43 protein-coding genes and 1 pseudogene (1 of these 44 running past the window's edge) are annotated in these 57,671 nt (G+C 38.6%); 5 read left to right on the top strand and 39 right to left on the bottom strand.

The window, feature by feature from the left end; genetic code table 11:
* From Q1B07_RS13350 to Q1B07_RS13290, 13 genes are all read right to left on the bottom strand, one after another.
* Window positions 1-1,672: the 5' portion of an ABC transporter ATP-binding protein gene (locus Q1B07_RS13350; RefSeq protein ID WP_299090613.1), read on the bottom strand. Its footprint begins 494 nt before the window's first position; the window shows 1,672 of its 2,166 coding nt (coding positions 1-1,672); its start codon is at window positions 1,670-1,672; the stop codon falls past the left edge of the window.
* On the bottom strand, window positions 1,635-3,431 hold the full coding sequence (locus tag Q1B07_RS13345; RefSeq protein ID WP_299090610.1) for an ABC transporter ATP-binding protein: 1,797 nt from the start codon (window positions 3,429-3,431) through the stop codon (window positions 1,635-1,637). Before Q1B07_RS13345 ends, Q1B07_RS13350 begins: the two co-directional genes overlap by 38 nt.
* 139 nt (window positions 3,432-3,570) lie before the next feature.
* Window positions 3,571-4,335 carry an NAD(P)-dependent oxidoreductase gene (locus tag Q1B07_RS13340; protein ID WP_299090608.1) on the bottom strand — a complete coding sequence of 255 codons (765 nt, stop codon included), beginning with the start codon at window positions 4,333-4,335 and terminating at the stop codon, window positions 3,571-3,573.
* A 130-nt stretch (window positions 4,336-4,465) separates the two neighbouring features.
* Window positions 4,466-5,668 carry a cytochrome P450 gene (locus tag Q1B07_RS13335; RefSeq protein ID WP_299090606.1) on the bottom strand — a complete coding sequence of 401 codons (1,203 nt, stop codon included), beginning with the start codon at window positions 5,666-5,668 and terminating at the stop codon, window positions 4,466-4,468.
* A 31-nt stretch (window positions 5,669-5,699) separates the two neighbouring features.
* Complete coding sequence (gene bioD / locus Q1B07_RS13330; RefSeq protein WP_299090605.1) at window positions 5,700-6,416, bottom strand: dethiobiotin synthase; 717 nt, start codon at window positions 6,414-6,416, stop codon at window positions 5,700-5,702.
* A complete protein-coding gene (bioF, locus tag Q1B07_RS13325; RefSeq protein WP_299090672.1) occupies window positions 6,413-7,549 on the bottom strand; it encodes an 8-amino-7-oxononanoate synthase in 1,137 nt (378 codons plus the stop codon). Before bioF ends, bioD begins: the two co-directional genes overlap by 4 nt.
* The gene (bioA, locus tag Q1B07_RS13320; RefSeq protein WP_299090602.1) at window positions 7,539-8,885 is read right to left on the bottom strand and encodes an adenosylmethionine--8-amino-7-oxononanoate transaminase; all 1,347 of its coding nucleotides are present in this window, start codon (window positions 8,883-8,885) and stop codon (window positions 7,539-7,541) included. Before bioA ends, bioF begins: the two co-directional genes overlap by 11 nt.
* Complete coding sequence (gene bioW, locus Q1B07_RS13315) at window positions 8,866-9,651, bottom strand: 6-carboxyhexanoate--CoA ligase (RefSeq protein WP_299090600.1); 786 nt, start codon at window positions 9,649-9,651, stop codon at window positions 8,866-8,868. Before bioW ends, bioA begins: the two co-directional genes overlap by 20 nt.
* 375 nt (window positions 9,652-10,026) lie before the next feature.
* On the bottom strand, window positions 10,027-11,292 hold the full coding sequence (locus Q1B07_RS13310; protein ID WP_299090598.1) for an MFS transporter: 1,266 nt from the start codon (window positions 11,290-11,292) through the stop codon (window positions 10,027-10,029).
* 34 nt (window positions 11,293-11,326) lie between these two features.
* Window positions 11,327-11,641 (bottom strand): L-rhamnose mutarotase, encoded by a 315-nt coding sequence (gene rhaM, locus Q1B07_RS13305; RefSeq protein ID WP_299090595.1) that lies wholly within the window; start codon window positions 11,639-11,641, stop codon window positions 11,327-11,329.
* A gap of 475 nt (window positions 11,642-12,116) precedes the next feature.
* Window positions 12,117-13,736 (bottom strand): helix-turn-helix domain-containing protein, encoded by a 1,620-nt coding sequence (locus Q1B07_RS13300; RefSeq protein ID WP_299090593.1) that lies wholly within the window; start codon window positions 13,734-13,736, stop codon window positions 12,117-12,119.
* Window positions 13,736-15,541, bottom strand: coding sequence for a sensor histidine kinase (locus Q1B07_RS13295; protein WP_299090591.1), 1,806 nt, complete (start codon window positions 15,539-15,541; stop codon window positions 13,736-13,738). Before Q1B07_RS13295 ends, Q1B07_RS13300 begins: the two co-directional genes overlap by 1 nt.
* Window positions 15,531-16,571 (bottom strand): autoinducer 2 ABC transporter substrate-binding protein, encoded by a 1,041-nt coding sequence (locus Q1B07_RS13290; RefSeq protein ID WP_299090589.1) that lies wholly within the window; start codon window positions 16,569-16,571, stop codon window positions 15,531-15,533. Before Q1B07_RS13290 ends, Q1B07_RS13295 begins: the two co-directional genes overlap by 11 nt.
* A 268-nt stretch (window positions 16,572-16,839) precedes the next feature.
* Here Q1B07_RS13290 and Q1B07_RS13285 point away from each other — a divergent pair, with 268 nt between their 5' ends.
* The 3 genes from Q1B07_RS13285 (at window position 16,840) to Q1B07_RS13275 (ending at window position 19,653) form a co-directional block, all read left to right on the top strand.
* Complete coding sequence (locus Q1B07_RS13285) at window positions 16,840-17,838, top strand: fatty acid desaturase (RefSeq protein ID WP_299090586.1); 999 nt, start codon at window positions 16,840-16,842, stop codon at window positions 17,836-17,838.
* A gap of 85 nt (window positions 17,839-17,923) precedes the next feature.
* Window positions 17,924-19,057 (top strand): sensor histidine kinase, encoded by a 1,134-nt coding sequence (locus Q1B07_RS13280; RefSeq protein ID WP_299090583.1) that lies wholly within the window; start codon window positions 17,924-17,926, stop codon window positions 19,055-19,057.
* Window positions 19,054-19,653, top strand: coding sequence for a response regulator transcription factor (locus Q1B07_RS13275; protein WP_299090580.1), 600 nt, complete (start codon window positions 19,054-19,056; stop codon window positions 19,651-19,653). The genes Q1B07_RS13280 and Q1B07_RS13275 overlap by 4 nt, the downstream gene beginning before the upstream one ends.
* Window positions 19,654-19,717: 64 nt before the next feature.
* On the opposite strand, the gene Q1B07_RS13270 is transcribed toward Q1B07_RS13275, so the two are convergent.
* The 20 genes from Q1B07_RS13270 to Q1B07_RS13175 form a co-directional block, all read right to left on the bottom strand.
* A complete protein-coding gene (locus Q1B07_RS13270; RefSeq protein ID WP_299090577.1) occupies window positions 19,718-20,599 on the bottom strand; it encodes a sugar phosphate isomerase/epimerase in 882 nt (293 codons plus the stop codon).
* A 69-nt stretch (window positions 20,600-20,668) separates the two neighbouring features.
* Complete coding sequence (locus tag Q1B07_RS13265; protein WP_299090575.1) at window positions 20,669-21,859, bottom strand: MFS transporter; 1,191 nt, start codon at window positions 21,857-21,859, stop codon at window positions 20,669-20,671.
* A gap of 392 nt (window positions 21,860-22,251) precedes the next feature.
* Complete coding sequence (locus tag Q1B07_RS13260) at window positions 22,252-23,712, bottom strand: CoA-acylating methylmalonate-semialdehyde dehydrogenase (protein ID WP_299090572.1); 1,461 nt, start codon at window positions 23,710-23,712, stop codon at window positions 22,252-22,254.
* Window positions 23,713-24,122: 410 nt separating this feature from the next.
* Window positions 24,123-25,145: a LacI family DNA-binding transcriptional regulator gene (locus Q1B07_RS13255; RefSeq protein WP_299090569.1), complete on the bottom strand. Its 1,023-nt coding sequence runs from the start codon at window positions 25,143-25,145 to the stop codon at window positions 24,123-24,125.
* Between the two features lie 184 nt (window positions 25,146-25,329).
* On the bottom strand, window positions 25,330-26,334 hold the full coding sequence (locus tag Q1B07_RS13250) for a LacI family DNA-binding transcriptional regulator (RefSeq protein ID WP_299090567.1): 1,005 nt from the start codon (window positions 26,332-26,334) through the stop codon (window positions 25,330-25,332).
* 261 nt (window positions 26,335-26,595) lie between these two features.
* Entirely contained in the window at window positions 26,596-27,474 is an 879-nt protein-coding gene (gene fba / locus Q1B07_RS13245) for a class II fructose-1,6-bisphosphate aldolase (protein WP_299090565.1), read from the bottom strand.
* A gap of 70 nt (window positions 27,475-27,544) precedes the next feature.
* The gene (locus Q1B07_RS13240; RefSeq protein WP_299090562.1) at window positions 27,545-28,588 is read right to left on the bottom strand and encodes a Gfo/Idh/MocA family oxidoreductase; all 1,044 of its coding nucleotides are present in this window, start codon (window positions 28,586-28,588) and stop codon (window positions 27,545-27,547) included.
* Between the two features lie 47 nt (window positions 28,589-28,635).
* Window positions 28,636-29,547 carry a myo-inosose-2 dehydratase gene (iolE, locus tag Q1B07_RS13235; protein ID WP_299090560.1) on the bottom strand — a complete coding sequence of 304 codons (912 nt, stop codon included), beginning with the start codon at window positions 29,545-29,547 and terminating at the stop codon, window positions 28,636-28,638.
* Between the two features lie 16 nt (window positions 29,548-29,563).
* Complete coding sequence (gene iolD, locus Q1B07_RS13230) at window positions 29,564-31,477, bottom strand: 3D-(3,5/4)-trihydroxycyclohexane-1,2-dione acylhydrolase (decyclizing) (protein WP_299090557.1); 1,914 nt, start codon at window positions 31,475-31,477, stop codon at window positions 29,564-29,566.
* Between the two features lie 12 nt (window positions 31,478-31,489).
* Window positions 31,490-32,485, bottom strand: coding sequence for a 5-dehydro-2-deoxygluconokinase (iolC, locus tag Q1B07_RS13225; RefSeq protein ID WP_299090554.1), 996 nt, complete (start codon window positions 32,483-32,485; stop codon window positions 31,490-31,492).
* Window positions 32,486-32,666: 181 nt separating this feature from the next.
* A complete protein-coding gene (gene iolB / locus Q1B07_RS13220; RefSeq protein ID WP_299090553.1) occupies window positions 32,667-33,482 on the bottom strand; it encodes a 5-deoxy-glucuronate isomerase in 816 nt (271 codons plus the stop codon).
* 396 nt (window positions 33,483-33,878) lie between these two features.
* Window positions 33,879-34,268, bottom strand: coding sequence for a tautomerase family protein (locus Q1B07_RS13215; RefSeq protein ID WP_299090551.1), 390 nt, complete (start codon window positions 34,266-34,268; stop codon window positions 33,879-33,881).
* A gap of 76 nt (window positions 34,269-34,344) precedes the next feature.
* Window positions 34,345-35,109, bottom strand: coding sequence for a DeoR/GlpR family DNA-binding transcription regulator (locus Q1B07_RS13210; RefSeq protein ID WP_299090549.1), 765 nt, complete (start codon window positions 35,107-35,109; stop codon window positions 34,345-34,347).
* Between the two features lie 264 nt (window positions 35,110-35,373).
* On the bottom strand, window positions 35,374-36,705 hold the full coding sequence (locus tag Q1B07_RS13205; protein ID WP_299090669.1) for an aspartate aminotransferase family protein: 1,332 nt from the start codon (window positions 36,703-36,705) through the stop codon (window positions 35,374-35,376).
* 158 nt (window positions 36,706-36,863) lie between these two features.
* Complete coding sequence (locus Q1B07_RS13200; RefSeq protein WP_299090547.1) at window positions 36,864-39,587, bottom strand: alpha-L-rhamnosidase; 2,724 nt, start codon at window positions 39,585-39,587, stop codon at window positions 36,864-36,866.
* Between the two features lie 42 nt (window positions 39,588-39,629).
* Window positions 39,630-40,478, bottom strand: a complete 849-nt coding sequence (locus Q1B07_RS13195; protein WP_299090545.1) for a carbohydrate ABC transporter permease — start codon at window positions 40,476-40,478, stop codon at window positions 39,630-39,632.
* Between the two features lie 18 nt (window positions 40,479-40,496).
* Complete coding sequence (locus tag Q1B07_RS13190; protein WP_299090543.1) at window positions 40,497-41,378, bottom strand: carbohydrate ABC transporter permease; 882 nt, start codon at window positions 41,376-41,378, stop codon at window positions 40,497-40,499.
* Between the two features lie 62 nt (window positions 41,379-41,440).
* Window positions 41,441-42,730 carry an extracellular solute-binding protein gene (locus Q1B07_RS13185; protein ID WP_299090539.1) on the bottom strand — a complete coding sequence of 430 codons (1,290 nt, stop codon included), beginning with the start codon at window positions 42,728-42,730 and terminating at the stop codon, window positions 41,441-41,443.
* Between the two features lie 185 nt (window positions 42,731-42,915).
* On the bottom strand, window positions 42,916-44,394 hold the full coding sequence (locus Q1B07_RS13180) for a response regulator (RefSeq protein ID WP_299090537.1): 1,479 nt from the start codon (window positions 44,392-44,394) through the stop codon (window positions 42,916-42,918).
* Window positions 44,372-46,162 (bottom strand): sensor histidine kinase, encoded by a 1,791-nt coding sequence (locus tag Q1B07_RS13175; protein ID WP_299090536.1) that lies wholly within the window; start codon window positions 46,160-46,162, stop codon window positions 44,372-44,374. The genes Q1B07_RS13180 and Q1B07_RS13175 overlap by 23 nt, the downstream gene beginning before the upstream one ends.
* A gap of 315 nt (window positions 46,163-46,477) precedes the next feature.
* Between Q1B07_RS13175 and Q1B07_RS13170 the strand changes: the two genes are divergently transcribed.
* Together Q1B07_RS13170 and Q1B07_RS13165 are read left to right on the top strand one after the other, a co-directional pair.
* A complete protein-coding gene (locus Q1B07_RS13170) occupies window positions 46,478-47,845 on the top strand; it encodes an MFS transporter (protein ID WP_299090534.1) in 1,368 nt (455 codons plus the stop codon).
* 33 nt (window positions 47,846-47,878) lie between these two features.
* Window positions 47,879-49,453 carry a sugar hydrolase gene (locus Q1B07_RS13165; RefSeq protein ID WP_299090533.1) on the top strand — a complete coding sequence of 525 codons (1,575 nt, stop codon included), beginning with the start codon at window positions 47,879-47,881 and terminating at the stop codon, window positions 49,451-49,453.
* 96 nt (window positions 49,454-49,549) lie between these two features.
* On the opposite strand, the gene Q1B07_RS13160 is transcribed toward Q1B07_RS13165, so the two are convergent.
* From Q1B07_RS13160 to Q1B07_RS13135, 6 genes and pseudogenes are all read right to left on the bottom strand, one after another.
* Window positions 49,550-50,542 (bottom strand): helix-turn-helix domain-containing protein, encoded by a 993-nt coding sequence (locus tag Q1B07_RS13160; RefSeq protein ID WP_299090531.1) that lies wholly within the window; start codon window positions 50,540-50,542, stop codon window positions 49,550-49,552.
* Between the two features lie 774 nt (window positions 50,543-51,316).
* Window positions 51,317-52,387 carry an ROK family glucokinase gene (locus Q1B07_RS13155; protein WP_299090529.1) on the bottom strand — a complete coding sequence of 357 codons (1,071 nt, stop codon included), beginning with the start codon at window positions 52,385-52,387 and terminating at the stop codon, window positions 51,317-51,319.
* A 280-nt stretch (window positions 52,388-52,667) separates the two neighbouring features.
* A complete protein-coding gene (locus Q1B07_RS13150; RefSeq protein ID WP_299090527.1) occupies window positions 52,668-53,948 on the bottom strand; it encodes an MFS transporter in 1,281 nt (426 codons plus the stop codon).
* Between the two features lie 121 nt (window positions 53,949-54,069).
* Window positions 54,070-55,042 (bottom strand): annotated as a pseudogene (locus Q1B07_RS13145) (sugar phosphate isomerase/epimerase).
* Entirely contained in the window at window positions 55,039-56,217 is a 1,179-nt protein-coding gene (locus Q1B07_RS13140; protein ID WP_299090524.1) for a Gfo/Idh/MocA family oxidoreductase, read from the bottom strand. Before Q1B07_RS13140 ends, Q1B07_RS13145 begins: the two are co-directional and overlap by 4 nt.
* 200 nt (window positions 56,218-56,417) lie before the next feature.
* Window positions 56,418-57,602: a Gfo/Idh/MocA family oxidoreductase gene (locus tag Q1B07_RS13135; protein ID WP_299090666.1), complete on the bottom strand. Its 1,185-nt coding sequence runs from the start codon at window positions 57,600-57,602 to the stop codon at window positions 56,418-56,420.
* Window positions 57,603-57,671: the final 69 nt, after the last annotated feature.

The raw sequence follows: 57,671 nt of genomic DNA, 5'->3' as shown, positions 1-57,671 counted from the left end.
CCTGTTGAATGATGCCAATATGCTTTCTTAGCTCTGAAAGCTGTACATCTTTAATATCGACACCATCAAGTGTGATTTTACCCTTTTGAATATCATAAAACCGATTGATCAACTGAATAATCGAGCTTTTACCGGCACCGGTTGCTCCAATAATTCCGACCGTTTCCCCCGGATGAATGACGAAATCAATATCATTCAGTACCCATTCATCTTCTTTATAGGCAAATGAAACATGCTGGAACTCAATCTTACCGGATACCCTTTGTCCGAATGATTTTGGCTGTATCGGATTTAAAATCGTTGGTTCTGTGTCAAGCGTTTCAAAGATTCTTTCAGCAGAAGCAAGTGCTGCTTGGATTTGATTAAAGTGGTCAGCTAACCCACGTAAAGGTTCAAAAAATTGTCTTACGTATTGGGTAAACGCATACACAATTCCAAAGGTTATTGCTCCTTCCAGTACATTTCTGCCTCCATACCAAACAAGAAGTGCTAGCGACAGATTCCCGAAAAGCCCGATGGAAGGATTGAAAATCGAATTAAGGACCGTTTGCCGCATACCTGCCCGATAATGCTCATCATTTAATTTGTTAAATTGTTCCAATTGCTTCTCTTCCCTGGCAAAAAGCTGGATAACTGTCATGCCGGAAAGGTTCTCGGCAAGAAACGAGTTAAGTCTGGAAAGGATGAGGCGGATGTATCTTTGTGCCTTTCTCATCACCGTTTTAAAATAAAAAGTTGTAAGCGTAACAGCAGGAATTAACATTAAACTAATAAGCGTCAGCTTGACACTCATATGAAGCATAATCATAACGATCCCAATAAGAATAAAGATTTCTTTGAGTAAATTCACGATCACTTGAGAATATAACTGATTTAGTGCCTCTACGTCATGGGTAATCCTTGTTACTAACCTTCCAATTGGATGCTTTCCATAGAAAGAAATCGGCATTTTCGTAAGATGTTTAAAAAGTGTTTGTCTTATATCATAAATAATTGATTGCCCTGTATATTGAAGCGTATTATGTTGATAATACATAAGCACAGCCGCTCCAATAATCAATGATAAATAAAGAATCCCCATCAGAATGAGTCCTTGATAATCATTTCCTCGGAAAAGATCGATATCATTTGAGCTTAATTGGCTAACTGAATACAGCTTTCCGTCGATCATTATTTCATTTGCCTGTTTATTTAGCTGATGGTTTTCTAACTCAGAAAGTCCATTATTCCATCCATGAACAAGGTAGTGGCTGCCGGCGACGGAAACAATGGCCGTTTTTTGTGCATCTTTGAGTAACTCGTTTGCAGGTAGTGGTTCTTTGATTCTTAAATAAATCTTCCCTTCAAACAAGGCGGTTTCCTTAAAAGATATCTTTTGCTCCTGCAGTTGTTCCTTCATACGGTCCGCACTTGATGCTTCCATTGCTATCATTGGTGAATAAATGCCATTAATATATGAATCTATTGCCACTTTAACGATATATGGCTGCGCTAAACTGGTGATAACAATAAATACGGTTAACAAAATCGCAAGAAAAATTCGTTTCCAATAAGGCTTCGCAAAGGAAAGCATCCTCTTTAGCAGCTGTGTATCACTATAATCGACGGGTTTACGATTTGCCTTGGTTTCGATGCTAACTCCTCCTCCTTTTAATTCGGATCGTTCGTTCATAATAAGACGGGATCTCTGAAGACTCTATTGGAAGCTCATTCATTTGCTGTATATGCATGTTATAATAGATGCCGTTTTCCCTTAGAAGCGATTCATGTGTTCCTCGCTCAGCAATTCTCCCTTCATCCAATACAATGATTTGATCTGCCTTACGTATAGTTGAGATGCGATGACTAACAATAATCGACGTTTTTCCTTGCATTTCGGTATTCAATGTTTTAAGAATCATCTCTTCGGTTTTCGCATCAACAGCACTTAAGCTGTCATCAAAAATCATGATCGGGGAGTTTTTGATCATTGCGCGGGCAATACTTACCCGCTGCCGCTGCCCTCCTGATAAGGAGAGTCCCCTTTCACCTAATGTTGTTTCAAAGCCTTTAGGAAAGTCTGTGATGTCTTTGTATACATGGGCTTGCTTTGCCGCTTGATAAACCTGTACTTCTTCATACGACTTTGGATCAAAAGCAATATTATCATGTATGGTTGAGGAAAATAAAAAATTTGTTTGTGGTACATATCCTATTGAAGTTCGCAGTGTTTTTAATGGAAGATCTCGAATATCAACATCATCTATGAACATGGTGTTTCTCGGCGGATTGTAGACACGTAATAGCAAATTTACGAGCGTTGATTTGCCGCTGCCTATTTTTCCAACAATCGCTAAACTTGTGCCTTTTTTAATGACTAGATTTATATTTTCCAAGGCTGGCCCCTTACTATTTTTATATTGAAAGGTTAAATTGTTAATTTTTATATTCCCTTCAATTTTTATAGGGATAACGCCTTCTTCATCTTTTATATCAGGTTTAGTTGCAAGTACTCGGCATAGTCTGTTGTCAGCTGCCTTTCCTTGTTGAAAAAGATTAATCACTTTTCCTAAATTTTCGATCGGTGCGATTAAAAAGGATAGATATGTATTAAACGCAACAAATTCACCAAGTGAGATCGTGCCTTTCATGACTAAAATGGAGCCAAACACGATCGAAAGCAAATAACTTAAGCCGACAATTCCATGACTAAGTGAGGTAAACAGGGAGTTTGAGCGAATTAAGCGTTTATTTGCTTCAACATTTTCATCGTTTTCTTTTGTAAACTTCCTTAATTCCTCCTGTTCTTGTACATATGTTTTAATAATCCGTATTCCTGTGCAAAACTCTTGGACTCTGCTCGTAAGCGTGCCTATGGCTTCTTGAACCTTATTTGAATGCATACGGATCTTTTTACGGAAGCGATACGCGAGGTAGGTTAAACCAGGCAATGGCAGGATAACAAGCAAGGTTAAAGCAATATCAATCGTTCCCGCCATCATTGAAATCGCAATCGAGATTAACACCACTGCTTCAATGGTTTGAAACATTCCTTGCATACCAATTTGACGAAGAATGTTTACATCATTTATGGCATGTGCCATAAGGTTCCCAATTCGCTCCTGTTGGTAGTATTGAGCAGGCAGCGTCTCCCAATGGCTGAATAATTTCGTACGCAAATCTCTTTCTAACATCCGGGATAAACGAAAAATATAAATCCGTCCAGAGGATCGAAATAAGAACATTCCCACACCTACTAGAACAAACCAACCTGCTAATTGAAAAAGATCTGCAACATCAATCGATAAATGCTGGATTCCATCTGTGAAATCCTCTAATAACATCGGAACGATTAATTGCAGGATAAGAGAGATCGATAATAATCCCGAACCAAGCAAATATCCCCATTTATACTGAACAAGGTGCTGATGGAAAATGGGTCGTGTTTTCAAAAAACCCCTCCTCTAACAGATGAATAGTGTTAGATTACAGCACCTGCTCTTGATATACAATGGATTTCCATATCATGTTATATGGATTATTTTGCTTTTGAAAATGAGGTGACAAATCGTTTTTAATGGTAAATGTATTTTATGAAAATCCCTTTTTTAATACATCCATTGCATTTTCTTTGGAAACAAAGCCTAACTCCTTCCACGCATTTTCAGTTGACCATGGTTTACCTGGATTGTTTGAAACACCATAATAGGTGCCATATTTTACGGTTGATTGAAGCGCGAGATCAAAAAGCTGAACGGTGTCTTCATGAGACAATAACGTATGGTGAAGCCGTTTCTTTTCCTTTACAGCTTTTTGTTCATCCTTTTGAACACTTCCGATCCGCAAATTAATGACAGAAAGATTATGTTCCTTTTCCTGTGCTAAAATATGACCGATATTTTCCGATGCAAGCTTAAGTACGCCATAAAGCCCGCGTGAAAACGGATAATCATCTATGGTAATTTCCCTGCCTAATGTGGAAATTCCATCTTCCTCATAATAATCTGTCGTGTGGTTGCTGCTTGCGAACACAACCTTAGGGATTCCTAACAAAATTGCGGCATGTAAAATATAAAATGAAGCAGTAAAATGAATTTCCGTCATTTTATGAAACTGTTCAATATCCTTTAAATCATTTTCCACTTTAATCGTAAGCAGATTGATCAATGCATCCGTATCCTTTGGGATGCTTTCGAGCAGCGCATCGAAATTTGTTGCATCAACCTGAATGGTGTTTTCCGCTTCGTTTGAAATATTTTTATCTAATACCGTAAACTCATATTTATCACTTAATCGATTTTGAACTATGCTTCCAACCGTTCCAGCCCCGCCAATGATCGTCACTTTTTTCTTCATTGATTTCCTCCATTTATGTGATTAGTACCATGTATAGCCTGCTTCTGGTTATCCTAAACATGGATTGCTGCAAAGGTTTTAAACCTTGCTCAATAAGCGTACAGCCTTAAAACGATCGGGCAGCTTTAAACTAATCAAATGCAACTGGAAGTTCTGTCAGTGACCTAAACGCAATTAATTTTCTCCATTGCAAATCATCAGCAGCTAGTCGGAGGTTAGGCAATTGCTGAACAAGTTCCTGAATGGCAATCTGTGCTTCAATACGTGCCAATGAAGCACCTAAACAAAAGTGCGGGCCATACCCAAACGCAAGATGGGGGTTGGGTTTCCGAGTAATATCAAGCATATGCGCATCAATGAATGTCTTTGGATCACGATTGGCAGCACCTAAAAATAGATAGACATGCTCCCCTTTCTTAATGGTCGTTTGTTCAAGCTCAATATCTTCAGATGCGATTCGTGCCGTCAGTTGGGTTGGGCTCTCATAACGCAAAAATTCCTCAACAGCCACTTTAATAAGCTCTGGTTTTTCCTTTAGCTTTATTAGCTGCTCAGGATGTTGTAATAAGATGAGGATGGAATTGCTAATAAGGTTTACAGTTGTCTCATGGCCGGCAATCACAAGTAAAATACATGTTGAAAGTAATTCCTCGCTTGTTAACTTCTCCCCATCTGTTGCTTCCTTACTTAATAGGCTGATGAGGTCATCCTTTGGGTTAAGCGCTCGCATTTCGATAAGCTCATTAAAATAGGCCGCTGCTTCAATCATTGAATCATTTCCATTTTGTAACACTTTTTTTGATCGGGTAAAATCAATTGTTTGAATTAAGCATGCGGCCATATCTCTAAATCGATGTCGCTCATCTGAAGGTACTCCTAGTATATTTGCGATTATGAGGCTTGCTAATGGAAAAGCATACTCTGAAACAATGTCGATTCTTTTCTTTTTTCGAATACAATTTAATAAATCATGAACCGCTTCTCTTATATATGGTCGATAATACTCCACAGCTTTAGAGGTAAACCCTTTGCTAATCAACATCCGTAATCGCATGTGGTCAGGTTGATTCTTAAAAAGCACCATATTATTCTGTATATTTTTCAACTGCTCATATTTCCTTGTAGTCTGAGGAAGGGGGATTCGATTTTTAAATCTGGGATCCTTAAGAATTGCCTGCACCTCATCATAGCCGGTTACATACCAGCCCGGATATTTTAATAAACTCCCCCTGCATATCGGATGCTCGGAACGCAGCTTATCGTAAAATGGATAAGGATTGCAAAAAAATTCTGAAGAAGTAAGGGAAAATTCTTCATGCCTTTGATTTAACATTTTCTCTATCTGCACCCTTTCCAATCTTGTTCTATGTATCTATTAAATTTTGCTTCAGTCCGAACCGATTGCTAAGTAATGGCATGTCTATGTGATCCTGTGCCATTTTTAGAAGGCCTTCTTTTGTTATCTCTTTTAGCTTTGGTGTGATACCTAATATAGGCACATTGCATACTTCTTCTATAACATTCGGATTTGTTTTTTCTGCAAGATCTGGGTGATCGCCAATGCCGTTTATCACAATTCCGGCGACCTCAATCCCCATGCTTTTTGCATATTGAACCGTAAGAAACGTATGATTGATCGTCCCAAGATTAGGTCGTGCTACAATCACAATTGGCAGCTTCAAGGCTTTTATTAAATGACTAACTAAAAAACGATCACCTAACGGAACTGCAATACCGCCAGCACCTTCAATAATGAAATATTCGTGTTTTCCCTTTATCTTTTCCCAATGGTTTACCACCTCTTCAAGGCCTACAGTCTTTTCTTCAAGCCTCCCTGCCACAAATGGAGCAAGCGGCTCAGCAAATTCAAACGGGGTAATGTCCTGATGGGATAAAGATGATTCTGACATTTGCTTTAGTAAACTCGTATCGCTTTGTGGATGTGAACGGGAGATCCCGCTTAATAATGGTTTAAAAACGCCAACATCTATTCCCTTCTCAATCAATGCAGCGGCAAGTCCGCAAGCTATAATGGTTTTTCCTACTCCTGTATCTGTTCCAGTTACAAAGAAACCCTTCATTTAATCATGTTCAACTCTTTTCCTACTAAATTAAATGTCTCAAGCAAGTAATTGATCTCATTTGAACAGTGCTCCGTGGTGACGGTTAATCGAATACGACTTTCTCCGATGGCTACAGTTGGAGGTCGGATCGCAGGTGCAAAGATACCCTTTTCCTGAAGCTTTTCTGCAAATGCTACAGCCTTTTGCGCATCACCGACAATAACTGGAATAATCGGTGTTACAGTCCCCTTTACAGTAAAGCCGATTTCTTCCAAGCCTTTTTTAATCTGTAATACGTGTGCTCGCAGCTGCTGGCGCTTTTCTTTACTTTGTTCAATAATATCCAAAGCGGTATAAGAAGCAGCACAGCTCGTGGGCGGTATCGCTGTTTGAAACATAAATGTGCGGGCGTGATTGACAAGAAAATCGATTAAAACCTTAGAACCTGCGACAAAGCCGCCTTCTGATCCAATTGCTTTACTTAACGTTCCAATGACCACATCAGGCATTACCCCGAAATACTCACATGTCCCCCTGCCGTATTCTCCTAAAACACCTGTAGCATGGGCATCGTCAACAATTACGCAGGCTTGATAGCTTTTAGCAAGTGCCATGATCTTATTCAAAGGTGCAATCGTGCCGTCCATACTAAATACTCCATCTGTTACAATAAACCGGCGTTGGTAAGATGCTGTTTCTTTCAGTTTTACTTCAAGGTCATTCATATCAATATGTTTATAGATAACGGTATCAGCTTTTGAAAGGCGGCAGCCATCGATAATGCTGGCATGATTTAATTGGTCACTTAAAATGACATCCCCTTTTTCAGGCAGTGATGATAAGACACCAATATTAGCTAAATAGCCGCTTGAAAATAAAAGTGCTGCTTCCGTTTGCTTGAAGTCCGCAAGACGTTGTTCAAGTTTTTCATGCCACTCAGAATTACCTGTTGTTAATCTTGAGCCGCTGCTTCCAACACCCGATTCATCCAGTGTCCTCCTTGCTGCAGAAATCAACCGTTTATCTTTTGCCAGCCCTAAATAATCATTTGACGAATAGACAATTTGTTTATTGATTGTTTGTAAATGCCGATACAATCCAGCCTTTATCATCTTTTCCAATCGCTTATTTAACCAGCTGTCAGCTTTCAACATTTGTTACCTCATTAATTGCTTGTTTCATGATCGTTACCATTGCTTCCAGCTCACTGATTGAACTGGCAAGCGGAGGCATAAATACGATCACATCACCCAATGGTCTCGTGAGCATGCCAATCTCTCTCATTTTTAATGAAACATGATACCCTAAGCGATTTTCGACAGGAAAAGGTTCTTTCGTTTCCTTAGATTGAACAAGTTCAATTCCACACATAAAACCAAGCTGTCTGATCTCTCCAACATGCGGGTGTAAATACAGCTCTTGAAGAAGCAAATGAAGTTCCTGCGATTTTCTAAATACCTGATCAACGATTTTTTCCGCTTCAAACAAACGTAAATTTTCCAGTGCTGCTGCACAGCCAAGCTGATTTCCCGTATAAGAATGACCATGGAAAAAGGTTTTTAACTTTTTATAGTCATCATAGAACGCCTTGTAAATTTCCTCTGTTGTAAATGTTGCCGCAATTGGCAAATAGCCTCCTGTGATACCCTTTCCAGCTGCCATTATATCCGGCTGTACATGCTCATGTTCACAGGCAAACATTTTCCCAGTGCGGCCAAAGCCTGTGGCAACTTCATCAACAATCATCAGGACATCATATTTTGTACAAAGCTCACGCACACCGGCTAAAAAGCCTTCTGGCATAATGATCATCCCTGCTGCTCCCTGGACCATCGATTCAATGGAAAGCGCGGCTATTTCTTGGTGCTTTTCAATCAGCAGTTGTTCAAGTGTATGTAAACATTCATCGCGACACTGTGAAGGATTGCCGCTTTCGGAACGATATACGTAAGGAATAGGCGCCTTAAAGCTCTCAAACATTAAAGCCCCGTATACATGATGGAAAAGCTCGATTGACCCAACACTCACAGCACCAATCGTATCGCCATGATAACCATTTTGCATTGAGATAAATTTTTGCTTCTCCGGTTTGCCTATGTTTTTCCAATATTGAAAAGCCATTTTCAGCGCAATTTCCATTGCTTCTGCACCGCTATTTGAATAAAAAACACGTGTCAGCTTCTCGGGAGTTAGTTCAATTAGCTTTTCAGCCAGCTCTGTTGCTGGAACATTTGTCATGCCTAATAAAGTGGAATGAGCAATTTTTTCAAGCTGCTTTTTAATCGCATCATCTAATTCCTTCTTACGATGACCATGTACATTAAGCCAAACTGAAGAAAATCCATCAAAATATTCCTTGCCATAAATGTCTTTTACTTTTATTCCATTCCCACTCTCAATGATCAGTGGATTTTCATCATAATCTTTCATTTGAGTGAAGGGCAGCCAAAGATGCTTCTTGCTTTTTTCAATCAATTCTTGTGTCATTCTCTTCCTCCCATTCAATGAAAATTGGCTGTTTTTCCAAATAGTTTATGTAGGAGTTTACATCATGGAAGGTATCAACAAAGAATATTCGACAGCCATGTTCATCACCGTATTCTTTTAGCTTTGTGATCCGCTGATAGCCTATCTTTCTACTTGCAACATAGCCGGTTATATAATCTGGATCATCTGACCAGCATAATTCCGCAATAGTAGCCGGATGCTCACTTACCTTTGTTGCAAGTGCAAGCGCCTCTTTTAATCTTGAATGCTGCGGCAATTGATAGTGATTAGCCCAGTTATTAAAATCATTATCAACCCAGTCCATCCTTGACACACGCACACCTTTAGCACTTCTCTTGTCAATTCGTTTCCCTGAATGACTATCGATCAAAATAGCTCCTCTAATCCCGGAACAATCGGCCATCTGCTCTAATGCTTTATCTATGATCTTCTTTGGGACACCAGACTTCTCTAGGAGGCGGCAGGCTAGTACTCGACCAATTTCTGCTGATTCAACTTCATTTGTCTGAACGGTTAACGGCTGTAATCGTTTTATCTGCTCATTTAATAATTCAAACTGAATTTGCATAAACTCCGGTTTTCCTCTTGAATGGGTTAATCCCTTTTCCAACAATGCATTCACTGCTTGTTGAAGACCGCTATAAGGTGAAAGCAGTTCACCTCCAGATATATGCTTTCCGCCATGTTCATGAGCTCCGTCCTTTGAAGCTCTCATTCTTACGCTATAAAACTTGTCATCTAGCATAACTTTTATCCTCTTTCTTATCATTTGATTCTATCACCTAGGCTCAAAGAGAAACTTTTATATATGTCAACCTAAATGAATAAAAGGTTAACAATTAAATAGTAAGATTGTTATTTCATTCTGTCAATATTATGCGTGACATTGGGTAAAAGGACTTATCAATCTTCAAGATTATTTTTGTATAAAAAACATTAAAGAAAACTTGGCTTGCGCCAAGCCTTTAGGCGCAGTGCGGCTGCCTAGTTGCACTTATACTTCATTCTTAAAATTTGCCACTACGTCGAATTTTCTCCTGCGCTGCAAATTTATACTCCCTCTTAACGTACAAAAAAGATGATCGCCCATTAAAGAACGATCATCTTTTTTATTATCATGCTATGCACTATAACGTTCCTGTTCAATTTGTTTTAATGACTTTCCTCTCGTTTCCGGCGCCATGACAAATCCTATTACTGCAGCGATAACGAGGAATCCAATCATAATTAATCCGGAAATCTTAAAGCCGAGCAGTGAAATCATGGTTGGAACGGCTAATGAAATTAGTCCTACCGCAATACGCGCGATACAGAATAAAAAGCCTTGTGCTTTGGCACGGTATTTCGTATGGAATAATTCACTTGCCCATAACCCGTAGAAAGCTTGTGCACCGAAGCCTGCTGCAACTCCCCACAAAATGACGAAGATGAAGAGCTCCGCATATCCCATGCTGCCTAATGAAAGAACCGCCCAAGCGATAATTCCCATGGCAGCACCAACCGTATATAATGCCTTGCGACTTACCTTATCACCTAATTTAATAAACACAAAATAAGTGGAAGCAACAGTTAATACCCATAAAAATGCTTGCAGCAGGTTTGCTTGTGCTGCTGAAAGTCCGCCGACTGTCTCATAAATATATGGCATGAAATAGCCCATCACACCGGCAACTAAATTCCAAAACACATAGATTCCGAGCAATAATGTGATTGCTTGACGATTTGCTTTAATTGTAAACAATTCTTTAATTGGATTTTCTGCTTTTTGTCCAGAAGCTTTCATTTTGGCTTCTTTTTGTTTCTCTTCTTCCCAAATTGTTGATTCATTGATCTGCTGTTGTAAAATCCATGTTATTAAAGCGATTACAAACAATTGAGCAAAGATAATCCGGCTTCCAAGAAGACCTAACGGCGCTAATGCTACAGATAATAACAAGGAAACAGCCGGACCGATTGACCATGCTAATTGTCCAAATCCAACCCGTGCAGCCCGTTCATTGTCAGGTGCTTCTTCGGCAATATACGTCCACGCAGCTGGAATGGCAGCGCCAACAGCAATTCCTGTAATAATATAACCGATTAATAGCATCGGAAAATTGAATGAGAACGTAATCAACAAGACACCAAGCATATAGACAAGAAGATCATATTTATAAATTAATTTCCGTCCGAATTTATCAACTAAAATACCGCCAATTAATGCCCCGATTGCGGCGCCAAATCCGTTTGCACTTAATGCACCTAGCAACCCAAGTTTAAAATCATCCAAATTTAAATATTCCATCCAAAGCGTTAGTCCGCCGGCACCTGCCACAATAGAACCTGCTTCTAAGTAGTTCGACATCGCTACCGTTATCGTAGACTTCATTCCTTTTTTACCAGCCATAGAAGTTTCTCCTTTCACTATAAAAATCAATTTTTTAAGCTAAATAAAACACATTCTTTAACTCTTTTGACACGGGACTGTTATCTGGATTTGTTTCCATTAACGGCTCCATGTAGGCCCACCATTTTTTGCAAATTTCCGTATCAGCCATCTTGCCCCATTTCTCTTCATCTTCCACCTCTAAATAGGCAAATAGCTGTCCTGTTTCTTGATCTAAAAAGATTGAATAATTATGCGCGCCATGTGCTTTTAATTCCTTTTCCATTTCAGGCCAAATTTCATCATGGCGCCGTTTGTATTCTTCATATTGATCCTTATATACATACATGATGCTTGCTTTTCTAATCACATTAATACCTCCAATTCCACTATTCCTCACCAATCAGCCATTTCCATTTACCAAAAAGAAAAGCCCTTTCATTAAATGGAAAGCGATTGCTGATTACGCTTTCTTTTGATTACTCTTACTATATAAAACTTTCATTATAGTTGGTAGGAGACAAAACTAAGGTTGGGGGGAGAATATTAAGATGTTTGGAAGGGATTTCAATTGTTCATAAGAAAAGTGAAAGGCGCTAAGCATTCGTCGACAAGCATAAGGCGAATCGGAATAGAAGGTGTTCTTTACCTTCCATTCCGATTTGACTAAACCTTAGATCCGATGGCGCCTGGAGCTAGACGCAATAACTAAGTACAAATTTTCTTTCTTAAAGTGAAACAAAGGGCCAGTCCCCCAAAAACACAATATAGGATCTCTAATAGTTAGAAACTCCCTATATTGATGTTTGTTAGGGGGACAGGCCCTTTAAAATGACAGTCATTCCCTATTGCTCTCTCATTTTAAAATGCAGTTCACGATATTGGGAAGGTGACTGTCCGTACCATTGTTTAAACAGGCGGCTAAAATATTTCGTATCCTGATAGCCTAGCTGTGCTGAAATATCATAAACTTTCAGCTCTGTCGTTGCTAAAAGATCTTTTGCCTTTTCGAGGCGGCATTTTGTTACATAATCTAAAATGGTTTCACCTGTTTGTGCCTTAAAAAAGTTGCTGAAATAAGTTGGGCTCATATATACATGCTCAGCGATCTTTTTTATCGTAATGTTTTCACCAAGGTTTTGCTGGATCCAGTCTTTAGCGCGCTGTATTGGATCTGAGTCTTCGTTCTTTCTTTCGTCAATTTTCTTTTTCATCTGCAGCACCCAAAGCTTGATGCTGTCACCTAGCTGATAAAAATTTGCTGCACGCTTTGTCAGCTGAAGAGCTCCTGGCAAAAGATCAGGTGTCTCGCCAAATCCGGCAAACTCAAGCCAACGGTTTACAATCTGCAAGCATAAATAATGGACAGCATCCTCGATTAATGCTGGTGATTTTATTGTTCCAATTTCCTGAAAAAATCCTTGTAAGGCCTTCTTGGTTTCTGCTTCGCTTTTTCCTTCTAGGGCAGAAATGATTTGTTGGACATGTTTATATACAGACGCTGTTATGGTTTTTGATTGTTGAACAGACAATTGTTTTACCAACTCAGTATGAAAGACTTTATTTCCGCCTTCAATGATCCGATATTGTAAAAACGATAGGAGCTGATCCTTTATCGTTGTTAATAAGGTCATATCATTAAATTTATCACTTATTGCAATCGAAACCGTAAAGGGAGTTGTCCGCACTACCTTGCCTTTAGCTTCAGTGAATGCATTGCTCGTTTTCTTATCAAAGGCTGAATCGGTTACCTCCTTATCAAGCAGCAAAAGCCAATACTGAAACTTGCCGCTCCTCCACCACCAGTGGGTATAACATTCAATGGACTGTGTAAAAATCGCTTCTAATTCACGATCCCAATTTTCCGCTTCATCCTTTGCCTTAAAGATAGAAGGATACTGATCAACACTAATATGAGCTAATTTATAGGTCCCTTTAGGAAATTGCTCGGTCCAATCGATAAGAGATAGGTCAAGCTCATCATTCCAGGTTACTTCACTTAAAAACTGAATTTGCTTTGTATAGGTCAACTGTGATGCTTTTTCCTGCACTTCACTCCACTGTCGTTCCTCTTCTCGCTTACGATAAATCTTTTGTTTGACTTCCTCCATTTGTTCAGCAAACTGAATTTTATCGATTGGTTTTAAAATATAATTAACAGCTCCTTCGCGCATAGCCGTTTGCAAATACGAAAAATCATCATAACCACTAACAATAACTGCAGTAAACGAATATGTTCTTTTTAACTGGTTTACAAGAGTCAACCCATCCATTTCAGGCATCTGCACATCAGTTATCAGAAGATCAAAATCGATTGATTCATTTGTCATTTCGTCTAAGGCTTCCTTGCCATCTGAGAATGTCGCAATGATTTCCCATTCCTCGCCACAGGATTGAACAAGGCGTTCCAATCTTCGGCGAATGCGGCTTTCATCATCCACAATAACTGTTCGAATTAAAGGCATTATCCATCACCATTTTCCTTTTTAACTAACAACGGTATTTTGATTATGACTTCTGTTCCTTGCTCTTCCTTGCTAGTGATTGTTAATCCATAGTTACTGCCATACATCATCACAATTCTCGCATGAACATTTGTTAATCCAAATCCTGAATCACGGTTAATCATTGGGTCTTTATTCAAAAGATCCTTTAATTTCGATAGATCTTCTTCCTTAATTCCCGGACCATTGTCACGAATCACGAACACCATTGCATGATCGGTTTCATCTTTGTTAACTTCTATTTCTAAGTTAAGTGCCTTTCTTTTTTGCATGCCATATTTAATCGAGTTCTCGACAATTGGCTGCAGGATAAACTTAGGAGTTAAGTATAAATCCTGTTCCTGATCCTTGTGAATGCTGAATGAAATCCTTTCTTCAAAACGAAATTTTTGCAGGGTCAAATAATCTTCAATATGAAGAACCTCTTGAGAAATCGGCACAATCTTATCCTTATTACTAAGGGAAAAACGCAGCATCCTTCCTAAAATAGCCACCATATCAACGACTAAATCGGATTCGCCATCCTCTATTGATGCTCCAATCGTTTCCAATGTGTTGTACATGAAATGAGGGTTGATTTGCGATTGAAGCGCATATAATTCAGCCTCTTTTTGCCTGATTTCAATATTGTCATTTTTTTTGATTTGGTCTCTTAGCTTTGTTATCATTGATTGAAAGCTTGAAGCCAGCACTCCAACCTCATCCCTTGAGTGGATCGGGATCTTAATATGGAGATTTCCTTTTTCAACATCCTTCATCTTCTTCCCAAGTACGTTTATTGGTTTTGTCACACTCCATGCAACAATAATTGAAATCAAGGTCGTAATCACAACAAGGATGAGGAAAATAATAATCGCTGCATTTCTTACGACATCTGTTCGTTCTGTTAAATAGTTAATCGGGATACGATGAACCAATATCCATTGTTGTTTTGATGATTGATTAATACTAATCAAGGTTCTCTCATTTGCTGTGTTTGTACGGAAACTCCCGTTTAAAAGAGGGTATTGATTTAGTTCTTCAAAATATGTGCCAATTTTCGTTTGATCCGGATGGTAGATAATCTGCCCTTGATCATCCATTACCCACATCAGGGCTTTGTCTTCTTCATCTAAATCTTGAAGGATTTCTTCAATAAACGTCAGCTTAACAGCCAAAAACATGGTTCCGAGCGTTTCCCTGTTATCAAGGTCGATAATTTCTTTTACTAACAGCATATATGGCGGGTTCCCCTCAAACGTCAAGTTGACCTGGTTTGGCAGCAGTACCTTTGTATCCCCTCCTAAATCATGGGCCTCTCCATACGGCAGAGGATTTTTCGTAAAATCAAAGCCTTCATATGCTACCCGAGTGCTAATAAAGGAACCATTATTTGATAATAAATAAGCACCTAAAATATTTGCGTTATTGCTCCCAAGATAGGCCCGGGACAGAAAGCTTTCAACCGTAAATTGGTCCTGGAGCAAAGAGGATCGGTCCTCATATGGGCTGGCACGTAAAACTGCCATGACATCACTTGAGTTATAAATCAGATTCGGTAAATTTCCCAGCTCATTTATTTCATTTTCAATGTTTCTATTTGCTTGATTTAAAAGCCTTGGAACATATTCTCCTACCTCTTCTTCGATTGCTTTTGTATTTTGATAGTAAATGATATAGCCTAAGACAGCCATCGGAATCACCGTAAGAAGAATATAGGTAATGATTAATTTCGTTTTCAGCTTGAAGTTTTTTAAACGAACTGCCTCAATCATGTTAGAAATCATATTGATCAATATTCTCCTTCGTAAAATCAATCGGCTGCCCCATGATTACGGTATCCTCTTTTACTCTGACATTGCCTATATTCGAAATATATTGATTATCACTAATTTTGTTCCCTTCTAATAACTCCTTGGCAATACTAACTGTTAAATAGCCGAGCTTCTTTGGACTCCACAGGGTGACAACCTGCGCGGAACCGTCCTTTATATATTCTCTCATCAAATTTGGTGTGGATAAGCCCACCACTGTAATCTCACCAGATTTGTTAATGTCTTTAACAGCTTGAGCTGCTGCAGGAGGGCCAACAGATGAGCTTCCAATAATACCTGTTAATTCCGGATGTTGTTTTAATAATTCAGTTGCCGCCTTATAGGCTTGCTTCGGGTCATCATTTGATTCAACAATATCTACGAGCTTCATGTTCGGGTAGTTTTCTTGCTGTTGAACATTCATCCAATAGATCCACTCATTTAAATTCGCGGCCTCCTTAGACCCGGTGATAATAGCATAGCTGCCCCGCTCATTGACTCTTGATGATAACGCATCCATAATATGGCGCCCTAATATTTCCGGATCAACCATGTTAATAAACAGCTCGCGATACTGGTTATTCGCATCTGAATCCCATGTAATTACTCTGATCCCCTGGTTCCTAGCTCTCTTTAAAACAGGACCAAGCTTTTCGGGATCATTTGCAGAAACAGCGATTAGGTCTACCTTTTGCTCGATATATCCTTCGATAATGGCTTCTTGCTGTTTCCAATCTGCAATTAAAGAACCAGAATAAAGCACGTTAACACCTAAATCCTTTCCAGCTTCATAAACCCCTTCTTCTACTGCATTAAAATAAGGAATCCCGCTAACCTTTGGAATAACGGCAATCGTGTATGTTTTATGGCGTTGATGTGCTGGCTCTTGCTGCTGTTCTTTTTCACCGTTGTATATAACTTCGTACTGTGTTGTTTGCGGTATAAAATTGCACCCGCTTACAAATAACAATAGAATTATACAAAATAATACTCGAAAAAACATTTGCTTCTCTCCTAATACATAAAAGTAAACATTCATTCATTTTTATTATATCAATAAAATCGTAAGTGTCTTTAATTAGTGTTTTTTCTTTACTATAGGCAATGTTTAAAGCTCCAATTCATTTCATTTTCTATATACCAACAAAGTTTCCAATAACCTCCTTTTCCAATATGACATTTGTCATACTTTGCACATGACAACTATGTCTGCAAAAACCATGCCATGCCCTCTATAATTAAGGTAACAATTGCTGAAGGGAACTAAAAAAATGACCAAACAATTACAAAAAAATTTGCGGAAGCAAGTTGCTCCTTTTGAAAAATCAAATACAAAAGCTAGTGTGATACAGCTTATTAATACATTGGGACCGTTTCTTATTTTGTGGATTCTTGCTTATCAAAGCCTAAGCATTTCTTATTTTCTTACATTAGGCTTAACAGTTATTGCGGCAGGGTTTCTTGTAAGGGTTTTTATCATCTTCCATGACTGCTGTCATTACTCTTTTTTTAAAAATCGGACAGCCAATAAAATTGTTGGGACAATTACAGGTGTATTAACACTGTTTCCTTATAGTCAATGGCAGCATGATCACTCGATCCATCATGCAACAAGCGGAAATTTAGATAAACGCGGGACAGGCGATATTTGGGTGCTGACTGTTGATGAATATTTGGCTGCACCGTTATGGCGTAAAATTGTCTACCGCCTATATCGAAATCCTATCGTTATGTTTGGGTTAGGTCCAATCTATGTTTTTTTGATCATGAATCGCTTTAATAAAAAAGGGGCAAGAAAGAAGGAACGGCTGAACACTTATATTACCAACCTTTCTATCGCAGCCTTAGCGGGAATTCTTTGTTGGACATTGGGTGTTGAGGCATTTCTTTTAATCCAAGGGCCAATCTTTCTTATTTCAGGGTCTCTAGGCATCTGGCTTTTTTATGTGCAGCATACATTTGAAGATTCGTATTTTGAAGAAAATGAAGAATGGGAATACGTGTTAGCAGCCGTTGAAGGAAGCTCATACTACAAGCTTCCGAAGCTGCTGCAATGGCTGACAGGTAATATCGGCTACCACCATGTTCATCATTTAAGCCCAAGAGTGCCTAATTATATGCTTGAAGAGGCACACAAAACGGCAGAGCCATTACAAAACGTCCCGACAATTACATTAGCGACAAGCTTAAAATCACTTAAATTCAGATTATGGGATGCGAAAAACAAAAGGTTCGTAGGGTTTAATTATTTATCGCAAATCTCCAAATGATCATGTCATTTTCAGGTAAGAGGATTTCTTAGAATCAGTGTGATAAAATAATAATACAATTATCAATGATTAAAGTGGGTTCAAGATGAAAAAAAGGTTTGCGATCTTTCAAAAAAGCAATGGAATTTCCCCATATATTTGGGCGTTTTTAAGTATATTACCGTTTTACTTTATCTTTCAATCATCATCTACGATTGAGATCATTGTTGGGATTATCCTTACGATTTTATTTTTTATCACCTTCAGATATGCTTTTTTAGCAAAAGGATGGCATGTTACTGTGTTGACATGCGTCCTTATCGGCATATCATTTACGTCAACCTATCTTTTCAACTATTTTTATTTTTCATTTTATATTGCCTATTTTATTGGGAATATAAAGAATCGGCTTTCATTTTTGACTTTATATATCATTCATTTGGTCAGCACAGCTGCTTCCATAAACTTCAGTATCGTCTTGCATGAGGATTTGCTGTTAAAGCATTTACCATTTGTGATCATTAGCTGTCTTAGTGTCATCTTTTTGCCATTTAGTATATATAATCGGAAAGAGCGGGGACAGCTGCAAGAAAAATTAGAAGATGCCAACAAGAAAATTTCTGAGCTTGTGAAGCTTGAGGAACGGCAAAGGATTGCTCGTGATCTTCATGATATATTAGGACAAAAGCTATCCATGATCGGATTAAAAAGTGATTTAGCGAGAAAATTAATTTATAAAGATCCCGAACAAGCCCGCAATGAAATGAAGGACGTACAGCAGACGGCACGAACAGCATTGAATGAAGTGAGAAAGCTTGTTTCGGAAATGCGCGGGATTCGTTTAAAAGAGGAAATGCTCCATGTTAAACAAATCCTTAAAGCAGCTGAAATCGATTTAGTGAGTAACGATAACCTCGTGTTAAAAGATGTTCCTTTATTAACTGAGAACATTCTTAGTATGTGCTTGAAAGAGGCCGTTACCAATGTGGTAAGACATAGCGGTGCTTCTACATGCTTTATCTCCGTCAAACAAACCGCAAACGAGATTGAAATCACCGTGAAGGATGACGGAATCGGCTTTATAGCTAATGATAAGTTTACAAAGGGAAATGGACTTGCCGGAATGAAAGAACGCCTTGAATTTGTTAATGGCAGCTTAAATATTATTTCCCAGGAAGGAACAGCTTTGCTGATAAAAGTACCTAATGTCGTAAAACAGGCAGAGGAGGAGCTCATATGATTCGAATTGTCATTGCTGAGGACCAGCAAATGCTTTTAGGTGCCCTTGGCTCTCTTTTAAATTTAGAAGAAGACATGGAAGTGGTCGGAAAAGCAAGCAATGGTGAAGAAGCCCTTGCACTTGTGAAAAAGCACAAGCCTGATGTCTGTATTATGGATATTGAAATGCCTGGAATGACCGGACTCGAAGCCGCTGAGAAGCTTAAAGGCGAGGACTGCAAAGTAATCATCCTAACGACATTCTCCCGATCAGGTTATTTTCAGAGAGCGTTAAAAGCCGGTGTAAGCGGCTATTTATTAAAGGATAGCCCGAGTGAGGAGCTTGCCAGCTCCATTCGCAGCATCATCTCAGGCAGACGCATTTATGCACCTGAGCTAATGGATGACATTTACAGTGAACAAAACCCTTTAACCGAACGCGAAAGAGAGGTTTTAGAGCTCGTGGCCGACGGCATGAACACAAAGGAAATTGCTGATCAGCTTAGCATCAAAACCGGTACGGTCCGGAATTATATCTCTACCATCTTAGAAAAGCTTGATGTGAAAAACCGAATTGAGGCGATTACACAGTCTAAGGAAAAAGGATGGTTTAAATAAGCGCAAAATAGGACTGTCCCCCAAGGGACAGTCCTATTTTAAGTTTCAGCGCACGACCTACCTATTATATATTTAATCCCTCTTTAATATTTAAACCCTCTTTAATGGATTTCAGCGTTATTTCGTTTGACCATTCTGGTTTATCAGGATAAGCGAATACTGAATTTGTTACAATTCCATCAAATTTCATTTCTCTTAATTTCCGATATAGTGCCTCAAAGTTAACTTCCCCTTCTCCAGGGTTCAAATGCTGGTGAATCGTTACATTAGCATTAGGAGGATTCACAATATATCGCAATCCAAATGCTGCTTTATGATTAAGAGTGTCTGCAATTAAAACATGAGCAAGTAAATCTCCGGCTTCTTCCAAGTGTTTCTCTACATCGCCAACACCATCATCATAAAAGAAAGCATGTGCAACAGAATAGACTAACTTAATCCAATCCTTATCAAGAGCACGAATCATTCGAATGGCTTCTGTATTTAACTCAATAAAATCGTTAGGATGGGATTGTAAATTAAGTTTAATCCCCTCTTTTTCAAATAGCGGCATGAGCTCTTCCATTGATTTAACAAAAGCAGCTTCACTATCAACCGGACGGCTTTTATCTCCGGCAAATTCGCTGTTCATTAAATCAACACCTAATTCAGAAGTGATTTCAATACAACGCTTCCAATTTCTTACTGCAGCTTGACGTTCTTCTTCTATAGGTGAAGACCATTGTTGAACAGGAAGGACAGAAGAGATTTTAACGCCGGCATCTAAACAATATCTTTTTAAATCTTTTATCAGCTGCTTATCAACCTTTGGATATTCATAAAACCAAATAAAATCTTTACGAGGTGATAACTCTACATATTCATACCCTAATCTGGCGACTGCATCAATCGTATCTTTTAAATTTGTATTATCACGATAATGTGACGGATCATATGCTAAACGCAATGTAATCATCTCCTTTATTAGCTGTTTGGCGTTAGCCAATATGTGTTGCAACTAGAACAACTATTTATTTCAAGTACATATTTCAGAATGCTTTTTAACTGTATTTGTTTCTTTTCTGCTCCAAGTCGTAATTAAAATGCTGGCAATCAACCCGACTACACCGATAAAGTAAAACCCTGCCGCAATACCAAATTTCGTATTTAAAATACCTGCTACAAAAGGTCCGGAAAACATGCCAATTGCATATAAAGCTTGATAGACTCCCATCGCTGTTGCTCGTTTTTCCTGTGAAATCGTTTCAATTGCTAAACCTAACAGCAGAGGGAATACGATTCCGAGCGAAAATCCATTCAAAGCTTGAATCATCATTAACAACCCTTTTGCTTCAATAAGAGGTGTTAGAAGCGTAAACAATGCTGATGCAAAAAAAGCAATATTTAATGTCTTCCATTTACCTAAAAGTGGAACAATTAGCTTCCCTATAAAAAGTGTTGCAAGCGCATGCGGGATCATAAATATAAAAACGAGCAAACTAATCTCACTTGCGGTAAGACCCATTTTCAAGGCATAAGTAGGAATAAAGCCAAATGTCGTAGTAAAAATAATACCGTGTGCTAAAATAGATAAAAACGACACTTTTAACAGCAACGGTTCTTTTATCACTGACGTAAGGTCGATCACTTTAACCGGCACTCGCGCTTTCTCTTCTTTTCTCTCATAGATGAAAAAAGAAAGGATGGCAGCTAGAAGACTAGTCAATCCACCTATCCAGAACGGAGCTTGCCAGCCCCATTCATTAACGATGATCCCGCTTACACCCATACCTAAAAGTTGAGCTAAGACCACAGCAAAGGAAATGCTGCTCATCGCGCGATGAACTTCGTGATCAACAAAATAACTAGAATATAAGACAGTAAAAACAACCCAAGTTGCTGCTGCAATACCGGCAAGTGAACGTGCGATTAGCACCCAACCCAGGCTATCTGTTAATACATATGCAAAGCAACTGGCGGTACTGATCAACATCCCCATCACAATAAATGGTCTTCTTAGTCTGAAAAGATCTGAGCAAATCCCAATAGGAAGCCTAAAAAGAAATTGCATGAGTCCATAACTGCCTAGCACAATGCCGATAAATGTGTATTTACCACCCATTAACTCGATATGAGGCGTTAGGATTGGCAGATAAATAAAATGCGAGAACCATAATGCAAACGAAACAAATAAAAATATACCCTTATTTCTAACGGAATTAATCACTCTATTATCACTCCGTCTATGAACAAAAGCGCAAGCGCCTTGGTCATCGCCGTACAAACTGGGGGAGCATCGACTGAGATAAAGGAAACACGGTAAGCGAAGCGAACCGATGTTGACTTATCGTAGGGAGATGATCTAAAGTTTGATAGGCGATAGGCGCTGGCAGTCAAAAACGCGACGTCCTGTCGCACTGACTGCACTTGCACATCCTGTGCTTCGGAACTGGATGTCGCAGTGCTTACCCACAGTTCAAGAATTTTATAATTTCCTAAGCTGTTAACAAAAGCGCAAGCGACTTGCTCAATCTAGGAGCTAGACACTGCAACTAGGTACAAATGCTTTCTTGCTTTTTTGATAGAAAGGAGGCTGGCTGAAACAGCCTCCTTTAAACATTACCAGCGTGCTGTTACCATTTTTTTGCGAGTATAAAACTCTACACCATCTGGTCCGTTTGCATGAAGGTCACCATAGAAGGATTTCTTCCAGCCAGAGAATGGGAAGAAGGCCATTGGTGCAGGAACTCCTAAATTCACTCCAAGCATACCCGCATCAATGTCTTCACGGAACTTGCGAACATTGCTGCCATCTTTCGTATAAATACATGCTCCATTTGCAAAATCTGATTCATTCGTAAGAGCAATCGCTTCATCTAACGTGTTTACTCGAACAACTGATAAGACCGGCGCAAAGATTTCTTCCTTCCAAATCGTCATCTCCGTTTTTACATGATCAAAAATAGTCGGACCGACAAAATATCCATTTCCAGATGCTGCTGCATCTTTACGTCCATCACGAACTAATACAGCCCCTTCTTCTTGTCCAATTTCAATGTATTTTTCCGTTTTCGCTTTATGAGAATCACGAATAACCGGCCCTAGGAATACGCCTTCATCCATTCCATTTCCAATGGTGATATTGTTCGCAGCGTCAACTAGTTTTTCCATTAATTCATCGGCTACTTCACCAACTGCTACAACGACTGCCGCCGCCATACATCTTTCTCCGGCAGAACCATAAGCTGCGTTAATAATTTGATTAACTGCACCATCTAAGTCTGCATCTGGCATAACAATTGAATGGTTTTTTGCTCCTGCTAAAGCTTGAACACGCTTACCATGATTGGAAGCTGTTTTATAAACATATTCAGCAACCGGCTGTGAACCAACAAATGAAATTGCTTTTACTCCTGGATGCTCAAGCAATCCATTTACAACATCATGAGCTCCGTGTACGATATTCAATACGCCGTCAGGCAATCCAGCTTCTTTAAATAATTCTGCCAGACGATTTGCCAGTAATGGCGTGCGCTCAGATGGCTTTAACACAAATGTATTTCCGCAAGCAATCGCTAATGGGAACATCCAGCATGGCACCATCATCGGGAAGTTAAATGGCGTGATTCCGCCAACGACACCGATTGGATAGCGGTACATGCCAGATTCAATATTTGTTGCGATATCTGGAAGCTGTTTTCCCATCATTAATGTTGGAGCACCTGCGGCAAATTCAACACATTCAATTCCTCGTTGAACCTCACCATATGCTTCGTTATAGCTTTTTCCATTTTCGATTGTAACCAGGCGTGCTAACTCCTCCCAGTTCTCAACTAGTAATTGCTGATATTTAAAAAGGAGGCGGGCTCTGCGCGGTACAGCTGTTTTGCTCCAAGATTTAAATGCTTCAGCTGCTACTTTAACCGCTTGATCTACATCTTCTCGACTTGAAAGGGGCACATGTGCGATTGTTTCACCTGTTGCCGGATTTGGAACGATCTCTGTTTTTCCTGAGTTTGATTCAACCCAGCTACCACCGATAAAATTTTTAAGGTTTTGTACAGTCACAGTATTTGTCATAATAAAGACTCCTCCTAACTTTTTTATCTGCCATTCTATTTAAAATTAAGGCAGCGTTATCATTCACACCCTCATGTAAAAGACTGAAGGTCTTTCTTTTTTGCAAAAATCATTAGCTTTCAATGTAATCGATTTCAGTGAAAAGGAATAATTTCTTACCTTACAAGACTCATTTTATATGATTCTATTCTTTTTGTAAACGCTTTTTCTATGATTTCTTTCTTTTTTTTATCATTCATTTTTATAAAAAACATTGTAAAATCCCCTATTTCTCAAGAGGTAAGCTGAAAGACAAATAAATTGCCGCTTCATTTTCCACTTACATCATTTTTCTTTTTTCACATATATTAATCAAATTAATTAGAAATCGATTTCAATTACATCCTTTAAAAACAGCCCCATTAATACCGTTAAATCAATTCCAAAGTCTTTCCAGCCTTCAGCTTAGGATTGCAGGACTCTCTGATAATCAATTCATCCTTTAATACAATTTTTTTCTTAGTCAACTTTTCTCCATTGATCAAACCTAACAACAGCTCCATTGCTTTCATACCAATCTTATATTTAGGCTGATTAATCGTTGTTAAATTTGGTTCATGGATTATCGACATTTTTATATTATCAAATCCTACCACTGCAAGATCCTCTGGAACAGATAATCCGCTGTCCTTTGCAGCCCTTATCGCCCCCATCGCCGTTTCATCATTAAAGGCAAAAACAGCTGTTGGCGGGACTTCAAACGCCAGTAATTTCATCATTTGATGATAGCCGGATTCAAAGGTCGAATTACCTTCTTGTATATAGGCTGATTCTACCTCTAGATCATGGCTTAACAACGCCTGCTTGTATCCTTTTATCCGGTCCTTGCTTAATATATTATGAAGAGGTCCGGAAATATGGGCAATTTTCGTATGTCCCAGCTTGATTAGATGTTCGGTCGCCTTTCTTGCACTGCTAATATTATCAATCGATACGGTTGGAATATTTAAGCCATCCATGTATTCACAGGCAAGCACGATAGGAAAATGGTCAGCAATCTCTTCCATTTCTGTTTTATTAAGCCGGGCAGTTAATAGAACCATCCCATCTGCCTGCTTCTGCTGCAATAGATTAATATATTCCTTCTCCCTTTCAATATCATTTTCGGTATCCCCTAAAATAACCTGATAACCATGACTGACAGCAACATGTTCAATCCCACGCAGAACCTTTGAAAAGAACGGGCTTGTGATATCTGGAACGACCACAAGAATGATTTTCGTTTCCTTAGTGCGGAATTGCCTTGCCACAATATGAGGCTTGTAATTTACTTGATTAATGACATCCATCACCTTTTCGCGTGTTTCTTTGCTGACAAGCTCAGGATTGCTAAGCACCCGCGATACGGTGGCAGGCGATACCTTTGCTAGTTTTGCCACATCGCTCATTTTCATCCCTAATCACCTCTTTCACCTTTAGTTTAGTTCTTTAAGTAGACATATTGTCATTGTAATCGATTTCAAATCTTGCTTTTATTTTATATGACCGACTAATTTTTGTAAACGAATACTTGGATTAAATGCCTAAAATAAAAGCCAAAGGCAGAAGAAGCATTTCCTGCTTCAACACCTCATGGCCCTATGTTTGTTCTTTTAATGGTGTTGCTGAGTCTCTAATAATTAGTTCATCCTTCATCACAAACTTTTTCTGTTTGATCGCTTCCCCATTAATTAAATGTAACAATAGCTCCATCGCTTTTTTACCAATTTCATATTTTGGCTGGTCGATCGTCGTTAAATTAGGTTCAATGACAGAGGACATTTTGATATTATCAAATCCTACAATGGATAAATCCTCAGGCAGATTTAAACCGCTATCCTTTGCAGCTTTAATTGCACCCATCGCCATCTCATCATTAAAGGCAAAAATCGCTGTTGGCGGGGTTTCAAACGCCAGTAATTTCATCGTCTGATGGTAGCCGGATTCATAGGTAAAATCACCTTCTTGAATGTAGGCTTGGTCTACCTCTATATCATAGCTTAGTAATGCCTGCTGATATCCTCTCATCCGGTCACGGCTCAGAATGACATTAATCGGACCCGTAATATGAGCAATTTTCGTATGACCGAGCTTGATTAAATGTTCAGTTGCCTTTCTTGCACTGCTGATATTATCAATCGATACAGTCGGAACATTTAAATCATCCATGTATTCACAAGCAAGCACCATTGGAAAATGACCGGCAATCTCTTCTAGGTTAGCTTTATTTAAGCGCGCTGTTAAAAGCACCATTCCATCTGCTTGCTTTTGCAGCAATAAATTGATGTATTCTTTTTCCCTTTCAACATCATTTTCAGTATCGCCCAAAATAACTTGATATCCATGGTTAATAGCTACATGTTCAATCCCGCGTAAAACCTTTGAAAAGAAAGCGCTCGTAATATCTGGGACAACAACGAGAATGATTTTGGTTTCCTTTGTACGGAATTGTCTTGCCACAATATGAGGCTTGTAATTCACCTCATTGATGACCTTCATTACCTTCTCGCGTGTTTCTTTGCTAACAAGGTCCGGATTACTAAGCACCCGGGATACGGTGGCAGGAGATACATTTGCTAATTTCGCCACATCACTCATTTTCATAACTTCATATCACTCACCCTCACTGAAAACGATTTAGTGGGATTAAAAAATTTCACATACAAATAATCTATATCGCTTTCTTTCTATCATAACCTTTTTTATTTACTAGATACACTTGTAGCATATTAACTTATTTTATCATGAAAAGGTGAGGATTTGGATTTTTCATTTTTAAACAATAAGAAGGGCTGTCTCATATATAAAGATTGCTCCGCCAAACACATATGTGTAGCAGATCCTTTTGAGACAGCCCTCTTCATCTTAATTCATACTTGCGCTAAATTGTTTGGCCTTATTACTAGAGCCAAACTCTCTCATTTTTCCTTTTACTGTTGCAACAATCGCTTCTTTCCCAGGTGTTGTGATGGCCCGATGGTCATAAAGATCAGGATCACTATTTAGCTTTTCACGAACAGCCTTGGTCCACGCTTGTAAGCATTCCGTATTAACATTAATCTTAGCATGGCCTAATTCAATGGCTTTCTTGATTTGATATTCAGGAATTCCCGAGCCACCATGCAGGACAAGCGGGATGCCTGTTAGTTCTGAAATCTGTTTCATTTCTTCGAAGCCTAGTTTTGGTTCACCCTGGTATGGTCCATGGACGGAACCGAGGGCAGCAGCTAAGGCATCAATTCCTGCTTCCTTCACGATTCGCAAGCATTCATTAGGATCAGCGTACTTCACTCCGCCAATCAGTCCATCTTCCATACCCCCAACTGTTCCTACCTCTGCTTCTACTGATACTTTATTTAAACGTGCATAGTCAGCAACCTGTTTCGTCATGGCGATATTTTCTTCGATTGGATGATGGGATCCATCAATCATAACTGAAGTAAACCCGGCATCGATTGCCTGCATGCATCTTTCAACACTCATGCCATGGTCGAGATGCAATGCCACCGGAACGGTAATGGACATTTCTTCCATAAGTGCGTTCACCATGGCAGCGATCGTTTTAAAACCGCCAAGGTAATCAACAAGCCTGTCAGATGCAGCTACTATTAGAGGTGCTTGTTCTTCTTCTGCTGCTTGTAAGATGGCCTGTGCCCACTGCAGGCTATTTAGGTTAAATTGCCCTACAGCATAGCTGCCTTCTTTCGCCTTCAGAAGCATTTCCTTCATAGATACTAATGACACTTTCCAGATCACCTCTTTTTATCGATTTATAGAATGATTTAATTAGAAGCTAGTTCAACCTCGTATACCTTTAGGCATTAACATTGATTTTGTCTGCCGATTGCTTGTAAAAATCCGGTTTATCCATTAATGAAATGGCTTCTTTCTCACCTGAATGCTGTGCTTTAATCGCAGCATCTGCTGTTACAGCGGCAATATATCCGTCCCAAGAAGTCGGCCCATTTGGTTCACCTGTTTTATGAATGGAATCCATAAAATGCTGTAATTCCTTGTCATATGCATCAATAAAACGATCCTTCCAATCCAATAATACATTAGTGCCAAAGGTTGCATTTTTTCGGAACGAAATACTTTGGAACTCCGGAAGGCTGACAATACCTTCATCACCGATTACTTCACATTGAATATCATAGCCGTATTTGCAATTAACAAATATTTCAGCTGTTATCACAATGCCTCCCTTAGTTTCTAATGTAACAATTTGCGGATCTCTCAGATTCTCATGGGCATGCTTTGACTTTTTCGGATAGGTCACTTGTACCGTTTTATAATCATCATTTACCAGCCAATGTAAAACATCAATTTCATGAATTAACGTATCATGAATCGCCATATCGGTTGTGTAGTTGTTTGGAACCTCACGATTTCGGTGGGCACAGCGGATCATCAGCGGTTCACCGATAAATTGATTGTCAATTGCTTCTTTTAATTGAACATAACCGCTATCATATCTGCGCATAAAGCCTACTTGCACTAAGCGCTTTCCATGCTTCATTTCAGCTTCGACAATTCTCATGCAGCCTTCAGCTGTTGTTGCCAATGGTTTTTCAACAAACACATATTTTCCAGCTTCAATCGCGGCAAGAACGCTCGCTTCATGTGCAGGGCCCCAGCTTGTTACAAGCACAGCATCAACATCGTCAGCAGAAATAAGTGCTTTATCATCTGGATAAACGACTGCATCTAATTCAAAGCTTTGTACAGCATTGATTGCGGACTCTTTATTAACATCTGTAACAGCTACAATTTTTCCGCCCGATAATTTATTTTCAATGCGCTTAATATGTTCTCTGCCAATGGCGCCAGTACCGATTACCCCAAATCGAATGGTCATGTCCATTCCTCCCTAGATTTAATCGTTATAACTTTTCTTTTGGATGATTATCCTACGATTTCTGTCTTTTTTAGAGTAAGTAATGTTTCATCAATGTATTTTCTTGCTATTAAAGCATATTCCAATGGATGAGCAATTGCTGGATCCTGCTCTGCTTCAATGACAATCCAGCCTTTATAATCATGATCAAGGAGTATTTGGTAGACATCAGTAAAATCAATGCATCCGTCACCAGGTACGGTAAACATGCCATTTAAAAAGGATTGTAAAAATGATTCGCCCTTTTCCCTGCATTGAGCCAGCTGTTGATCTCTAACATCTTTAAAATGGACGTGTTTGATGCGATTGATATGCTTTGTTAATAGCTTCATATAGTCGCCATCAGAAACATAAATATGACCTGTATCATATAGAAGGTGAACATGGTTTGGATCGGTATTCTCCATGAGGCGGTCAATTTCTTCTAATGTTTGAACACCTGTGCCCATATGATGATGAAAAACTAATGATAAGTTATATTGTTCAGCAATTTTTCCAAGTTCGTTTAAGCCTTGGCATAATTGGTTCCATTCCTTGTCAGTAAAAAAAGGTTTTTCAGTAAAGACATTTTTATCTGTTCCTTGTATGCTGTATGTTTGTTCTGATACAACGGCAACGTCTGCATTCACTTCCTGCAAATATGCACAATGCTGATGAAAAGCCTTTGAAGTTTCTTCAAGTCCATCGCGGTTCAGGAAACTGCTGAACCACTGGCCTGCAATTTTTAAGTTGCGCAGCCTAAGCTCTTTATTTAACACCTCTGCCTCAGGGAAGAAACCGCCAACCTCTGTCCCCTGGAAGCCAGCGACAACAATATCACTCAATAGATGTGACAACGTATTATCCTTGCCGATCTCAGGCAGATCATCATTTCGCCAGCCGATTGGGGCAATGCCCCAACGAATCTCTTGATTACTCATTCTCAATCACCCTTTATTAATATTGCTTTGCATTTCGTAATTTTTCTTGCTTAAGCTCAAAAGTTTTTTGAGCAAGTTCTTGATCAGATACTTCAGGGAATCCTAAGTTCCACCAGCTGCCATCATAACCATCAGTCATTGTTTTCGGAAGCACTTTCATCTCAATTAGAGTAGATCGATCCTGTTTCTTCGCATCCTCTAAGGCTGCTTTTAATTCTTCAACTGTATTTGCCCGATACGCTTTAGCACCATAGCCTTCAGCCACTTTTGCGTAATCAATATTCATAATTTGGTTATCTGCTGTTCTGAATTCACAATGGAAACTTCCATTTCCGGAATCCATTTGGAGATTATTAATACAGCCAAAACCTGAATTATCGAATAAGAGCACATTTATTTTTTTATTGTTCTGAATAGCTGTAATAAATTCAGAATGGAGCATGAGGAAGCTTCCATCACCGACGATTGAGTACACCTCTTTTGAAGGATCTGCCAGCTTCAAGCCTAATGTACCGGAAACTTCATAACCCATACATGAGTATCCATACTCTAGATGATAGGTGTTCGGAACCTCTGAGTGCCATAAACGCTGCAAGTCTCCTGGAAGTGAGCCAGCTGCACAAATAATGATGCTGTCAGGATCAATCGTGTCATTAATCGCCAGGAGTGCAGTCGTTTGCGGAAGTTCTGTTTGTAAAGCATCTGCATACTCATTCAACACTTCTTGTGAAAAATGATTCTTAATTTCAGGATCAAAATTCTCTCGATTAAATGTAACTTTGCTTAGGCGGTCACGTTCAATCAACCATTCTTCTTTTAATTCAGTAATCGTATTGCCAAACTCGCTCTTATATCCCTCCAGCATTGGCGTAAGTGCCTCAAATGCTGTTCTGGCATCTGCGACAACCGGGAATGCATCCAATTTATAGGCTTGCATACGGCTGACATTGATATTTAAAAACTTCGTTGTTTCAAAGTTAAATAGTGTTTTAGATGATGTAGCAAAATCGGTAAATCTCGTACCAACACCAATAATCAAATCCGCTTGCTGTGCCGCTTTATTTGCCGCTAATGTTCCTGTAATTCCAAGCCCGCCTAGGTTATTTTCGAATGATGATTCTATTGCTGATTTGCCTGCTTGGGTTTCAACTAAAGGAATATTATACTTCCCGGAAAATTCCATTACCGCTTCACGCGCTTCTGAATATTTTACTCCGCCGCCAACAACAATGACAGGCTTCTTACTAGCCTTAATTAACTCGGCAGCTCCTGCGAGCTCACGTTGCGATGGCAGCTTGCGGTCAATATAATGAACGCGTTTTTCAAAGAACTTCACATCATAATCAAAGGCTTCCCCTTCAACATCCTGTGAAATACAAATGGTTGCCGGACCTGCTTTCGCCGGGTCTGTCATCACTTCAAACGCCCGAATTAAACTTGACATTAATTGCTCCGGACGAGTAATGCGATCCCAATATCTTGAAACAGGCTTTAATGCATCATTGGTTGTGACAGCCGTGCTGTATTCTTGTTCAATCTGCTGCAAGACCGGATCAGGCTGACGTGTCGCATAAGTATCTGCCGGCAGAAACAAAACCGGAATATTATTCGCAAGAGCTGTACCGGCAGCCGTTACCAGGTTGGCTGAACCTGGTCCGCTTGAAGTTGAAACCGCATATATTTTTTTGCGGAGCATTTGTTTGCTATACGCAATCGCTGCGTGTGCCATACCTTGTTCATTTTTCCCTGAAATGATTTTCAAATGTCCTGGGTCTTGTTCAAGCGCCTGCCCAATCGCTAATACATTTCCATGGCCAAAGATGGTAAAAATACCCTCAACAAACGGAAATTCCTCACCATCTATATGAACATACTGTTGATTTAAAAACTTGAACAAAGCTTGTGCTGTAGTTAATCGAATTGTTTCCATCCCTCTTCACCTCTATGAAATTGAAATTGTTTCGTTTTTCGCTATTAATTCTTCAATCTCTTCCACTGTAGGCATCGCTTCAGATGAGCTATGCTTGCTTACAACAATGGATGCCGATGCGCTGCCATATTTCAATGCTGATTCAATGTCTTTGCCTGTGATTAAAGCAAATAAGAAAGCAGAAGCATAGGAATCACCGGCACCAAATGTTTTGAGAACCTTTGTCTTGTATGCCAAACCTCTAAAAATTTCACCTGATTTTGCATAAGCATATGAGCCTTCAACACCATGCTTAATGACGATAAGCTCTGGAGAATGCTTAAACAGATAGTTGACTGTATCCTCGTTTTTCCCTTCTGTCTGTCTGTTTTCCAAGGCATCAAATTCTTCACGTGTTCCAATGACGACATTTGACAGCTCTGCTACTAATGAATAATAAACAGCTGTTTCTTCAGGAGTTTCCCAGGAATATGGGCGATAATCTAGTTCAAAAATAACTTTTACATCATTTTTCTTCGCAAGATTAACGGCTTTTAGCACTGCTTCACGAGACGGACTTTTTGATAATGCCGTACCTGATACGAGCAGAACCTTTGATCTTTTAATATAATCCTCATTTACTTCAGAAGGAGTTAAATAAAGATCTGCCACATCCTGACGATACATGAGAATGCTGCATTCTTCCGGACTTTTAATCTCTGTAAAAGCTAAACCTGTTTTATGGCCCTCTGTATCGACAACCATATTAGATGTATCAATTCCGGCATCCCTCATATACTTTTCAATAAAACGTCCGTGCTGATCATCGGAAATTTTACCGATGAACCCAGCTTTTAAGCCCAGCTTGGAGCTTCCGATTGCAATATTTGCCGGTGAGCCTCCAACATACTTTGAAAACGTCATGGTTTCTTCCATCGGGCGGTTATATTCCACTGCATTTAAATCAATGCAAGCGCGACCAATTGCAATAATATCGAATTCTTTATCATCATGAAAATGAATATTCATCTTTACTAACAGCTCCTTTTTTTATTATTTTGCTCTATTAAACTGCTGATTTTCTCTGGTGGTCCCCTTAGCGCGCTTTGCGCCTGCGGGAACTTCAATATCCCATTGTTCCCGCAGGAGTCTCGCGCATTTCACTTCATCAATTACAAGCGTCAAAATCATCAATGAGCTTTAATTCAGCTTATCGTTTTAAAATCCATTCATGATCAGGATCGTTGTAGAACTTCCAAATCCGTTTCGGTCCAGCCATTACATTTAAATAATAGGATGTGTATCCTTCAGGAACACCTACTGGATGATAACCCGCAGGTACGATTACCATGTCACCGCTCTCAACAGCCATTGTCTCATCCAGTAAGCGATCATCTGTGTATACACGCTGGAAGACAAAGCCCTGCTGAGGATTCATTTCATGGTAGTACGTTTCTTCTAAAAATGACTCCTCTGGTAAGTTATCTTGATCATGCTTATGCGGAGGATAGCTGGACCAATTTCCGCTTTCGGTATAAACCTCAACAACTAGTAAACTATTTGCCGAAGGATCGGAATCTGGTAATATATTGTGCACCATGCGTTTGTTGTTGCCTGTTCCTCTATGCTCAACCCCGTTAACTTCTGCACTGATTAATTTTGTTGGCAATTGCTTTTCTGATGGCGAATAGCATAAAGCAACACGTGCTCCGCTTACTGCCTCTACTTTAAATGTACGATCATTTGATACATAAACACTGTCTGTTGGTTTCTTTTCAAAGACAGATTCACGTGTACCAATTTCTTCAAAATTGACCTCTCCATCTGAAACATTTATCTTCCCAGTTAAAGCGACAATACAGCATTCTTGGTTTCCAAGTTTTTCTGAATATGCAGCACCAGGAGCCAAGTCAATCATTTTAAATCCGACATATTCCAACGATGAATTTTCTGATGTTACTTCATGAATAAGTGTTACACCTTGTTCCAGCTCTTTTTGAACAGGCTTACGCAGCAATTTACTCAATGCAATCTCCTCCTATTTTTTTGTAAGGTAAGAAAGTTAACTGCAATCGATTTCATTAATATCTTTAAAAATAAAAATAGAATTGTCTAATCATGCATACATTTTTTCTCATTTCTTATACAGATTAATCGTTAAACCGTTTTCAGTCAATGCTTTTTAGCATTTATAAGGTGTTTTTTTCAGAAATTTTCACTTTTCAAGTTCAATTAATTCGTAAACAACATGTTTTAACTGCAATCGATTTCATTGATATTAAAAATTTTTCACGATAAGACTAGTTTGATAGTAGTTAAAAACTAAGTATTCCTATTCTTAGGTTCTATCTTATCATTTATATAAAACGCTTTCAATAGGTATGCTTAAATTAATAGATCGATAATTTCTTAGTCATTTTATTTACAATTTCCCTGTTAAAAATTGTGCTTCACCAAGACCAAAGCTCCAATCGGCCTCTCCATTTTCAGTAATGGAGATCATCAAGTCTTCAGGTGATATACCGCACTCCGCTTCAAGTCTTTCTGCAAGCAACGAATATAACTTTTCTTTCTGTTCTTTTGTTCTTGCTTTGCTTACAATACTGATAATAACCACATTATTTGTTCGATTAAACCCTAATCCTGTATCCTGGATAATGAGCTCATTAGCTGGATGCTGATGAACAATTTGATAACGGTCCCGTTCAGGTACGTTAAATGCTTCCACCATTGCATTGTGGGCGGTATCCAATAATTTTTTTAGAGACTGTTCATCTCGTCCTTCAATTAAATCAAATCGTAATAATGGCATAACTAATTTCCTCCTTAAACATTTATATATAGTAAAACTTTTAAGCCCTTTGTTTGTAATAGACTTAAACGTTTTCTTAATCTAATTTATTAGAAATGACAAGCTGAATATCATGCTTCTTTGCAAATTCCTGGTAGGCATCACTTGGTGGTTGATCTGTAATGATCGCATCAAGATCTGATAAATCACAATAAGTCATTAGCGCATATTGATCAAACTTTTCATGATCGACAAGGACATAAACCTTTGAACTTTTGCCTACAACGGTCTGCTTCATTTCATTTTCAACAGGGGATGAATGAGTGACACCATTTGTGATGGAAATACCTGCAGAAGCCATGAACGCTTTGTTGATATTGTATGATTTCAGCAGGTCCATATTTTTCATACTAACAAATGACTTCGTTTTGCGTTCTAACACTCCACCAGTAGAAATGACATTTAAGTTGTTGTATGGAAAGGACTTAAAAATAAAATCAAGATTATTTGTAAGGATTGTTACATTTTTCTGTTGTAAATAATCCACCATTTCTAATGTAGTTGTACCTGAGTCAATATAGATAATATCCCCATCCTCAACAAAGTCCGCTGCCGCTTTGCCAATTGCCTTTTTTAGACGTGCGTTTCTTGTTTGCCTCTCATGAAAGGATGTTAGTGTTGCATGATTAACAGCAACTCCGCCATAGACCTTTTTAATCGTTCCGCGATCAACCAATTGCTGAATATCACGGCGAATGGTGTTTTTTGATACATTAAAAACATTACAAAGCTCATCCAGTGAAACCGTTTCATGGACTAGTACATATTCTTGTATCTGTTCAATCCGTTCTGTTTTTAACATGACTACCCCTTCTTGACTTAAATTCCACCAAAGGCTCTAAGTTTTCTGAACCTTACCTACATATTAACAAAAGATACCCAAAAGTTCACCACTTTTTTGAAATATTATTTAGTTTTTATTTTCACCTTTAACATTTTGGTCAAATTTAGCTTGAATGAACCAAAACATAACCAATATAAAATCATATGTAATTATTTAATATCCCCACCTTTTAGAAGAAAACATTCAATCCAATAAAGGTGGGGGTATTTAAAAGTGAATCGGTTAATGCAACTGTTTTTGCTCGATCGCATGAATTGAATCATAGAGAATTTCAATCAAGCTTTTCATTTCTTTGTTACTAATGATGAGAGGCGGGGCAAAAACGATTGTATCTTGACCATCAAAAACAACTGAGCGGCAAATGAGTCCGCGCTTTGCTGCTTCTGAAACAATAACTGGTGCTAAAGGTGTTGAAAATCTTTCTCGTGAAGACTTATTTTTAACAATTTCAACAGCCCCCATCAATCCTAGTCCTCTTACTTCACCAACTATTTGACACATCCTTTGAATAGAGCGGAAGCCCTTCAGCATTTCTTCCCCCATTATCTTCGCATTATTCATTAGTTGTTCGTTTTCAAGAATTTCAAGGTTTTTTAATGCTACGGCACATCCCATCGGGTGCCCGCTATACGTATACCCATGTAAAAGCGTACCTGTAGAAAGCTCTATGAATTGTTGGTGAATGTCTTTTGAAAGCATAACGCCGCCTAACTGAGCATAGCCGCTGGTCACACCCTTTGCAAAACACATCATATCTGGTGTGACTCCATAATGTTCCACTCCAAAATACGTTCCTGTCCGGCCAAAACCTGTAATCACTTCATCAGTAATAAATAAAATACCGTATTCATCGCATATCTTTCTAACTTCTATAAAATAGGTTTCTGGAGCGATATGAACACCACCTGCACCTTGGATGGGTTCTGCAATAAATGCTGCAATGGTTTCAGGACCTTCCGCTTCAATAACGTCCCGAAGAGATTGTGAAGAGAGATTATTAGTGTAATAGAAATCAGGGGCTAAGGAGTTTGTAAAATCCCTAAACGGCTTAAGGCCGGTCGCGCTTGTTGCTCCCATCGAGACACCATGATAGGACTTTGTACGCGAAATGATTTTTTTTCTGCTTGGTTCTCCCTTTAACATCCAATAATGGCGAGCCAGTTTATAGGCTGTATCATTTGCCTCAGATCCCCCAGAAGTAAAGAATGTTGCAGATAAATCCCCTGGAGCTACCTCTGCTAGTTTCGCTGCCAATCGAATAGCAGGCTCATTGCTGAACGTTGCAAAACAGGAGGTAAAGGCCAATTTTGACATTTGTTCCGCAGCTGCCTGCCCCAATTCTGTTCTCCCATGACCAATATTGACATTCCAGAGTGAGGACATGCCATCAATCACTTTATTTCCAGCAAGGTCATAGAGGTATACCCCTTTTCCTTCTGTAAAAATAAACGTTGGCCCCTGTTCTTGCTGTTGTTGAATCGGTGATGTCGGATGAAGGAAATGCTTTTTATCTAATTCGGTTAGCTCCCCGATGACGTCCAAATCTTTTTTCATGTTAAACACCCTTCCCATCTATTTTTTCCTCCTTTATATACTCCATTTATATGAGAAGGGAATGGTGAGGTATGTTTCCTCTAAATAAAATACTAGGTTATGAAATAAAAAAGCCAGCTTCTGCTGACTTTTTTATTGCTTCATAATGCTTTTTCTGTTCATTTTTTACTATTCAAGATAAGCTCGTTTTGATAGACAAATCGATACGTGCCAGAACCAGCTTCCAGCGAGACACCTTCTTCTATTTGGTTTACATTTGAAACACCCTCTACATCCGGTAGTAATACACCGCTTTCTTTCACACTCTTTAGTTGAGCAAATGGTAAGATGATTGTTGCTTTTGTGTTAGCTGGAACGTTTACTTCAATCGTTATGTTTTCGTCTGAAAGGCTCCATGCTGATACAATTTGGCCATACATGGAATTGTGCTTAGCACGGACAAAAGTCATTTCTCCACCATTGATTCTTGGGTGAATACGAATATGTTTATAAGCTGGCTTTGCTTCATCCATATCTAACCCTGCAATAAAGCGATACATCCAATCTCCGATCGCACCATAGGCGTAATGATTAAATGAGTTCATATCATCACTCCAGAACGATCCATCTTCTTTAATGCCATCCCAATGCTCCCATATAGTCGTTGCTCCCTTTTTAATCGAGTACAACCAAGAAGGATAGGTTTCCTGAAGCAGCAGCTTTACAGCAGTGTCATGATAACCATTTTCTGATAAAGCGATGCAGAGGTATGGGGTACCAACGAAACCAGTTGTCAGATGATAGTCATTTTTGACAATAAGCTCGTTGAGATCATGTGCGATTTGCTTTCTAACATCTCCCTCCACTAAATCAAACATAAGCGGCAAGGTGTTCGCCGTTTGAGTTTTGGCAATCATGTGATTGTCAGCTGAAATAAATGTCTTATTAAAATTGGCGATAATGCCATCTACTAGCTTACTATAAACCGCAAAGTCCTCTTCCTTTTCAAGTACGGCTGCTGCATCACGAAGAATTCGTGCAGAAAGAGCATAATAAGCTGTTGCAACCAAATGAACCGGAGTTGCTCCAAAATAGCTATCCTCCTCTGCATCGAGAGCAAGCCAATCCCCGAAGTGAAAGCCAGCGTCCCATAAAAATTCATTCTCTCCTTGAGAGCGGATAAATTCGACCCATGCTTTCATACTTTCATATTGTTCAGAAAGAAGACGTTTATCACCATAACACAAGTATAGGGTCCATGGACACACAGTTGCCGCGTCTCCCCAGGCAGATGATGTATACGTCTCATCACCCCACATTGATGATACATAATCCTTCAGCGCGTTTGGAACCACAAAAGGAACGGAGCCATTAGACCTTTGATCAGCCTTTAAATCTCTTAACCATTTTGTAAAAAATGGACCTCCTTGGTAGTTGAACAAAGCCGTTCTAATGAAAACTTGAGCATCCCCTGTCCAACCAAGCCTCTCATCACGCTGTGGACAATCTGTCGGTACATCAACGAAATTTCCTCTTTGCCCCCAAACGATATTTTGTTGAAGTTGGTTTACCATTTGGTTCGAGCATTCAAATTCTCCTGTAGGTTCCATATCTGAATGGATCACTTCACCAAAAAAATTTTCAAGCGGCAGATCCTTTTCTTGGTTCGGATATCCCTCAACTTTTACATATCGGAAGCCTTGGAATGTAAAATAAGGGGCATACTCCTCCTCACCTTCTCCTTTTGTAATATATTCTACGGTTTGCTTTGCTTTTCGAAGATTGCCAAAATAAATATTCCCTTCTTTATCAAGTACCTCAGCATGATGTAAGGAAATTCGAGTGCCTTTCGGAGCAGTTACTTTTAATCTTATCCGTCCCACCATATTCTGCCCCATATCTAACACAGTATCTCCAGCAGGAGTTACTATCCTCGATACTGGTTTAATTTTTTCTGTTACTCGTGCAGGCCAATTCTCCTGTGCAATTAAATGATCCATTGGTAAGGTGTAAGTGACGACTCCTTTCCAATCTGTATCATCATAGTGTGAACTGTCCCAACCATTTTTTTCTAAACGGGCATCATATACTTCACCATGGTAGATTTCCGACATTAAAATGGGGCCAGTTGACGACTTCCAGGTTGAGTCTGTCCCAATCATTTCCTCTGTACCATCTTCATAGCGAATATGGAGCTGAAGCAGTGCGGCACGACGGTCTCCATAAAGATGTCGTTTTTCGAGCCACGTTAAATCTCCTTTGTACCAGCCATCTGCCAAAGCAATGCCCAATGCATTTGCCCCTTGTAAAAGCTGGTCAGTGACGTCATAGGTTTGGTATTGAAGTCGGTGATCATAGCTTGTCCAGCCAGGTGTCAGCAGCTCGTCACCCACTCTTTCCCCATTTAATGACAATTCGTATAGACCAGCGCTTGTTGCGTAAATTCGCGCTGACTTTATCCTCTTGTTTAGCTCAAACTGTTTTCTAAGGAGAAAAGCCTGCTCCGCCAAAGGATCTATCTCATTCGGATTAGGTGTTATCCAATCCGCTTTCCATTCACTCCAATGAAAAAGTGCCGTTTCCCACCAAGCTAATTCACTCCAATCAGACTCTTGACCAAAATGATCCCATATCTTCACCCGATAATAATATCTAGTTCTGGAAGTTAATTTCGGTCCATTGTATTCAATATGAATCGATTGCTCGGAATCTATTTTGCCTGTATCCCAAAACGTGTTTTCTAAGTCATCTTTTGAAAGGAAAACTTGTAATCGATAAGCTTGTTGAAGCGTTCCGCGGCGATCAGCGTCAATTGTCCAACTGATTCTTGGGTTTGGAACATCCAATCCAAGCGGATTTTTTCTGTATTCACACTTCGTTTCTTTTACTTTTAAATGATTCATCATGTACTCCCCCCATGATTTTTATCGTAGTTATTCGTTTCGTTATCCTTTAACAGCTCCGCTTGTCATCCCTTTCATAACCAATTTATTTAGGAACAAGTATAAAAGCAGTGTTGGAACAACAGCTAGAGAGATCGAAGCAAAAATCGGCCCCCATTGTTTTTGGCCATATTCGCCGGTAAATGAAATTAAACCTGTCTGTAATGTTCTAAGTTCTGTATCACTAATAAAGGTCATTGCGAAAATTAAGTCATTCCAAACAAAGAAGAACTGAACTAAAGCAACAGTGACAATTGCATTTGATACGATTGGTATGGCAATTTTAAAGAAGATTTGATAAATATTTGCCCCATCCATAACAGCCGATTCAATCACTTCATTCGGCAATGCTTTGAAATAGCTGGAAAACATTAAGATTGTTAGTGGTAAACCAAACGTTGTATATACTAAAATGAGCGACCATAAACTATTTAATAGACCCGTCTTAAAGAAAATTGTAAATAAAGGCAGAAGGACAATTTGTACTGGTACCATAATGCCTGCTGTAAACAACAGCATGACACCTCTACTCCATTTCCATCTCATTTTCTCAATCGCAAAGGCAGCCCCCGCTCCTAAAAAGATAATTAAAAACAGTGATGGAAAAGTCGCTAGAATACTATTTTGAAAGTAAGTGCCCATATTCCCTATATTCCATGCATCTGTGAAGTTCTGCCAATGCAGACCCTCCGGTAAGGCGTACATTGGATTTTCAGAAAATTCATCTGGTGCTTTAAATGAAGAGAGTAATAACCACAAAATAGGATAAACTTCTACTATTAATAAAAGAAGGATGACTAATTTCCCAATTAGCATACCAACACTATTAGATTTTCCGGTTAAATGATTCACGTTATTCCCTCCTTGTTGTTATGCATCATTTCTAGCAATTTTGTAAACAATTAATGTGATCAGAAGAGAAAAGATTAATAAAAATACCGCTACAGTACTTCCATATCCATATTGGTTATACGTAAAGGCATTGTTATACATATAAATGGATAAAGTCGTTGTGCTGTTACCTGGTCCGCCATTTGTTAAAGCAACGGCTGACTCAAACACTTTTAATGTTCCGTTTAAGCTAAAAATAATCGATGAAATTAAAACAGGTTTTAATAACGGAAGCACAACAAATTGCATCAGTTTCCAGCCTTTTGCCCCATCCAATTTGGCCGCTTCTAGAACATCCTCAGGTATATCTACTAAACCGGCAAAAAGAATAACTGCATAAAAACCAATTGCTTTCCAAATATCCATGATCACAAGTACCCAAAACGCTGTATCTCCTTGACCAAGCCAAGGCTGAACAAACATATCTAAGTTTAAGAAATTAAGTAAACTATTTACCAGTCCCATTTGAGGGGCAATTTCAAAGAGTTTTGCGAACAATTGCGATACCGCTACAGCAGGGAGAACAACCGGGAAAAAGATAAGCGTTCGAATCAGTGTAGAATAACGCTTAATATAGAATGCAAACAGTAAGGCAAGACCTAAACCTAAAATAATCTGTCCCGCTGAAACGAAAATCGTATATTTAAGTGTGATCCACAAGCTTGACAAGAAATCCTTGTCTTTAAATAAAGTAAGGTAATTTTCTAACCCGACAAATTCAAACCCGCTAATAAGTGAACCTGAATAAAATGTATAAACAGTGGACCAGATTGTTGGAATTAAGAGAATCGCCGTATAAATTAATAAAGCCGGTCCAACAAAAATCAGAATGGCTTTAGGGTCTTTTAAGATTTTCTCCATGAATTTTCACTCCTTACAGCATTAAGGTAACAGAAAGGCCCGGTATTCGGACCTTCCAAAGCTTATTTACCGCTTTCTAAAGAATTCTCTATGCTGCTCATATACTCTTCAGGAGTAACTCCATCATTAAGTAAATTTTGTGCACCATCTTCTGCAACCGTTTTTGTTTTTGGATCAAAATAACCTTCGAACCAAAGGGCACTATTTTCGACCTCTTCGATTTTCTCTAATGTCATTTTTGTTAAAGGGCTTACATCTTCAGGCATGTTTTCAACCTTAAAGCCGGAAATTAAACCGCGTTCTGAGATTGCTTTTTCGCCATAGATTGAGAATACTTCCTTCATCCAGTTTCCAACTTCTTCATTATATTTTGCTTTAGAGAATGAAAGCGTTAAGCCCGCATTCATTGAGTAATCATTGATCGTCCCTTTTCCTCCTTCAACAAGCGGAATATTGAAAAAGCCAATATTGTCGATGCCAATTTTATTTAAATTTTCATCATTAAACTCATTTAAAGCCCAGCTTCCCATATAATACATAGCTGCATTTCCTTGAAGGAATGTATTGCTTGCTGTATCATAATCAATCGTATTTACACCTTCGCCAAAATACCCTTTTGCATTCATATCTTGTACCATTTTAGCTGCTTCAACAAATCCTTCATCCGTAACACTCAATTTTCCCTCTTTTACTTGCTTCATTGCATCCGCTCCATATAAACGGATGACATAGCCATTGATTAAACGTGTGATCGGGAATTTTTCTTTACCCGCTACAGCAAAAGGTTGAATTCCTTTTTCCATAAAGACTTTACTTACAGCCATCATTTCATCCCAAGTCGTTGGGACTTCCAAATTGTTTTCTTCAAACAATTTCTTGTTATACCAAAAACCTTCAATATTTAATTCAACAGGCAACGCATAAAGACCCCGGTCACCGCTAAGGTTTTTCAACAAATCAACTGCGCCTGGATTTAACTTTTCATAAATGCCCAGATCTTTAAATGTCTTTTCCAAATCAAGCAATTGATCGTTATCTATCATATCTCCCAGCTGGTTAGACTCATATTTAAATAATTCAGGAAGATCATTACTTGCTGTTAGCAATTGAATTTTTTGCATTAAATTCGCTTGCATTACTGTTTCTAGCTCGATAGTTGTATCTGTATTTTCTTCAGTAAGCCCCAAAAGAACGCTTGCATCTGATTCATCAGCAGTATCTTCAGAAATGAATTTCATTGTGTTATTGCCTTCTTCTCCCTCACCCGAAGAACTTGAATCATTATTTCCACTGCAACCGACAACAGCGAAAATCATGACAATCGATAATAATAATAAAAATACCTTTTTCATCAAACAACGCCCCTTTTTATGTGTTTATTTAGGATGTATATCCTTAACTAAATTCTATATAAAATAAAAACCCATTGTAAGCGCTTCATTTTTCAGGTGATGTCCGTTTTATTCAGATTATCAAAAAAAAGAGCAAACAGTTTTCCTGTTTGCCGCTATGAACGAACATTTAATAAGAATAATTTCTATGACTCTTTAAACTGCCCTGGCGTCATGCCAGTATATTTTTTGAACACTTCTGAAAAATGCCGATACGTAAGATACCCTACTTTCTCACTCACCTCAGAAATTTTTTGTCCTGCTTTCAGCATGATCTTTGCTTGTTCCATTCTGTACTTCGTTAAATATTTAATATACGTAAGACCCATTTCTTCTTTAAACAAGACGCTAAAATAGTTAGGATTCATTCCTACAAGTTCAGCGACTTCTTGCAAAGTTATATCTTGATCATAATTCTTCTCAATATATTCTCTAGCTTTTTCAACAGCCTTGTGTTTATTTGAGATTTTAGATGTGATGATTAAATCCATCATCTTTTCCATTTGGCAAAATAACCAATTCGTCATCTCTTCCCTTGTGTTTAATTCTCGGATTTCCCTTTGAGGGTAGTAATCTATTAATTTAATATCCTCACCTGTTTCTTTTACAACTTCTAAGCCGAGATAAACAAGCTTTAAAGATTCACTTTCAGTCATGTCCGGATTGAGTTTTTGTGAATCAAGCCATTGAATATAAATATCCAGCTGGCCAAGCAGACTTTTTTTATTTCCCGTGCGCATATAATACAAAACGGCTTCCTCTTGTGTTGATAAATCCTCAGGAATTTTATTGTTTTTCCCTACGTCTTCAAATCTTGTCCAACCCTTACTTTCCAAAAAACGGCCATATCTTAATGCATGTAGCGCTTCCCGATAACTTTTCTTTGCATCTTTGATGGCAGGATAAGTGTTACCAGAACCAATTGTAACTTCTTCCTGTTCAGTCCAAGCCAGTAATTGCTCCGCAACCGCTTCAAGATTATTTTCATAATGAAATAACACCAGTAGTTGTGTGCTGCCATTCCAAACCGGAACAACACTGAACATAGCATTCGATTGTAACAGTGAGCGATCACCTGAATAGGCAAGAACCGTAACACCCATTATTTTTTTTGCCTCTGCTGTTCCAAAGCATTCCTGCCACTTGGATTCAGCCTCCTTTCCTTCTAGTAATAAATCCAACGTAGCCTTCTGTAACAATTCCTCCTGGCTTTCGTGCCATCTAGAACGTAGCTCCAACACTTCATTTTCTTTAGTAATTCGATGGGTGATTTTCTCCAAAGCCTCCTCAACCATTGGGATCGTAATCGGCTTTTGTAAATAATCGATAACCCCCAATTTTATCGCTTGTTTTACATATTCAAATTCATTAAATCCGCTAAAAACGATACATTTCGTTTCCGGAGCTTCTGATAAGATTTTGCCAATTAACTGAAGACCATCTAGACCTGGCATACGAATATCAGTAAAGATTATATCTGGTCGTTGTGAATGAAAAATGGATAACGCTGTATTTCCATCTTTCGCAGTACCAACAAGCTCCATTCCGTATTTAGACCAATCAATCATTTTTTTTAAGCCTTCAATGACAATAAATTCATCATCAAAAATTGCGACTTTCAACATCTCCCATCCATCTCCCTTCGTTAGGATTAAAGCGAATTTCAATTTTTGTTCCTTTATTTACCTCACTCTTAATCGTCAATGAACTAGTTGATCCGTAATAAATCTTCAAACGCTCACGTACATTTCCTAATCCATAGCCCTTTTCAGTTAATGCTATGTTCTTTATTCCTACCCCATCATCTTCGACAATAAAAAGAATGTAGCCTGATTCAAGACGACTGGCTGTTAATCGTATCGTTCCTTCTCCAACTTTGGGCTCCAGCCCATGGTAAATGGCATTTTCGACGAGAGGCTGCAGCAAAAGCTTTAAGATTTCCTGATCCAATAGATCAGGATCAACTTCTTGAATATAGGTAAACCGATTGCCAAATCGAATATTTTGAATTGTCATGTAATGCTCAATATGCTTCAATTCCTGATGAAGCGGAATAAGCTCTTTCCCTTTATTCAAACTAATTTTAAAGCTTTCAGATAGAGAAACGGCCATTTTTCCAATATCTTCATGATTGTGAATCATCGCCATCCAATAAATTGAGTCTAATGTGTTATAGAGGAAATGAGGATTGATTTGCGCCTGTAATACTCTAAGCTCAGTCTCTCTTTCTTTTAATTGTGAACGAATAAGCCTCTCGCTGAGGTCTTTATTTTCTGCTGTCATTCGTTTAAAGGTTTCACCAATAGCCCCAACTTCATCATCATGAAATGTCTCTTTAAATTCACTTGATCCTTTGGCCCATGACACCATCATTTTTTTAATTCTTTGCAAAGGGCGGGTAATGGTATCAGATAAAATGACCGAAAGGATGACGGCACTAATCGCAATGAGTGCTGCAATTACGTTTGTAACGGCTCGAATTTGGTGAGGTTGTTTCAACAATTCCTGTTCTTCAATAAAATAAACAAACGACCAACCAGTTGTTTCATTTTCATAACTGCTTACGACATAACCATCCTCTTCTTTCTGTTTAAAAATTTCCGATAAGTCGTTTTTTGAATTCTCATCATAATAATGTGAATTTGAAGCGTATACTGTATTCGTTTCATTATTAGAAGCATCTAAAATTAAATATCCATTATTCTTCGTCTCGTTCATCATTTCGGAAAACATCGATTTATTAATATTTACAATTAATAGTCCGATTGTTTCAAAATCCTTTGAAGCTGGATTTCTTAATAATTTCACAGAAGAAAACGTTTTGTTCCAGTCTAAGTCCTCTAGTACATTATTAGCAAAAAAGATTTCTTTCCCCTGAGCTTGGACAGCTTTTTTATACCAGCCACTTTCTTTAATCCCTATTCGCTTATTTTCACTTTCGTAACGTCCCGCATTGTCAGATCGCCCATAACAGACAGCTCGAAAATAATTATCAAACAAGCAGACAGAATCAATGTATTTCTGCTCAGTTGCATAATCTGACATAATCTGCTGCAAACGGCTGGATGTGCCAAGTTTAAGCGCCTCCTGTTCCCGATCTGAAATGGATCCGCTTTCAATTAATTGCTGACGTAAATCTTTATTTGATAGGATAATTCTTTCCATATTAATGACATTGCGCAACAATAAATCTGCTCTTTCGCTCGTCGTTTTTAAATGATTTTCATTTGCCTGGAGATGATTTTCTATTAATGTCTCTTTCGAAATGTGATAAGACAAAACCCCAACGATAAAGATCGGGGGAACTGATAAAGCAATCATTACAGCGAGAAAGCGACTGCGAATTTTTCGAAACCGAAAGCGAGCAGCAAACTTATGAAAATGCTTGATCATACTAGAACCTGCTTTCTTTGCTAGGATGTTCGACAACTCTAGCGATATTAAAAATAATTTAAAAACCCTAGTGATCTATCTTTTTCAAAACCGAACGAATAAAAATATTAATTTACTATATGATATAAAACAAAAATAAAAAAAGAAATAGAAAAGAATAACAAAAACTAATAACTATATTTCCCACCTGTAAAACGGACAACTTTTCCTGTAAAACAATCATTGTTTACACATTCAGAAATCGCTTTAATAGAACTAAGCTATTTTACAAAGATTTTTTAATAAATTTAGTGTTAAAAAAATGGAGGAAATGATATGAATCACAATACTGGTTTATGGCGCCAACGTTTGGGCTATGGCGTTGCCGATTTATCCTGTAATTTAATATGGCAAATGATAACGCTTTATCTGATGTATTTCTATACAGATGTTATGGGACTTGCTCTTGTTCAAGTCAGCATGCTGTTCCTTGTGACAAGAATCGTCGATGGGATTACTGATATCATTATGGGGGTTATCATTGATAAAACGAATACACGCTGGGGAAAATCCAGACCTTACTTTTTATTGGGAGCGATACCATTTGGTTTGCTCGCCATTTTAGCCTTTTATGTTCCAGATATAGGACCTGTTGGCAAACTCATTTATGCATATATCACCTATATCGGCTTATCCACAGCTTATACAATGGTAAATGTTCCGTTGGCATCAATTCTGCCGAACTTAACAAGTAATGAACAGGAGCGTACGAATCTTGCTACCGTTAGAATGATCTTCTCCTTTATTGGAGCTACTGCAGTTAGTGCCATTACCCTTCCTTTAGTTAATGCTTTAGGAAATGGCTCTCAAGCTCAAGGATTCTTGTGGACGATGGTGATTTTCGCAATCATTGCAACATTGTTATTCTTCGTAACCTTTAAAAACGTTGAGGAAAAGGTAAAATTGCGTCAGGAAAAGGTAACTGTAAAACAAGCATTTTCAACGTTAAAAGGGAATAAGCCTTGGTTGATTTTCGCATTAAATATTGTGTTTATGTTTGGATCTCATTTCTTTATGCAGGGAGCATTAATATATTATTACACTTATAATGTTGGGCAGCCAGAATTAGCTTCAGTAGTAGCTAGTATTGGAGCCTTCGTTCCAATCATTGGAACATTTTTCACACCTTTTTTTGCAAGTAAAATGTATAAACGCACCTTGTTTATGATTTCAAGTACTATTAATCTTGCAGGTATCATCATGATGATCATCGCAAATGTAAACGTTACAGGATTAATGATTGGTGCTGTCATTACAGCATTAGGTTTTGGAGTAAAACAAAGTATTTATTTTTCAATGCAAGCAGATCCCGTAGATTTTGGCGAATGGAAAACAGGAATAAGTGCAGCCGGCATCATGATGGCCTTAAACGGATTTATTGGCAAAGTTGCGTTAGCAGCAGCCGGAGCTCTTTCCGGATTATTTTTAAGTTGGGGAAATTATGTTCCAAATCAAACGCAAACTGCTTCTGCTTTATTTGCCATTAAAATGAACTATTTAATCATTCCAGCAGGTATGGTCGTGATTTCAATGATTATTATGTGTTTTTATAATTTGGATAAATTGTATCCAAAAATCCGTGCAGAAATTGATGCACGAAATAAAGAAGATAATGGAACATTTGACCATTCAAAATTAGCATAATATGAAACTAGCAAAGGATAGGTGGAAATTGTCATGTCCGAAAAAATTCAAAAAGTTGCCGATCAAGTCATCGTACGAAATGAAACATTTATCTCAAAAGCTGAACGATTAATGCCTAAATTTTTAAAAGAAATAGTCCGTCCACAAAGCCTCATAAAAATAGAGGAAAATCCCGCTAAAATTCATGGCTGGGGAACAGAAGTGATTGAATCAGCAGATCACCTATCAAACTATGATTATGGGAAAGGAGGTCAATTCATTCTGGATTTTGGTACACATCTTGTTGGGTATCTTTCCATGAAGGTAAGTCCAGTAGGAAGCCCGCCTGATGCTCCACTTCACCTGAAATTGACATTTGGAGAAATGCCCGTTGAAATGGCTGAGCCTTTTTCTGAATATAACGGATGGATCAGCTCATCCTGGCTGCAGGAGGAAACACTGCATGTTGATGTGTTGCCTGGAGTAATTGAATTGCCGCGACGTTACAGCTTCCGTTATTTAAAAGTTGAGGTTCTTGATACATCCAAAAAATATCGTGTAGCCTTTGATAATGTCGAGTGTATAACTGTTACTTCTAGTGATGCTTCACTTGTAAAAGAATTAGCTCATGAAGATGCAATGCTAAAGGAAATTGACAAAGTAAGCATCAAAACCTTGCAGGATTGTATGCAAGAGGTCTTCGAGGACGGACCAAAACGTGATCGCCGTTTATGGGTTGGTGATTTACGCTTGCAGGCCCTTGCGAATTATGAGACCTTTCAAGCAAATGATTTAGTGAAAAGATGCTTGTATTTATTTGCCGGCGTACCTGATGACAAGGGAAGAGTGGCAGCAAACTTATTTATCGCCCCTTCTCTAATCGCAGATGATACGTATTTATTTGATTATTCCTTATTATTTACAACGTCTTTATTCGATTATGTTGAAGCAACGAATGATTACGAAACACTGGCAGAATTGTGGCCGCTGGCATACAGACAGGTTGAGATTGCACTTGAACGATTAGATGAGGGAGGAATTGTCAAGGATGATGAAAAATGGTGGTCATTTATTGATTGGAATGAAAAACTAAATAAGCAAGCTCCTTCACAAGCAATCTTAATTTATACTTTAAGAAGAACAATAAAAATGGCAGCTCTTCTGAAGAGCGATAAGCAAGCGTATTTAGAAAAACAGCTGCAAGCAGTGATTGATGCGACAATGGAACATCTTTGGGATGAAGACCTTGGATTTTTCGTAAGCGGCTCAGATCGCCAGGTTTCCTGGGCAAGCCAAATCTGGATGGTTCATGCGGAAGTGTTGGCACTTGAAGCTAACCGTAAGCTTATGAATCACTTGTTAGCCAAAAAGCCTGAAGTTGGGCTGACAACACCTTATATGTATCATTATCTTGTGGAAGCACTCATACTAGTTGGTGAAAAGGAACAAGCAATTGAGCAAATGAAGGCTTACTGGGGGGAAATGATCAAGGATGGTGCTGATACATTCTGGGAATTATACGATCCCGCCAATAAGAGCTTTTCACCGTACGGAAGCTATTTAATCAATAGTTACTGCCATGCTTGGAGCTGTACTCCTACGTATTTAATACGTAAGTATGCTTTATAGATTTATGAATTTTAATATAAGGGACAGTCCCAAATAGTAGGATTTTGGGAATGTCCCTTTTAATCGAGTAAAAAATACCGGGGACTGCCCCCGTATTTAGACAGTCCTTTTATTTTTCCGATATCGACTCGGCGTTTCTCCGTATAGCTCTTTGAACTTTCGGTAAAAGAAGCTAAGGCTGTCATAGCCGACTTGAAAAGCAATTTCATCGATACTTTTATCTGTATTTGTTAGTAGGCTTTCAGCATTAATCATTCTTTGTGTTTGCACAAGTTCAAGAAATGTTTTACCTGTTCGTTCCTTCAGCATATTTCCTAGGTAATTTGCATTGAAATTAAAGGTTTCTGCTAAACTTGTTAATGTACAATCCTTATAATGCTCCTCAATATACTGCAGGATTTCAATGATATTTGTCTTTCCTGATGATTTCGCAAGTTCAAAGTTTTTATCTAATGTGTAAACACGCATAAGCTCAGTAAAGAGGATTGGCATATAATAGCTCACCAATTCCATCGAGTAGTCCTGCGGATCAAAATACTCGCAAAGCATATTCCGAATAATCAATTGCAAGTTTTCATGATTTTCAGTATGGAATAGTATATACCTGTCATGACGCTGATTCTCTGAAACAGCATTCGCCAAAAAGCTCGAAACAATGCCCTTATTGCTCAACTGTCCTAAAAAGGCAGTTGAAAATGTCTCTTTTTTCATAATGATATTAACCAATATATCATTTTCCCCCAATTCAGGGATGCTGTGCGGAACATCCTTATCTAGCAAGCAAATCTGCCCTTGAGTCAATTTTACTTCTTTCCCATTTAAAAGCTGCCGGCATTCCCCTGAATACACATAATTCATTTCAATAAAGGTGTGCATATGCAGGGGCATATCGGCAAAACGATGGTGCTTGCTAATATAGACAGGCCCTTTATCAAAAAAATACTTTTCCTGTAAACGCGGAATAGAGCTGTCATCTTCAATGATCAGCTCATTCCCATCATAATCATTTACATTTTCATGGGTGATGATTTGAATTTTTTCAATATCATCCAGCTTGCGCAAGAATTGATCTAATTGTTGGTGATTCATCTTCATTCTCCTGAACAATAGAAACTGATTACTTTTCTTTCATTTTAATTGAATTTCAGTTACCTTTCAAAATTGAAGACGAAATCACATAAAAAATCGAATGGCCACCTAAAATTCCGTTAAAACTCAATGTGTATTAAAATGTTTCCCGCTCCTCTACTTCACTTCAAAAATCATAAATGACCAAGGCTTTAATAAGATAGTTTCACCCTGTTTAAATGGTTTATCAGATAATAATTCAACAGCATCTTTAAACGGATACATTAACTCTTGTAATTCAGCTGAATAGTTAAAGATAAACTTTACCGTTTTACCTTGTTTAAACGTTCAAGCAATTGGTCTGAAGCGACATATAAACAAGGAACAATGATCATTAGATAAAAAGCAGCTGAAGCTCTTGCTGAACGAAGAAAAAGGTTAAAATAATACAAAATTGTAATATAGAAAACAACTATTACAAGTAAAGGTACCTTATTCTAATTAGGAGATGAATACTTACCTAATAAAACTAGAAAGATCTATTAATTGAAAAAACAAGAGGCTGAAGGTTTTACAGCAACCTTCAAACCTCAAGAAAAACTGGATAATAAAAGTATATAAATCTAAAAAACCATCTTAAAACATGGTCAAAGGCGTCCATTTTTCTCTTTTAGATAACATTATCGTATAAAAAGTATAATTAAAAATCTATATATATGGCAGTACTGATGTAACTTTTGAAAGTTTAAAATAAGGATGGAAATATAACGCAAATGCCAGACATTCTGATTCCTCTTAATAGTTAATATTCAATGTTTTTTTAGAATTTATATTTTTTCTTAGAATCTTTTGAAGATTACTATGTCTCTCTTTTAAGCAAATAAACATTTCTTCAGTAGTAGCGAGCTTAGTTTTAGCTAACCAGGCACCGCCAATAACCCCTGCATCATTTCCTAATGTTGCAATGTTCAATTCAACTCCTTCCACTACACGAGGAAATGCAAAACGGATAAACTGTTCCCTGACAGAATCCAGTAAAATATCTCCAGCTTTAGAAACTCCGCCACCGATGACAATCTTCTCTGGATTTAATACGTTCGCGATATTGGCAAGAGTAAACCCTAAATGAAAAGCTAATACATTGACAACGTTAACAGCAACCACATCTCTTGCTTTAGCTGCCTCAAAAATCAGTTTGGCTGTAAGTTCATTCGTTTCGTTACCTGCATCCCTTAGAATACTTGGCGTACTTGTTGATGTTAAAATATTCTTGGCTAATCGAACAACACCTGTTGCAGAAGCAACTGTTTCTAGACACCCTGACTTTCCGCAATTACAGATAGCCCCTTCTTCTAACACCGAGGTAATATGACCAATCTCTCCAGCTGCCCCGTTCACACCATGAACAATTTCACCATTTGCAATAACGCCCCCACCAACACCTGTACCAAGCGTTACACATAACAAATTGTTTGCTCCTTCACCTGCACCTTTCCACATTTCGCCGATAGCTGCTATATTAGCATCATTATCCACAACTACAGGCAAGCCTGTTTCTAAAGAAAGCAATTGTCTTAATGGGAAGTTCCTCAATCCCAAGTTAACGGCAACATGGATAGAACCATCTGCATCATTAACTGGCCCAGGTGCACCGATGCCAATTCCTATTAACTTGCTTTTTGTTTCTCCAATTTCAATCAGTTTTTTATCGATAGATCGTCCAATATCTGATGGAATTTTATTTCCTTGCTCACTTTTTTTCGTAGGAATTTCCCATTTATGAACGATATCACCACTACAGGTAATAAATGCGATCTTAATGGTTGTTCCCCCTAGGTCAACACCTACTAACCATTCTACAGACATTTTCACTCTTCCTTTTTCATTAATATATTTTTATTCTAAAGCGTGTAATAATCCTTACTGTTGATGGATTATTCGTATTAAGTACTAAATATCAATAAAACACCATGGTTAATCTTCATTAAATGCAAATTTAGCAATCTAACAATATAATATTTTCGTAAAACTATAAGAAGGGCCTTGTAGTTTGTATCCCACAAGGCCAACAATATAGAAGACATAACAATTTATAATAATGTCAGATCAAACAATAAATTCATTATGTTTTTTACACTCTCATTCTTTAACCAGCATGTCTCTCAGAAAGATGACCGCTTTCATTTTGTTTTTCTTCATTTGGCAATTTCATAAATTTCATCAAAAATGCTCCAAGAAAATACAAGCCGGCGAATATCCACATAACTCCATGAACACCTATACTTCCGATGAATGCTCCCACGATAGCCGGAGCGATAAAGTAGGACAAACCTGCACCAAAACTTACAATAGACATTGCAGATCCTTTTTTCTCAGGTGTCAACGATGTTACAAGGGCTGAAAGTGGGACAAAGCCACAAAGAACAATTCCCATGATAATACCCACAATATTCAAGGCCAAGAAACTGCTGCCAAAAACTTGCGGCGTGTAAAGCATAACCAGTAATATGACACCCATTCCGAAGCTGCCAAGCCACATAATCGTTTTGCGCCAGCCTAACCATCTATCACTAATGTAAGGGATGATGAGGTTAAATATGATATTTGCAAACCACATGGTTCCCCACATTTGCAGAAACTGTTCAGTGGTGAATCCATATTTTGAAGACAAGTACATTGGGAAAAAGATTGGAAGAGCACCTATACCTGTCGAATTGATAATCCGGACAACTCCGCCTATAGCAACTTTCGGCTGTTCGATACAAATGGTAAATCCACTCATTAAGCTTTTTAGTTTCTCCTTCGCAATTCCCTTTTGCTCTTTTCTTATATCGTCTTTCACCACGATAAGACCAATAATACCACCAATTACTACCCAAGCCACTGCACTCCACAACAGGCCGATATATCCAATTTTCGGTAACATGTATGCTGGAAAATAACTGCCCACAACATAAAGCCCTCCGCTCCAGGCTGCCCAAAACAGACCTATAGCTGTAGCCAAAATGCGATCAGGACTTCGGTAAGTTATCCATACTAAGAAGGAGTAGCAAAATAATGGATAACCCAATCCTCTAATTCCATAAGTCGGTAACATGATAGCGTAACTGTTTAGTTTTAAACCATATTCAATAAATAGAACCTGACCAATTAGCCAAGTAACCAATCCTATAAGCATTACTTTCCTTGGTCCCCACATTTCGGTGAGTACACCAGAAAAGTAAGATGCGATCGCCAACACTGCTCCATATACTGCAAAAAGAGTAGCTGATTGTTGAACAGTCAATCCCTTTTCGATAAGATACGGAGACAACCATGCGTGCTCTAGACCGTCACCCGCCATAAAGATGAGCATGGCGACATAACCCCAAATCACGGCGATCGGCAATCCTGCGATATTTCGTTCTTTTCCTGAAATCGCGTTCATTTTTATCACCTCAACATTATATTATTTTATACATATGGTGACTAAGCCTTGTTACAACAATTGAGACAGTCTCCAATTGTTGATGTTAAAGACGTGTATTGCCTCTACAACACATACGTCCTTATGCCCACCACATTTCCGTTGGTTGCTCTTTAAACATGATTCCTTTTAAGAAAGAAACGGCCTTGCCTAATCCTTCATCAATGGACGCCATCATATCTTCATGCTCGATGGAAACGACATAATCATAACCAACTGCACTGAGAGCACTTAAAATATCTTTCCATACCTTTTCACTTTGACCATATCCTACTGATCGGAATGTCCAAGATCGATTTAAAATATCGCTGTAATGTTTCGTGTCTAAGACACCATTTACGTGAATATTTGCTTGATCCAAATATATATCTTTTGCATGAACATGATAAATTGCATTTTCTTTCCCAAGTTTCTTAATCGCTTCTACAGGATTGATACCTTGCCATACTAGATGGCTCGGATCAAAATTGGCTCCAATGACTGGTCCAGCCTGTTCTCTTAATTTCAGCAATGTATCGGGGTTGAATACCACAAAACCTGGATGCATTTCAAACGCAACTCGATTGATACCATGTGATTCCGCAAATTTGGCTTCTTCTTTCCAATAAGGAATCACCACTTCATTCCATTGCCAATTCAGAACCTCCGCGTATTCTGGTGGCCAGGAGCATGTAACCCAATTTGGAAATTTTGCATTTGGGTGGATCACCCGGACAGCCAGAAAATCCGTTCACAACAGGCACCTCAAGGCGTTCCGCTAACAAGACTGTTTTTCTCCAAACTTCATGAGAATCCGCCGCAATTTTTTTATCTGGATGAAGCGGATTACCATGGCAGCTTAAACCGCTGATAGTTAGTCCTCTTTGTTCAATAGCACGTTGAAATAATCTTATTTTCTTGGGATTTTCTAAAAGTTCATCCGGATTACAATGGCTGCTCCCCGGATAATTACCTGTTCCTAATTCTACTGCTTCTACACCCATTTCAACCATCTTGTCCAACATGGTCTCAAAGGCCAAGTTTTGATATAGAACGGTAAATACACCTAGTTTCATGCATGAACCTCCTGCCCCATTTGGACTTTCACCCATTTTTGTTGTTCATGGCTTTCTAAAATGGCATCTGTGATACACATAGAAATATGTCCATCTTCAAAGGTTGCAAAATTTGCGTTGTCATTTATCGGGTCTTTGCCATCTCGAATAAAGGTATAAAAGTTACTCATCATATTTTTTAAAGCGTCTGGCCAGCCTTCATTGTGGCCTCCTGGATGATGAATTTCTGAGCGTGCTTCCGGTAAAAACAAAGCAGGATCCGCCTGAAGAACTTCATTTGGTCTGTCTCGATGCCCAATCCATAATTTCTCGGGTTCTTCCTGGTTCCAGTAGGCTGATTTTTGACTTCCATTTACTTCAAAGCTTAGTCGGTTTTTACGTCCGGCACTAACTTGTGAAACCGTAAATACCCCTCTAGATCCATCTTCAAAACGGACAAGGACAGATGCATAGTCTTCTGTATTAATCGCAACATCTTCATATTGTGATTCCTGTGCTTGGTGAGCTCCAAAAGTCGCAACATTCGATGCAGGTTTCTTCCTTACTGGTATAACAGTTGCTAAATCAGCAAACACTTCCACTATTCGTTTGCCGGTTACATTTTGAACCGTATCACACCAGTGTGATCCAATATCAGCTATTGCTCGTGATTTCCCACCTACTTCAGGAGCTAAACGCCAGTTAAAATCGGTCTCAAACAATAACCAATCCTGCAAATAGCTTCCGTGAACTAAGTTGACTTTTCCCAATTCTCCATTTTTGATCATTACTGACAACTGTCTAACAATAGGAAATTGTCGATAATTAAAGTTCACTCCATGTACAACCTTGTGCTCTTTCGCTAATGCCAATAACTCTGCTGATTCCTCGCTAGACATCGCTAACGGCTTTTCTGATAATACATGTTTACCTGCTTGAATAATCTTTTTATTAATCTTAAAGTGAAGGTGATTTGGAGTACAGTTATGAACCACCTGGATTTCGCTGTCTCGCAGCATGTCACGGTAATCGCCGAAGGCTTTTGGAATACCTAGTTCAGCTGCTTTTTTTTCAGCGGACTCTTGACTACTCTCAGCTAACCCAACTACTTCGACAAATCCCAATCTTCTTATGGCTTCAATATGTGTTGGTCCGATAAAACCAGTCCCAATGATGCCCACTTTTACCTTTTCCATGATTTGATCCTCCCCAAAACTATAATATTCATGTTTTTCTACTGAACCGTCACCAAGCTTACATAATGATTTGTTCACTAAAAGAAAGGCTATTGTTCCAAATCCACGAATTTAAATATTATTGAAACAAATTTTTAAAAAACACAGGTTATTTTTAACTTATAAGGCCACTCCCAACAGGAGCAGCCTCTCTTAAATTTTTACTTAACTTCAACTAAATTTTTGGAAGTACTTACCCATTCACCTTTTTCAGCTGATTCTAGAATCGCATCAGCAATGACTTCAATCTGATATCCATCCTTGAAGTTTGGTGAAACCTCTGTATCTTCTGTTATTGATTTAAAGAAATCATATGTTTCAATGATTTTTGTTTCTCCATAACCAATACCTAATGCAGGAATTGGCCATAATCCTTCTCCGTATGGATGAGCCGGCCCTGTATAAACTGTACGGAATCCTTTAGCATCGCCAGGATCGTCAGAGAAGCATACTTGCAGTTCATCACGACGTTCATAGTTGAATGCTAGAGAACCTTTCTCACCATGGATTTCAAAAGTTAAATAGTTATTACGTCCCCACGCATTACGGGTTGCTTCAATTGTCCCGATAGCACCATTATCAAACTTGACCATAGTAATAAATTCATCATCTACATCAACTGCACCTTTTGGCACATCGCCAGCACTTTTAACAGTACCTAATTTGTCTACGCCGCCTGTTTGAATCGGTCTTTCCGTAATCCATGTTTTTGTTACGGCATTTACATCTGTGATTTCACCGACTAGGTAACGTGCAAAGTCTACTACATGTGTTCCGATATCACCTAAAGCACCAGATCCAGCAACTTTTTTCTGGAAACGCCATGATAAAGGTGAATTTGGATCAGCAGACCAGTCTTGCAGATACGTACCACGGAAGCTTAACACTTTCCCGATTCTTCCTTCTTCAATATATTTTTTCGCTAATGCCACAGCAGGTGTTCTTCTGTAGTTAAAGGCAACCATATGTTTGACGCCGGCTTCTGTTACTGCAGCTAGCATTGTCTTTGCTTCTTCAGCACCTAGTGCAAGTGGTTTTTCACAAATGACATGTTTACCCGCTTTTGCAGCAGCAATAGCAATCTCAGCATGAGTATTATTAGGTGTGACAATATCGATAATATCAATGTTTGGATCGTTAACTACCTCTCTCCAATCAGTAGCATAATGGTCAAATCCTAACTTTGCAGCTGCATCTTTTGCTAATTCTTCTGTAACATCAACTAGTGTGTGACGATGAGGAATCGCTGGTGCCGGCCAAAAAAACATCGGCATCCCCGCATAAGCAAGTGCGTGCGCTTTCCCCATAAATCCTCCGCCAATCATACCTACATTTAATTTTTTCATTTTTATACCCATTCCTTTCGCTTCGCTCAAGGCACAAAACGTAATGAAATAAGTTTTGTACCTCGAGCG

Origin of the sequence: uncultured Metabacillus sp. (genome assembly GCF_947503125.1) — a bacterium.
Classification (GTDB): domain Bacteria; phylum Bacillota; class Bacilli; order Bacillales; family Bacillaceae; genus Metabacillus.
This window is presented reverse-complemented; position numbering and strand designations above follow the sequence as displayed.

Bases quoted from the DNA above. Each gene is read 5' to 3' on its own strand.
- Q1B07_RS13340 (WP_299090608.1), bottom strand. From the start codon at position 4,335: ATGAAGAAAAAAGTGACGATCATTGGCGGGGCTGGAACGGTTGGAAGC.
- Q1B07_RS13335 (WP_299090606.1), bottom strand. From the start codon at position 5,668: ATGTTAAATCAAAGGCATGAAGAATTTTCCCTTACTTCTTCAGAATTT.
- bioD (WP_299090605.1), bottom strand. From the start codon at position 6,416: ATGAAGGGTTTCTTTGTAACTGGAACAGATACAGGAGTAGGAAAAACC.
- bioA (WP_299090602.1), bottom strand. From the start codon at position 8,885: ATGACACAAGAATTGATTGAAAAAAGCAAGAAGCATCTTTGGCTGCCC.
- bioW (WP_299090600.1), bottom strand. From the start codon at position 9,651: ATGCTAGATGACAAGTTTTATAGCGTAAGAATGAGAGCTTCAAAGGAC.
- Q1B07_RS13310 (WP_299090598.1), bottom strand. From the start codon at position 11,292: ATGGCTGGTAAAAAAGGAATGAAGTCTACGATAACGGTAGCGATGTCG.
- Q1B07_RS13300 (WP_299090593.1), bottom strand. From the start codon at position 13,736: ATGCCTTTAATTCGAACAGTTATTGTGGATGATGAAAGCCGCATTCGC.
- Q1B07_RS13295 (WP_299090591.1), bottom strand. From the start codon at position 15,541: ATGATTTCTAACATGATTGAGGCAGTTCGTTTAAAAAACTTCAAGCTG.
- Q1B07_RS13290 (WP_299090589.1), bottom strand. From the start codon at position 16,571: ATGTTTTTTCGAGTATTATTTTGTATAATTCTATTGTTATTTGTAAGC.
- Q1B07_RS13285 (WP_299090586.1), top strand. From the start codon at position 16,840: ATGACCAAACAATTACAAAAAAATTTGCGGAAGCAAGTTGCTCCTTTT.
- Q1B07_RS13280 (WP_299090583.1), top strand. From the start codon at position 17,924: ATGAAAAAAAGGTTTGCGATCTTTCAAAAAAGCAATGGAATTTCCCCA.
- Q1B07_RS13275 (WP_299090580.1), top strand. From the start codon at position 19,054: ATGATTCGAATTGTCATTGCTGAGGACCAGCAAATGCTTTTAGGTGCC.
- Q1B07_RS13260 (WP_299090572.1), bottom strand. From the start codon at position 23,712: ATGACAAATACTGTGACTGTACAAAACCTTAAAAATTTTATCGGTGGT.
- Q1B07_RS13255 (WP_299090569.1), bottom strand. From the start codon at position 25,145: ATGAAAATGAGCGATGTGGCAAAACTAGCAAAGGTATCGCCTGCCACC.
- Q1B07_RS13250 (WP_299090567.1), bottom strand. From the start codon at position 26,334: ATGAAAATGAGTGATGTGGCGAAATTAGCAAATGTATCTCCTGCCACC.
- Q1B07_RS13240 (WP_299090562.1), bottom strand. From the start codon at position 28,588: ATGACCATTCGATTTGGGGTAATCGGTACTGGCGCCATTGGCAGAGAA.
- iolE (WP_299090560.1), bottom strand. From the start codon at position 29,547: ATGAGTAATCAAGAGATTCGTTGGGGCATTGCCCCAATCGGCTGGCGA.
- iolD (WP_299090557.1), bottom strand. From the start codon at position 31,477: ATGGAAACAATTCGATTAACTACAGCACAAGCTTTGTTCAAGTTTTTA.
- iolC (WP_299090554.1), bottom strand. From the start codon at position 32,485: ATGAATATTCATTTTCATGATGATAAAGAATTCGATATTATTGCAATT.
- Q1B07_RS13215 (WP_299090551.1), bottom strand. From the start codon at position 34,268: ATGCCATTATTACGATTTGATTTAATTGAAGGACGAGATGAACAGTCT.
- Q1B07_RS13210 (WP_299090549.1), bottom strand. From the start codon at position 35,109: ATGTTAAAAACAGAACGGATTGAACAGATACAAGAATATGTACTAGTC.
- Q1B07_RS13205 (WP_299090669.1), bottom strand. From the start codon at position 36,705: ATGAAAAAAGATTTGGACGTCATCGGGGAGCTAACCGAATTAGATAAA.
- Q1B07_RS13200 (WP_299090547.1), bottom strand. From the start codon at position 39,587: ATGAATCATTTAAAAGTAAAAGAAACGAAGTGTGAATACAGAAAAAAT.
- Q1B07_RS13190 (WP_299090543.1), bottom strand. From the start codon at position 41,378: ATGGAGAAAATCTTAAAAGACCCTAAAGCCATTCTGATTTTTGTTGGA.
- Q1B07_RS13185 (WP_299090539.1), bottom strand. From the start codon at position 42,730: ATGAAAAAGGTATTTTTATTATTATTATCGATTGTCATGATTTTCGCT.
- Q1B07_RS13180 (WP_299090537.1), bottom strand. From the start codon at position 44,394: ATGTTGAAAGTCGCAATTTTTGATGATGAATTTATTGTCATTGAAGGC.
- Q1B07_RS13175 (WP_299090536.1), bottom strand. From the start codon at position 46,162: ATGATCAAGCATTTTCATAAGTTTGCTGCTCGCTTTCGGTTTCGAAAA.
- Q1B07_RS13170 (WP_299090534.1), top strand. From the start codon at position 46,478: ATGAATCACAATACTGGTTTATGGCGCCAACGTTTGGGCTATGGCGTT.
- Q1B07_RS13165 (WP_299090533.1), top strand. From the start codon at position 47,879: ATGTCCGAAAAAATTCAAAAAGTTGCCGATCAAGTCATCGTACGAAAT.
- Q1B07_RS13160 (WP_299090531.1), bottom strand. From the start codon at position 50,542: ATGAATCACCAACAATTAGATCAATTCTTGCGCAAGCTGGATGATATT.
- Q1B07_RS13155 (WP_299090529.1), bottom strand. From the start codon at position 52,387: ATGTCTGTAGAATGGTTAGTAGGTGTTGACCTAGGGGGAACAACCATT.
- Q1B07_RS13150 (WP_299090527.1), bottom strand. From the start codon at position 53,948: ATGAACGCGATTTCAGGAAAAGAACGAAATATCGCAGGATTGCCGATC.
- Q1B07_RS13140 (WP_299090524.1), bottom strand. From the start codon at position 56,217: ATGGAAAAGGTAAAAGTGGGCATCATTGGGACTGGTTTTATCGGACCA.
- Q1B07_RS13135 (WP_299090666.1), bottom strand. From the start codon at position 57,602: ATGAAAAAATTAAATGTAGGTATGATTGGCGGAGGATTTATGGGGAAA.